This window comes from Buttiauxella noackiae (assembly GCF_000737905.1).
Taxonomy (GTDB): Bacteria; Pseudomonadota; Gammaproteobacteria; order Enterobacterales; family Enterobacteriaceae; genus Buttiauxella; species Buttiauxella noackiae.
In genome coordinates this window covers 864,728-922,398 of record NZ_JPRU01000001.1, presented here as the reverse complement: position 1 = coordinate 922,398, position 57,671 = coordinate 864,728, and the positions used below count along the sequence as shown (strand labels likewise).

The 57,671-nt window shown below is 49.7% G+C and carries 50 protein-coding genes, 2 tRNA genes, 1 other RNA gene and 2 pseudogenes (1 of these 55 cut by a window edge); 32 read left to right on the top strand and 23 right to left on the bottom strand.

Annotation, left to right across the window (positions count from 1 at the left end; all coding sequences use genetic code 11):
• On the top strand, nucleotides 1-73 hold the 3' portion of the coding sequence (locus IX31_RS04115) for a methionine synthase (RefSeq protein WP_034455889.1). Its footprint begins 959 nt before the window's first position; 73 of the gene's 1,032 nt are visible here — the last part of the coding sequence; its start codon lies off the left edge, out of view; it ends in the stop codon at nucleotides 71-73.
• A 174-nt stretch (nucleotides 74-247) separates the two neighbouring features.
• On the opposite strand, the gene IX31_RS04110 is transcribed toward IX31_RS04115, so the two are convergent.
• Entirely contained in the window at nucleotides 248-829 is a 582-nt protein-coding gene (locus IX31_RS04110) for a nuclear transport factor 2 family protein (protein WP_034455888.1), read from the bottom strand.
• Between the two features lie 123 nt (nucleotides 830-952).
• On the opposite strand from IX31_RS04110, the gene IX31_RS04105 reads away from it, so the two are divergent.
• Complete coding sequence (locus tag IX31_RS04105; RefSeq protein WP_034455887.1) at nucleotides 953-1,834, top strand: LysR substrate-binding domain-containing protein; 882 nt, start codon at nucleotides 953-955, stop codon at nucleotides 1,832-1,834.
• Between the two features lie 142 nt (nucleotides 1,835-1,976).
• Here the strand turns inward: IX31_RS04105 and IX31_RS23470 are convergent.
• Nucleotides 1,977-2,170, bottom strand: a pseudogene (locus IX31_RS23470) (integrase core domain-containing protein); the annotation flags it as partial.
• A gap of 291 nt (nucleotides 2,171-2,461) precedes the next feature.
• On the opposite strand from IX31_RS23470, the gene IX31_RS04100 reads away from it, so the two are divergent.
• Genes IX31_RS04100 through IX31_RS04085 form a run of 4 tightly spaced genes read left to right on the top strand, consistent with a single transcriptional unit; the run spans nucleotide 2,462 to nucleotide 7,266 of the window.
• Complete coding sequence (locus tag IX31_RS04100) at nucleotides 2,462-3,823, top strand: MFS transporter (protein ID WP_034455886.1); 1,362 nt, start codon at nucleotides 2,462-2,464, stop codon at nucleotides 3,821-3,823.
• A 13-nt stretch (nucleotides 3,824-3,836) separates the two neighbouring features.
• Nucleotides 3,837-4,817, top strand: coding sequence for a PDR/VanB family oxidoreductase (locus IX31_RS04095; protein ID WP_051880534.1), 981 nt, complete (start codon nucleotides 3,837-3,839; stop codon nucleotides 4,815-4,817).
• A gap of 8 nt (nucleotides 4,818-4,825) precedes the next feature.
• Nucleotides 4,826-5,965 (top strand): aromatic ring-hydroxylating oxygenase subunit alpha, encoded by a 1,140-nt coding sequence (locus IX31_RS04090; protein WP_081908621.1) that lies wholly within the window; start codon nucleotides 4,826-4,828, stop codon nucleotides 5,963-5,965.
• A gap of 44 nt (nucleotides 5,966-6,009) precedes the next feature.
• Complete coding sequence (locus IX31_RS04085; RefSeq protein ID WP_034455885.1) at nucleotides 6,010-7,266, top strand: gallate dioxygenase; 1,257 nt, start codon at nucleotides 6,010-6,012, stop codon at nucleotides 7,264-7,266.
• Here IX31_RS04085 and IX31_RS04080 read toward each other — a convergent pair.
• Nucleotides 7,242-8,510, bottom strand: a complete 1,269-nt coding sequence (locus IX31_RS04080; protein WP_051880632.1) for a LysR family transcriptional regulator — start codon at nucleotides 8,508-8,510, stop codon at nucleotides 7,242-7,244. The genes IX31_RS04085 and IX31_RS04080 overlap by 25 nt on opposite strands.
• 130 nt (nucleotides 8,511-8,640) lie before the next feature.
• On the opposite strand from IX31_RS04080, the gene galB reads away from it, so the two are divergent.
• From galB to IX31_RS04060, 4 genes are read left to right on the top strand one after another with little or no spacing between them, the layout of a single operon-like run.
• Complete coding sequence (gene galB / locus IX31_RS04075) at nucleotides 8,641-9,381, top strand: 4-oxalmesaconate hydratase (RefSeq protein ID WP_034455884.1); 741 nt, start codon at nucleotides 8,641-8,643, stop codon at nucleotides 9,379-9,381.
• Nucleotides 9,378-10,088 carry a 4-carboxy-4-hydroxy-2-oxoadipate aldolase/oxaloacetate decarboxylase gene (locus tag IX31_RS04070; protein ID WP_034455883.1) on the top strand — a complete coding sequence of 237 codons (711 nt, stop codon included), beginning with the start codon at nucleotides 9,378-9,380 and terminating at the stop codon, nucleotides 10,086-10,088. Before galB ends, IX31_RS04070 begins: the two co-directional genes overlap by 4 nt.
• 1 nt (nucleotide 10,089) lies before the next feature.
• On the top strand, nucleotides 10,090-11,172 hold the full coding sequence (locus IX31_RS04065; RefSeq protein ID WP_034455882.1) for a 4-oxalomesaconate tautomerase: 1,083 nt from the start codon (nucleotides 10,090-10,092) through the stop codon (nucleotides 11,170-11,172).
• 13 nt (nucleotides 11,173-11,185) lie between these two features.
• Nucleotides 11,186-12,064, top strand: a complete 879-nt coding sequence (locus tag IX31_RS04060; protein WP_034455881.1) for a DUF1932 domain-containing protein — start codon at nucleotides 11,186-11,188, stop codon at nucleotides 12,062-12,064.
• Between the two features lie 11 nt (nucleotides 12,065-12,075).
• Here the strand turns inward: IX31_RS04060 and IX31_RS22190 are convergent.
• From IX31_RS22190 to pth, 3 genes and pseudogenes are all read right to left on the bottom strand, one after another.
• Nucleotides 12,076-12,266, bottom strand: a pseudogene (locus IX31_RS22190) (Arm DNA-binding domain-containing protein); the annotation flags it as partial.
• A 196-nt stretch (nucleotides 12,267-12,462) separates the two neighbouring features.
• On the bottom strand, nucleotides 12,463-13,554 hold the full coding sequence (ychF, locus tag IX31_RS04055) for a redox-regulated ATPase YchF (RefSeq protein WP_034455880.1): 1,092 nt from the start codon (nucleotides 13,552-13,554) through the stop codon (nucleotides 12,463-12,465).
• A gap of 134 nt (nucleotides 13,555-13,688) precedes the next feature.
• Nucleotides 13,689-14,276, bottom strand: coding sequence for an aminoacyl-tRNA hydrolase (gene pth / locus IX31_RS04050; protein ID WP_034455879.1), 588 nt, complete (start codon nucleotides 14,274-14,276; stop codon nucleotides 13,689-13,691).
• A gap of 399 nt (nucleotides 14,277-14,675) precedes the next feature.
• On the opposite strand from pth, the gene ychH reads away from it, so the two are divergent.
• Nucleotides 14,676-14,954, top strand: a complete 279-nt coding sequence (gene ychH / locus IX31_RS04045; RefSeq protein ID WP_034455878.1) for a stress-induced protein YchH — start codon at nucleotides 14,676-14,678, stop codon at nucleotides 14,952-14,954.
• 56 nt (nucleotides 14,955-15,010) lie between these two features.
• On the opposite strand, the gene dauA is transcribed toward ychH, so the two are convergent.
• The 4 genes from dauA to lolB all read right to left on the bottom strand — a co-directional run bounded on the left by dauA (nucleotide 15,011) and on the right by lolB (nucleotide 19,378).
• Nucleotides 15,011-16,684 (bottom strand): C4-dicarboxylic acid transporter DauA, encoded by a 1,674-nt coding sequence (dauA, locus tag IX31_RS04040; RefSeq protein WP_034457141.1) that lies wholly within the window; start codon nucleotides 16,682-16,684, stop codon nucleotides 15,011-15,013.
• A 131-nt stretch (nucleotides 16,685-16,815) separates the two neighbouring features.
• Entirely contained in the window at nucleotides 16,816-17,763 is a 948-nt protein-coding gene (gene prs / locus IX31_RS04035; protein ID WP_008454180.1) for a ribose-phosphate diphosphokinase, read from the bottom strand.
• Nucleotides 17,764-17,885: 122 nt separating this feature from the next.
• Entirely contained in the window at nucleotides 17,886-18,755 is an 870-nt protein-coding gene (ispE, locus tag IX31_RS04030; protein ID WP_034455877.1) for a 4-(cytidine 5'-diphospho)-2-C-methyl-D-erythritol kinase, read from the bottom strand.
• The gene (lolB, locus tag IX31_RS04025; protein ID WP_034455876.1) at nucleotides 18,755-19,378 is read right to left on the bottom strand and encodes a lipoprotein insertase outer membrane protein LolB; all 624 of its coding nucleotides are present in this window, start codon (nucleotides 19,376-19,378) and stop codon (nucleotides 18,755-18,757) included. Before lolB ends, ispE begins: the two co-directional genes overlap by 1 nt.
• Nucleotides 19,379-19,582: 204 nt before the next feature.
• Between lolB and hemA the strand changes: the two genes are divergently transcribed.
• Genes hemA through kdsA form a run of 6 tightly spaced genes read left to right on the top strand, consistent with a single transcriptional unit; the run spans nucleotide 19,583 to nucleotide 24,902 of the window.
• Nucleotides 19,583-20,839, top strand: coding sequence for a glutamyl-tRNA reductase (gene hemA, locus IX31_RS04020; protein ID WP_034455875.1), 1,257 nt, complete (start codon nucleotides 19,583-19,585; stop codon nucleotides 20,837-20,839).
• Nucleotides 20,840-20,874: 35 nt separating this feature from the next.
• Nucleotides 20,875-21,957: a peptide chain release factor 1 gene (gene prfA / locus IX31_RS04015; RefSeq protein ID WP_034455874.1), complete on the top strand. Its 1,083-nt coding sequence runs from the start codon at nucleotides 20,875-20,877 to the stop codon at nucleotides 21,955-21,957.
• Entirely contained in the window at nucleotides 21,957-22,787 is an 831-nt protein-coding gene (gene prmC, locus IX31_RS04010; protein WP_034455873.1) for a peptide chain release factor N(5)-glutamine methyltransferase, read from the top strand. The genes prfA and prmC overlap by 1 nt, the downstream gene beginning before the upstream one ends.
• Before the next feature lie 17 nt (nucleotides 22,788-22,804).
• Nucleotides 22,805-23,194, top strand: coding sequence for an invasion regulator SirB2 (sirB2, locus tag IX31_RS04005; RefSeq protein WP_034455872.1), 390 nt, complete (start codon nucleotides 22,805-22,807; stop codon nucleotides 23,192-23,194).
• A gap of 3 nt (nucleotides 23,195-23,197) precedes the next feature.
• The gene (gene sirB1 / locus IX31_RS04000; RefSeq protein ID WP_034455871.1) at nucleotides 23,198-24,007 is read left to right on the top strand and encodes an invasion regulator SirB1; all 810 of its coding nucleotides are present in this window, start codon (nucleotides 23,198-23,200) and stop codon (nucleotides 24,005-24,007) included.
• A gap of 40 nt (nucleotides 24,008-24,047) precedes the next feature.
• Nucleotides 24,048-24,902: a 3-deoxy-8-phosphooctulonate synthase gene (gene kdsA, locus IX31_RS03995; protein ID WP_034455870.1), complete on the top strand. Its 855-nt coding sequence runs from the start codon at nucleotides 24,048-24,050 to the stop codon at nucleotides 24,900-24,902.
• Nucleotides 24,903-24,992: 90 nt separating this feature from the next.
• On the opposite strand, the gene chaA is transcribed toward kdsA, so the two are convergent.
• Complete coding sequence (gene chaA, locus IX31_RS03990; RefSeq protein WP_034455869.1) at nucleotides 24,993-26,096, bottom strand: sodium-potassium/proton antiporter ChaA; 1,104 nt, start codon at nucleotides 26,094-26,096, stop codon at nucleotides 24,993-24,995.
• Nucleotides 26,097-26,376: 280 nt separating this feature from the next.
• Here chaA and chaB point away from each other — a divergent pair, with 280 nt between their 5' ends.
• Nucleotides 26,377-26,607 carry a putative cation transport regulator ChaB gene (gene chaB, locus IX31_RS03985; protein ID WP_034455868.1) on the top strand — a complete coding sequence of 77 codons (231 nt, stop codon included), beginning with the start codon at nucleotides 26,377-26,379 and terminating at the stop codon, nucleotides 26,605-26,607.
• 225 nt (nucleotides 26,608-26,832) lie between these two features.
• Nucleotides 26,833-27,528 (top strand): gamma-glutamylcyclotransferase, encoded by a 696-nt coding sequence (locus IX31_RS03980; protein ID WP_034457140.1) that lies wholly within the window; start codon nucleotides 26,833-26,835, stop codon nucleotides 27,526-27,528.
• Nucleotides 27,529-27,589: 61 nt separating this feature from the next.
• Here IX31_RS03980 and IX31_RS03975 read toward each other — a convergent pair whose 3' ends face one another.
• A complete protein-coding gene (locus IX31_RS03975) occupies nucleotides 27,590-27,835 on the bottom strand; it encodes a DUF1883 domain-containing protein (RefSeq protein ID WP_034455867.1) in 246 nt (81 codons plus the stop codon).
• Between the two features lie 261 nt (nucleotides 27,836-28,096).
• Nucleotides 28,097-28,450: a DsrE/DsrF/TusD sulfur relay family protein gene (locus tag IX31_RS03970; RefSeq protein ID WP_034455866.1), complete on the bottom strand. Its 354-nt coding sequence runs from the start codon at nucleotides 28,448-28,450 to the stop codon at nucleotides 28,097-28,099.
• Nucleotides 28,451-28,571: 121 nt separating this feature from the next.
• On the opposite strand from IX31_RS03970, the gene IX31_RS03965 reads away from it, so the two are divergent.
• Nucleotides 28,572-29,972 carry a YchO/YchP family invasin gene (locus tag IX31_RS03965; RefSeq protein WP_034455865.1) on the top strand — a complete coding sequence of 467 codons (1,401 nt, stop codon included), beginning with the start codon at nucleotides 28,572-28,574 and terminating at the stop codon, nucleotides 29,970-29,972.
• 106 nt (nucleotides 29,973-30,078) lie between these two features.
• Here IX31_RS03965 and narL read toward each other — a convergent pair whose 3' ends face one another.
• Both narL and narX read right to left on the bottom strand, forming a co-directional pair.
• Nucleotides 30,079-30,729, bottom strand: a complete 651-nt coding sequence (narL, locus tag IX31_RS03960) for a two-component system response regulator NarL (RefSeq protein WP_034455863.1) — start codon at nucleotides 30,727-30,729, stop codon at nucleotides 30,079-30,081.
• A complete protein-coding gene (gene narX / locus IX31_RS03955; RefSeq protein ID WP_034457139.1) occupies nucleotides 30,722-32,506 on the bottom strand; it encodes a nitrate/nitrite two-component system sensor histidine kinase NarX in 1,785 nt (594 codons plus the stop codon). The genes narL and narX overlap by 8 nt, the downstream gene beginning before the upstream one ends.
• A 307-nt stretch (nucleotides 32,507-32,813) precedes the next feature.
• Here narX and IX31_RS03950 point away from each other — a divergent pair, with 307 nt between their 5' ends.
• Nucleotides 32,814-34,205: a NarK family nitrate/nitrite MFS transporter gene (locus IX31_RS03950; RefSeq protein WP_034457138.1), complete on the top strand. Its 1,392-nt coding sequence runs from the start codon at nucleotides 32,814-32,816 to the stop codon at nucleotides 34,203-34,205.
• 48 nt (nucleotides 34,206-34,253) lie between these two features.
• On the opposite strand, the gene IX31_RS03945 is transcribed toward IX31_RS03950, so the two are convergent.
• A complete protein-coding gene (locus tag IX31_RS03945; protein ID WP_034455862.1) occupies nucleotides 34,254-36,584 on the bottom strand; it encodes a patatin-like phospholipase family protein in 2,331 nt (776 codons plus the stop codon).
• A gap of 371 nt (nucleotides 36,585-36,955) precedes the next feature.
• Here IX31_RS03945 and IX31_RS03940 point away from each other — a divergent pair, with 371 nt between their 5' ends.
• The 4 genes from IX31_RS03940 to narI are packed head-to-tail and all read left to right on the top strand — an operon-like array spanning nucleotide 36,956 to nucleotide 43,612.
• Nucleotides 36,956-40,702, top strand: a complete 3,747-nt coding sequence (locus tag IX31_RS03940) for a nitrate reductase subunit alpha (protein ID WP_034455860.1) — start codon at nucleotides 36,956-36,958, stop codon at nucleotides 40,700-40,702.
• Nucleotides 40,699-42,234 carry a nitrate reductase subunit beta gene (gene narH / locus IX31_RS03935; protein WP_034455859.1) on the top strand — a complete coding sequence of 512 codons (1,536 nt, stop codon included), beginning with the start codon at nucleotides 40,699-40,701 and terminating at the stop codon, nucleotides 42,232-42,234. Before IX31_RS03940 ends, narH begins: the two co-directional genes overlap by 4 nt.
• On the top strand, nucleotides 42,231-42,932 hold the full coding sequence (gene narJ / locus IX31_RS03930; RefSeq protein ID WP_034455857.1) for a nitrate reductase molybdenum cofactor assembly chaperone: 702 nt from the start codon (nucleotides 42,231-42,233) through the stop codon (nucleotides 42,930-42,932). The genes narH and narJ overlap by 4 nt, the downstream gene beginning before the upstream one ends.
• 2 nt (nucleotides 42,933-42,934) lie before the next feature.
• A complete protein-coding gene (gene narI, locus IX31_RS03925) occupies nucleotides 42,935-43,612 on the top strand; it encodes a respiratory nitrate reductase subunit gamma (protein WP_034455855.1) in 678 nt (225 codons plus the stop codon).
• Between the two features lie 171 nt (nucleotides 43,613-43,783).
• Here narI and IX31_RS22180 read toward each other — a convergent pair.
• The 5 genes from IX31_RS22180 to IX31_RS03905 form a co-directional block, all read right to left on the bottom strand.
• Nucleotides 43,784-43,914, bottom strand: a non-coding RNA gene (locus IX31_RS22180) — RtT sRNA.
• 44 nt (nucleotides 43,915-43,958) lie between these two features.
• Nucleotides 43,959-44,043 (bottom strand) — tRNA-Tyr (locus IX31_RS03920).
• A 50-nt stretch (nucleotides 44,044-44,093) separates the two neighbouring features.
• A tRNA-Tyr gene (locus IX31_RS03915) sits at nucleotides 44,094-44,178 on the bottom strand.
• 164 nt (nucleotides 44,179-44,342) lie between these two features.
• A complete protein-coding gene (gene purU, locus IX31_RS03910) occupies nucleotides 44,343-45,185 on the bottom strand; it encodes a formyltetrahydrofolate deformylase (RefSeq protein ID WP_034455854.1) in 843 nt (280 codons plus the stop codon).
• Between the two features lie 55 nt (nucleotides 45,186-45,240).
• Entirely contained in the window at nucleotides 45,241-45,699 is a 459-nt protein-coding gene (locus IX31_RS03905) for a YchJ family protein (RefSeq protein ID WP_034455852.1), read from the bottom strand.
• Between the two features lie 116 nt (nucleotides 45,700-45,815).
• On the opposite strand from IX31_RS03905, the gene rssA reads away from it, so the two are divergent.
• The 5 genes from rssA to IX31_RS03880 all read left to right on the top strand — a co-directional run bounded on the left by rssA (nucleotide 45,816) and on the right by IX31_RS03880 (nucleotide 51,330).
• Entirely contained in the window at nucleotides 45,816-46,724 is a 909-nt protein-coding gene (gene rssA, locus IX31_RS03900) for a patatin-like phospholipase RssA (RefSeq protein WP_034455850.1), read from the top strand.
• A gap of 93 nt (nucleotides 46,725-46,817) precedes the next feature.
• Entirely contained in the window at nucleotides 46,818-47,831 is a 1,014-nt protein-coding gene (rssB, locus tag IX31_RS03895; protein WP_034455848.1) for a two-component system response regulator RssB, read from the top strand.
• A 200-nt stretch (nucleotides 47,832-48,031) separates the two neighbouring features.
• The gene (gene galU / locus IX31_RS03890) at nucleotides 48,032-48,940 is read left to right on the top strand and encodes a UTP--glucose-1-phosphate uridylyltransferase GalU (protein ID WP_034455847.1); all 909 of its coding nucleotides are present in this window, start codon (nucleotides 48,032-48,034) and stop codon (nucleotides 48,938-48,940) included.
• 24 nt (nucleotides 48,941-48,964) lie between these two features.
• Nucleotides 48,965-50,305 (top strand): UDP-glucose dehydrogenase family protein, encoded by a 1,341-nt coding sequence (locus IX31_RS03885; protein ID WP_034455846.1) that lies wholly within the window; start codon nucleotides 48,965-48,967, stop codon nucleotides 50,303-50,305.
• Between the two features lie 14 nt (nucleotides 50,306-50,319).
• The gene (locus IX31_RS03880) at nucleotides 50,320-51,330 is read left to right on the top strand and encodes an NAD-dependent epimerase (RefSeq protein ID WP_034455845.1); all 1,011 of its coding nucleotides are present in this window, start codon (nucleotides 50,320-50,322) and stop codon (nucleotides 51,328-51,330) included.
• 149 nt (nucleotides 51,331-51,479) lie between these two features.
• On the opposite strand, the gene hns is transcribed toward IX31_RS03880, so the two are convergent.
• On the bottom strand, nucleotides 51,480-51,890 hold the full coding sequence (gene hns, locus IX31_RS03875) for a histone-like nucleoid-structuring protein H-NS (protein WP_034455843.1): 411 nt from the start codon (nucleotides 51,888-51,890) through the stop codon (nucleotides 51,480-51,482).
• 555 nt (nucleotides 51,891-52,445) lie between these two features.
• Between hns and tdk the strand changes: the two genes are divergently transcribed.
• A complete protein-coding gene (gene tdk / locus IX31_RS03870) occupies nucleotides 52,446-53,051 on the top strand; it encodes a thymidine kinase (RefSeq protein ID WP_034455842.1) in 606 nt (201 codons plus the stop codon).
• Nucleotides 53,052-53,174: 123 nt separating this feature from the next.
• Here tdk and adhE read toward each other — a convergent pair whose 3' ends face one another.
• Complete coding sequence (gene adhE, locus IX31_RS03865) at nucleotides 53,175-55,859, bottom strand: bifunctional acetaldehyde-CoA/alcohol dehydrogenase (protein ID WP_034455841.1); 2,685 nt, start codon at nucleotides 55,857-55,859, stop codon at nucleotides 53,175-53,177.
• 478 nt (nucleotides 55,860-56,337) lie between these two features.
• Here adhE and IX31_RS03860 point away from each other — a divergent pair, with 478 nt between their 5' ends.
• Nucleotides 56,338-56,985, top strand: coding sequence for a YchE family NAAT transporter (locus IX31_RS03860; RefSeq protein WP_034455840.1), 648 nt, complete (start codon nucleotides 56,338-56,340; stop codon nucleotides 56,983-56,985).
• Nucleotides 56,986-57,671: the final 686 nt, after the last annotated feature.

Below are 57,671 nucleotides of genomic sequence, written 5' to 3'. Positions count from 1 at the left end.
TGTAGCAAGAGGCAAGCTAAATGCTTTGAGCGCAGGAGCAGAAATCGTACGAAGAGAACTCTCCGCGAAATAGCTTCGCCAACTATTTGAGCGTTGAAGGAAACTCACTCCGAGCTAATATTATTGGCCCGCCAATCTGGTTGCGGGCCATTATTTCAAGGCGCTCATTAGCATTCCAATCAGGAATAGCAGGCAATGCCTGAACTCTCTGTTACCTGAGTTTTTAATTTAAAGTAATGAGTCTGGTTCAGGCGGCCAACCAGCGCTTACCTTCAATTTTCATTTTTGCTTCCAGTTCGCTGCCTCGAGTTGCGAATATGCGCCCAAGTGGGAAACCACTCTGCTCCAGTAAATAAGCCAGTGCTGCATATTCACGCGGATACTTCGCCGCAATAGTCTGGTCGATTGCGACAGGGCCTAGTGGGAAGGAGAAGGTGCCGATATCGTAAACACTCTGGCGGTGGAACAGTTTCCACACACCATCTCGTTTTTCTGCCATGTCATAAAAACGGTTGTGACACTCACAGCCAATATTCAGTTTTACGTTCTCAGCGATGATGATTGCATTGGTTTCAAGGATCGCTTTATCTCCGGCGTCATTAAAGGTAATAGCGGGTGAAGCAATAAGATGCTTAGTACGCAGGTCTGATGCGCCCATACGCATCGAACCATCAACAAAATCACTTCCAGGCCCTTCAAACCAGGTAATCTCAATCGTGCCGTCAGGATGAAAGAGTTCGCGTAGCTTATCCCATTCGCCTAAATCACGGTGCATCCAGCCATTCATCAGGTCATTGAGTTGTTGGCGATCGTGCAGTTGGTTTTGCATGTTTTTATTTCCTGTTAATTGGTTGTTTAGTTTGACTGGTTTCAGTTTGGCTTCGAAAGAAGTTAAACTCAAATATATAGATATTACTGATTAATCATTTTTAATGATTGATAAGGCGGTTTTATGGATTTACGTCACCTGAAGTATTTTTTGGCTGTCGCGGAAGAACGGCATTTTGGTCGGGCGGCTGAACGACTCAACATTGTTCAACCCGCGTTGAGCATGCAGATTAAAGCTCTTGAGGATGAGCTGGGTGGGCCATTGTTGATTAGGACCAGCCGGCGTGTGGAGTTAACTGAAGCCGGGAGGCTCTTGCAAGCGGAGGCTACGCGTACACTGGAGCAGGTGGAACATACCCGTCTTGCTGTTGAACGCGCTATTCGCGGTGAAACAGGTCGGGTGCGGATAGGGTTTGCCGGTAATGCTGTCTTCAGTGGAAGACTGATGCAGGATGTCCGATCTTTTTATCAGGCCTACCCGGACGCTGAAATAATTTGCCAGGAGCTTGCTCCGCAGCTTCAGAACGAAGCCATTCAGAATGGTACGCTGGATGTGGGTTATATGCCTGATTACTATCCGGATCATGAATCAGCCCTTGTCTACGAATCTGTTGGCGAATGGGGACGGGTGGTGGTGATGTCTGGTGATCACAGATTCGCCGATAAAGAGAGCCTGACGGTAGATTTACTGGCCAACGAGCCATTGATTATGTACTCAGTCAATGACGTAGATTCACAACTGGATAAACAACTCCATAAGCTGCTTGGTAACTCGTTGAATATTGCCTATCGGATATCCAGTTCACTGAGCGTTCTCGCCATGGCTGGGGCCGGGTTGGGTATCGCCCTGGTTCCTGCGCCATTAGCACAGGTGGCGATCCCGGGGGTAGTTTATCGGGTTCTTGATTCGAAGGAGTTGGCAGCTAATCTGATGATGGTGAGTCGTAAAGGCGAGTCTAGTGCCGCAGTGCTTGCCTACCTCAACCACACGCGGAAATATATTTAGAAGTGGTCAACGATTATCATCACGCTGGAAGCGGCATTTATGTTTTTTATCAGCTTTTTCAGTATACAAACGCCCTCCAGGCACAATGTAGCTGATCATAAAATCAGGACACCGGAATAACCTGTCTCCACTTTTCTTCATGTTAGCAAGGCGGTAAACCACCATTGTTCGTGTGTGGGCGATAAATGTTGTAATAACCATTTATCCACGGGTTTCTATCGCGTACCGCATGGCTAAAATCACCATAACCGCCTTTCGCAAGCCATTCACTTTAAGGCGCCGAAAGTCTTTTTCCATCGACGAATTATCCAGGCAATTCCCTCTGCGATTCACTGAGTTAATCATGTTTCACCACAAAACTATCATTCCTCTGCATCCAGGTCTCACGCGAGAAGTTTCTTCAAGTGACTGATTTATTTGGTTGTATTCAATATATTTAGCTTATTTTTATAATGTGGAAATTGTTGTAAACCTCACAGTATAAATAAAACTCATATCTCTAAAATTTTTTCAGCCCACGAGCCTGACAGTGTTGCTTTACCTTAAACATACCCTACACGACAAACCGCTCAGTCTCTTTAAGTGGCGGTAATCGCAACACGATCATAAAAACAGGCGAACAACGTTATGAGTATTTCCAATAATGTAGACGTTAAAGCGTGGATAGATTCACGGCCCATTACTGGCTATCAATGGCTGGTTGTGGCAGCAGGGTTGCTGATCATCATGTTTGACGGCTATGACACCGCAATCATGGGCTTTATTGTGCCAGAGCTGTTGGCAAAGTGGGGTTTGAGCCGTGCGGAGATAGGCCCTGTTCTCGGTTGTGCCATGTTTGGCGTGGCACTTGGAGCGCTGATCACCGGGCCTCTGGCTGATCGCTATGGGCGCAAACGTTTATTGCTGCTTTCCGTTGCCGTTTTTGCACTTTTTAGCATGCTGTCGGCATTTTCCTCCTCCCCACAAGAACTGGCGTTGATGCGTTTTATCACAGGTCTTGGGCTTGGTGCGGCTATGCCAAATTGTGTCACGCTGATCGCTGAATATATTCCTGCTCGTCGTCAGGGGGTGATGATCACCTTAATGTATAGCGGATTCAGTATCGGCTCGGGCATTGCAGGTTTCATTGCGGCCTGGATGATACCGGCATGGGGTTGGGAATCTGTGCTGATCTTTGGCGGCATTGTCCCGCTGGCACTTTTACCATTGCTGCTGTGGTTCTTGCCGGAATCACCTATGTTTATGGTGGCTCGCCATTTTCCGTCAGAAAAAATCGCTGCCACTTTGCAGCGCATGGGCGGGACGTTCTCCGAGCAAACGCAGTTTTTCCTGATGAACCCCGTCGTAGAAAAATCATCACGCGTAAAACAATTGTTCACACCGAGCTATGCGTGGGGCACGGTTGTGTTGTGGCTGACCTATTTCATGGGGCTGTTTGTGATTTACATGCTCAATGGCTGGTTGCCAACGGTGCTGCGTGACGGCGGAATTAACCTGCAGCATGCCGCGATAATCACGGGTGTATTCCAGCTTGGTGGAATTGGTGGCGGCATAATTGTGGGCTCGCTGATGGATCGCATGTCGCGTAAGAAAGTGATCGGTGCATTTTATCTGCTCGGTAGCCTCAGTTTATTAACCCTGGGTATGTTCAATTTTTCCCCGTTGATGCTCGGTTTGTTCGTGTTTATCAGTGGCGTATGTATTAACGGTGCGCAGACTGGCATGCAAGCCTTTGCGCCAGCTTTCTATCCAACGGGTATTCGTGCCACGGGTGTCAGTTGGATGCATGGAATCGGTCGTACCGGGGCGATTCTCAGCACCACAACGGGTGGTTTGCTTATCGGTCTGTTTGCCGGGCCTGGCGCTATCTTTTACATCCTCGCGCTACCGGCATTGTTAGCAATGTTGGCGGTGATTAATCACCGTGATGGCCGTGCGCAAACCGTTAGCGGAAGTGATTTCGTTGCAGCGACCCGTGAAATGAAATAAGCGGAGAAACGAGATGGCATTTAAACAAATAGAAGTGGAAGTGGTCGCGGTTCGTGAGCTCACTCCCTCCATCCGTGAGTATCAGTTGGCGACACCAGACAAAACGCCGCTACCGGAATACACAGCAGGCGCGCATATCACGCTGTTTCTTGATAATCGCGAAGGCGGCCTGCTTGTCCGGCATTACTCTTTGCTCGGTGGTGATGGCATCAGTGACGATGCCCGTTATCTTTACCGCATTGCTGTTCAGCGCGAGCCACAGGGAACGGTCTCAGGCTGGTTACATCAGCATTTGCTACCAGGCTGCCGGCTTCGTGTCTCGGTGCCCGTTAATGCTTTCGCACTGGAAAGAACCACACAACCGGTATTGTTGATTGCCGGAGGCATTGGCATCACGCCAGTATTTTCGATGATGCGCAGCCTGATGAAACGCCATAAGCCATTCTCATTGCTTTACTGCGGGCGTACAGCGGACTCGATGGCTTTTCACGATGACATCTCCCGCCTGATCCCTGGCCGTGTGCATTTTCATTACAGCCAAAAAGCCGGGCGAATTGATTTGCATACACTGCTGGGAACGCTGGCTCCAGAGACAGCCATCTATATTTGCGGCCCTTCTTCGTTGATTGACGGCGTATGCGCTGCAGCTCGTGAACGCAATTTCCCGCAAGAGAATCTGCATTATGAATGTTTTGCACCAGCGGTAATGTCAGAAAACCAGCCGTTTGAGGTTGAACTTAAACGCTCTGGTCGCATCATTCCGATTGCCAGCAATACCAGCATTCTTGATGCGCTGAATGCCGCAAAAGTGGATGTGCTTTGGGATTGTCGCCGGGGTGAATGTGGGCTTTGCGAGCAAGCGGTGATTTCTGCCGATGGGCCACTGGTGCACCAGGATCACTATCTCAGCGAAGAGGAAAAACAGTCCGGTGAGTCAATGTGTATCTGTGTCTCACGGTTACGCGGAAAACGTTTAGTGCTTGATTTGCAATAGGGTAAATTATGAATCATTCATTTGATATGGTTATTGATCATCCAAGACATCCCTTTGAGGATGATACGTTTGGCGCGGGTGGATTCGCTGATCACAGCACGCCGCTTATCCGTAATTGTTGGTATGTTGCAGCACTCAGTCATGAAGTTTCCCGCGAGATAATCAGCCGCCGCTTTCTGGGGACGGATGTTGCGCTTTACCGCACTCTTGCGGGTGAACCTGTGGCGGTGCGCAACCGCTGCCCGCACCGTTCGTTTCCACTGGCAAAAGGCAAACTGGACGGTGACACGCTGGTCTGCGGATACCATGGGATGCAGTTCAATACGAGCGGGCGCTGCGTCAATTTACCGTCGATGGCCAACGTGCCGAGCAATGCGCAGGTACGAACTTTCGAAGTCGTAGAACGTGCACCGCTGATTTGGATCTGGATGGGGGACCCCGATAGTGCCGACTCCGCGGCTATTCCTGACACGCATTGGTTAAGTAGCCCGGAGTGGAAAAGTGTTAATGGCCAGTTCAGCTTTAAATCTGACTACATTTCCATGCATGAAAACTTGCTCGATCAGACGCATTTCCCGTTCTTGCATCCTGGTGCGATAGGCACGCCGGAATATGCTCGTTCGAAGCTGAAAGTGCGCCAGGAAGGGAATGTAGTAATTATTGACCGCGTATTGAAAAACTCGCCGCCGCCTGGGGTCTATGCCATTCCAACCGGGTTGACGGGAGTTCCGGTTGATCGTTATTCAGAAGCTCGTTTCCAGTCGCCCGCTATGCACGTTGCCTTTGCCCGTATCGTTGATACCTCACAAGGTGCGGGCCGGGATATCACTTACCGCTTCAACATTTCACATATTTTCACTCCGGAAACCAATGGCAGTATTCATTACTGGTGGTTCTGTACGCGTGATTTCGATTTGCACAATACCGCTACGGATGAGCACTTATATATTTCCTCTGCCAAGGCCTATACCGAGGATGTCGACGCGCTGGAGTGGATACTCGACGTTGTTCGCAAAGACAGTGAACCGCAGTTTGATCTTAACTTCGCACCGGATCGACCCGGTTTAATGATGCGCCGCATCCTGCATGATTTAGCTGTGGCTGAAGCAGGGTATGCGCCAGATTGCATGCAGCAGTGCCAAAAATAACCTAATAAAAATATCCTAATTTAACGATACGTGGAGTAGACAACATGGCAAAAATTATTGGCGGACTGGCTGTTTCACATACGCCAACCATCGGCTTCGCGGTCGACCACAACAAACAAAAAGAGCAGGCATGGGAGCCTATATTCTCAAGTTTTGAACCGATGCAGCGTTGGCTTGCTGAGAAAAAACCAGATGTGCTGCTGTATGTGTTTAACGACCATGTCACGTCGTTTTTCTTCGACCATTACTCAACTTTCGCGCTGGGAATCGACGACGAATATCAGGTTGCGGATGAAGGCGGCGGTCCTCGTGATTTACCGCCGGTAAAAGGCCATGCGGCACTCTCGCGCCATATTGGCACCAGCCTGATGAGCGATGAGTTTGATATGAGCTTCTTTATGAATAAGCCGCTCGATCATGGTCTTTTCTCACCATTGTCTGCGCTGTTACCTTCGCAGGGCGGTTGGCCGACGCAAGTGGTGCCGCTGCAAATAGGTGTGCTGCAATTTCCTGTCCCCAGCGCTCGCCGCTGTTACAAGCTTGGCCAGGCTTTGCGTAGAGCAATTGAAAGTTTCCCGGAAGATCTTACGGTGGCGCTGGTGGCAACAGGCGGCTTGTCGCATCAGGTACACGGCGAACGTTGCGGATTTAATAATCCTGACTGGGATGCCCAGTTTGTTGATGCGCTGGCAAACGACCCTGAAAGCCTGACGCAACTGACAGTGGCGGAATATGCGCAACTGGGTGGAATGGAAGGGGCGGAAGTGATTATGTGGCTGGTGATGCGTGGTGCATTGTCGGCAAACGTGACGGTAACGCACCAGTCTTATTATTTGCCGTCAATGACCGGTATCGCTACGCTGATTCTGGAAAACCATGCCCGAACCTTACCCGTCGATACTACCGCACGCCATCGTGCTCACATTGCTCAGGAACTGGTGGGATTAGAGCAACTGGAAGGCACATATCCCTTTACGCAACAACGCAGCCTGAACGCGCTGCGCCTGAACCGCTTTTTACACAAATTGGTTCAGCCGGAATGGCGTGCCCGTTTTCGCCAGCAGCCGGAACAACTCTACCAGCAAGAAGGGCTTACCGAACAGGAACAGCAGATGTTGCGAGACCGCGACTGGCGCAAACTGATTCAATATGGCGCAAGCTTCTTCCTGCTGGAAAAATTCGGTGCCGTAACGGGCGTTTCAAATCTGCACATTTATGCCGCGATGCGTGGTATGTCGCTGGATGATTTTCAGAAAACGCGCAATCAGCAGGTGATTTACTCCGTTGCCGGCAAAGAGTAACTCTCGGTTTCCTGCGGTGCAGGCCGGTATTTACTCACCACGTCACGGATTGCCTGCAACAACGCCTGAGCGGCAGGAGAATGCAGCGCCCCCTGGCGCCAGGTTAGCCCAATGGCACGGTGTGTATCCGGCAGTTCGACCGGCAATTTTACCAGTACGCCAGCTGCCAGCTCATACTCAAGCTGGTGGCTGGAAATTGCCGTTATCATCTCAGAATTCAGCAACAAACTGCGTGTAATCGCCAAATCACCTGTTTCCACCAGTGGCTGCGGTTCAGCAATTCCCAACTGTCCAAATGCCTGGCTTAACAGTTTGCGAGCAGGCGTAGCTGCGCGTGGCAAAATCCATTGTGCAGCAGCCAGTTGTTCGACGCTGACCGTACCCCGAGATAACGGATGATCGCGGCGGGCAAGAATAACCATCTCTTCGGTAAACAATGCTTCGTTGGTGATGTCCGCGACACCTTCGCGCAGCGCCCCAAAAATAAAATCGACATTGCCTGCACGTAATTCCGAAATCAGCGCGGTGAATGCGCTTTCGTTGGTTATCACGTTCACGCCCGGATAGCTCGCCAGCAGGCTGAGAATAGCTTCTGGTAGCAAGCGCGTGCGGCCTAGCGGTAGCGCTCCAATAGAGACCGTACCGCGTAAAATCCCCTGGCTGGCCGCAATATCCGCTGGAATATGACGTAATTCATTCAATGTTCGGCTGATGTTACTGGCAATTTCCTGGCCTGCGCGGGTTGGCATCATTCCTTTTGGGGTGCGCTGGAACAGCGCTAAACCCGCGCCTTTTTCCAGCATTTTCAATGCAGCACTGACGGCAGGTTGGCTGACATGAAACATATTCGCCACTGTCTGGGTGTGATGCACCTGAAAAAGCGCCATAAAGACTTCCAGACGACGGGTGTTATAAAGCCAGATTGGTTCGGCAAATTCACGTCCGGCGATCTCTTTCCCCCTGACACTGGCGATAATTTTCGGAATAGCGCACAGCTCATCAATAGCGTGACGTGCGCGCGGCAAAATACATTTTCCAAATTCGGTTAATAACATTCCGCTGGCGTGCCGCTCAAATAATTTTAACGACAAACTGTGTTCTAAATCACGAATTGAACGGGTGATTGCGGATTGTGTGCGAAATAAATTATCCGCCGCGCGGGAAACGGTGCCATGGGCCGCAACCTGGCAAAAAGCTCTGATTTGCATGATGTTAATCATTTCACAGGAGGGTGTTTTTTTCATGCTTTCGCCATTTATCCAGAGCTGATGAATAAACAACATAAATAAAAATCATACCTCAGGCAATTAAACTGATTACACACCCTGAATAACGCATGACAGTATTTATTCATACACACAAAAGGAACCCAACATGACAAATAATACAGCAGCAAAAACGGGGTTAGTGGTCAGCGCACATTCAGCAGACTTCGTCTGGCGAGCAGGCGGTGCCATCGCATTACACACGTCGCGCGGTTACAACATGCATGTTGTGTGTCTCTCTTTTGGCGAACGTGGTGAATCGGCAAAGCTATGGCGTAAAGGCGAGATGACGGAAGAAAACGTCAAAGCCATACGTAAAGAAGAAGCGATGGCAGCAGCGGAAGTGTTGGGGGCCAGCATAGAGTTTTTCGATATGGGCGATTACCCACTGCGCGCGGACAAAGACTCGTTATTCCGCCTGGCAGATGTCTACCGCCGTGTTCAGCCACACTTTGTTCTAAGCCATTCACTGCACGATCCTTATAACTACGACCACCCGCTGGCAGCACATCTGGCGCAGGAAGCCCGCATTATCGCCCAGGCTGAAGGGTATCGCCCTGGTGAGCCGATTATTGGCGCGCCGCCAGTTTACTGTTTTGAACCTCACCAACCCGAGCAGTGCAACTGGAAGCCTGATGTGCTGCTGGACATTACCTCTGTGTGGGAAAAAAAGTATCAGGCTATTCAATGCATGGCGGGCCAGGAGCACCTTTGGGAATACTACACGCGTGTCGCTTTACAGCGCGGAGTCCAGGCAAAACGTAACATCGGTATTACTGCGGTGAAAACGCTCACTCATGCGGAAGGGTTCCAGAGCATCTTCCCGCGGGTGACGGAGGATTTGTCATGAACCTGATTAATAAAAGTGGTCTTGTAGTACGTAACATTCCACGCAGTGATGTATCCCAGTTCGAGTTATGGCGCCGGTTGGGTGTCGCGACAGTGCATGAAGCGCAAAGTCGCAAAGGGCTATTGGACAGCGCCATTCGCCCTGTTCAACAGGGTAGAGCCATCGCGGGAAATGCGGTCACTGTGCTGGTAACACCTGGTGATAACTGGATGTTCCATGTGGCGGTCGAGCAATGCCGTCCTGGTGACGTGCTGGTGGTTGCTCCTACTTCACCTTGCCGTGATGGTTTTTTTGGTGACTTGCTGGCCACGTCGCTTAAAGCTCGCGGAGTGGTAGGACTGATTGGTGATATCGGGATCCGAGATAGTCATGTATTACGTGAGATGGATTTCCGCGTTTGGTCTCGTGCTGTCTGTGCCCAGGGAACGGTGAAAGAAACGCTCGGTTCGGTGAATGTCCCTATTCTTTGCGCAGGACAGGTAATTTATCCGGGGGATGTTGTCGTCGCAGATGATGATGGTGTGGTGGTAGTGCCGTTTGATGATGCAATGCCTGTACTTGAGAATGCCCTGAAACGTGAATCCCTGGAGGAGGGGAAACGCCAGCGACTGGCCGACGGTGAGTTAGGGTTAGATATTTATAATATGCGCCAGCGGCTGGCAGAAAAGGGTCTTCGCTATATCGACACTGTTGATGAGTTGAACTGAAATGAAACAACGCAAAATCCCTTGTCTGTACATGCGCGGAGGTACGTCGAAAGCCGCCTGTTTTCTGGCTGCTGATTTACCAGCCGACGCCGCTGTACGTGATAGCGTGTTACTGGCTGTTATGGGGTCACCGGACCCCCGGCAAATTGATGGCCTTGGTGGTGCCGATCCTCTGACCAGCAAAGTAGCAATCATTCAGCCATCTTCACGCGAAGGCGTGGATGTTGATTATCTATTTGCTCAAGTGAATGTGAATACCGCAGCTGTGGATTATGGGCAGAACTGCGGCAACATCCTCGCAGCGGTAGGGCCATTTGCCATTGAACGCGGGCTTGTCGCGCCACAGGATGGGCACACACAAGTCAGTATCTACATGGAAAACACCGGGCAAATCGCCCGCGCAATTATCCCGACAACAGCCGAAGGCGTGGAATATGAGGGGGAATTACGCATAGATGGTGTTCCAGGTAGTGCTGCGGAAATTGTTCTGGAGTTCCAGGATATTGCGGGTTCAAGCTGCGGTGCGTTATTGCCCACTGGAAATCCCCAGGACTACGTCGATGGAATTTCAGTTACCTGTATTGATAACGGCATGCCCGTGATACTGCTGCGGGCTAAAGATCTGCTACGTAGCGGTTATGAAAGTCGTGAAGTGCTGGATAACGATTCAGAGCTGAAACAGAAGCTTGAGTCCATTCGCTTGCAGATGGGGCCGAAAATGCATCTTGGTGATGTCACGCACCGTACCGTTCCGAAAATGACATTACTGGCAGAGCCGCGCAACGGTGGGGCTATCTCCAGCCGTACATTTATTCCACATCGTTGCCACGCATCCGTCGGTGTATTGGGTGCGGTAAGTATTGCAACTGCCTGTCTTATTTCCAACACCGTAGCTGAGGGAGTGGCGCGAATCAGCGATACCCCATCACAGCGCGTCAGTGTTGAACATCCCACTGGAGAATTCAGCGTGTTGTTGCAGCTTGAAGGGCAACATATTGCGGGTTGCGGTCTGCTGCGTACTGCCCGGCTGATTTTTGAAGGGCAAGTCGCTATCTCAGGCACAATCTGGCCTCAGGGCATGTAATAAGGAAAACAGTATGGCGAACATCACAGTTATTGGTTTCGGTGAAGCAGGAACGATTTTCGCCAGCGAACTGGTGAAAAACCACCATGTGACAGTATGGGACACTAAATTCATTGGTGATGCAGGCGAAGCAATGCGCAATAAAGCCCGTATCTGTGGTGTACACGCAGCGGGTTCCCTGGCCGAAGCACTGGAAAATGCTGAGTGGATTTTCTCCCTGGTGACGGCGGGAAATTCGCTCAATCTGGTGCTTGAATGCCAGCCATTACTACGCGAGGGGCAATCTTTTCTGGATTGTAATTCTGTTGCGCCGGGCACAAAGCGGCAGGCTGCCGAATGTTGTCTTGGGCGAGCAAACTATGTCGATGTGGCAGTAATGGCACCTGTTCCACTGAAACGTGCCGCGACACCCCTGCTAATTGGCGGTGAAACTGCGCTACAAACCGTACAGTTTTTACAACAATCAGGGCTCAATGCAAGCTTTGGCAGCAATCAAGTGGGTGATGTATCAGCGATTAAAATGTGCCGCAGTGTGATGATAAAAGGGCTGGAGGCATTAACCACTGAATGCCTCCTTGCAGCTCGACATTACGGCGTCGAAGACGAGGTACTGGCCTCGCTGCATGCCAGCTTTCCTTCGCTGGGCTGGGACGGAGATTTCCCACACTACATGATAAGCCGGGTGGCAGAACATGGTGTTCGCCGAGCAGAGGAAATGCGAGAAGTGATGAAAATGATAGAAGACGCGGGTCTTCCTGCCAGTATGTGCATTGGCACAATCGCCACGCAGCAGAGGTTACCAGAAAGAATGACACAACGCGGGGTCGTATGGGAAACCCTTCAACCTTTTGACTGGAAACAAACCGCAGATGATTTGTTCCTGCGTCGTTAATCAGGGAGGGGGCGAGCTTCGGCAAGTTTGAGTATCGAGTACTCGCCCAAGGCAAACATGCTGGATTTACCGTTGAGTTTAGACCGAGAGCCCATGCCTTTTTGCCATTGGGTTTCACTTCTGGATAGAGACCGTTGAAATCATTGAGCCTATAGAGTTTTTCTTTCGGCTTGGCAGTGCGGCATTGCGTATCGGTGAGCATAACTATACCGTTATTGTTCTCACTTAAAATGAAGATGGAAGAATGGTGTACTTATCCATGTACTCATTGTTGACTGCTTTGTTAAGAGATGAGTTGCGCCTTAATAAAATAAAAAATCCACGCAATAGCGTGGATTTTATGGTGTTTGTTAGTTCTCACGAAATTCTAAGAAATCTCGTGAGACAACAAAACTATTTTAGACGTTGAACAGGAAGTTCATTACATCGCCATCTTTAACGATGTAGTCTTTGCCTTCTGCACGCATCTTGCCTGCTTCTTTCGCACCTTGTTCACCTTTGTAGGTGATGAAGTCTTCAAACGCGATAGTCTGGGCACGGATGAAGCCTTTCTCAAAGTCAGTGTGGATTTTACCTGCAGCTTGTGGCGCAGTTGCACCAACAGGGATAGTCCACGCACGCACTTCCTTCACACCAGCAGTGAAATAAGTTTGCAAGTTCAGCAGCTCGTAACCTGCGCGAATAACGCGGTTCAGACCTGGTTCTTCCAGACCCATTTCTGCCATAAACTCTTCACGGTCAGCATCGTCGAGCTCAGCAATATCAGACTCAACTGCTGCACATACAGCAACAACCACTGAACCTTCGGCGGCGGCAATTTCACGCACTTTGTCGAGGTATGGGTTGTTTTCGTAACCGTCTTCGTTGACGTTTGCGATGTACATAGTTGGTTTCAGCGTCAGGAAGCTCAGGTATTTAATAGCTGCTTTGTCCTCGTCGGTCAGAGGAAGCGCACGCAACATACCGGCGTTCTCGAGCTGTGGCAGACATTTCTCCAGCGCAGCCAGTTCAGCTTTTGCGTCTTTATCGCCGCCTTTAGCTTTCTTTTGCACACGATGGATTGCACGTTCGCAGGTATCGAGGTCAGACAGTGCCAGTTCGGTATTGATAACTTCGATATCGTCAGCAGGGTCAACTTTGTTATTTACGTGAATGATGTTGTCGTTTTCAAAACAACGCACCACGTGGCCAATGGCTTCGGTTTCACGAATGTTGGTCAGGAACTGGTTACCCAGACCTTCACCTTTCGATGCGCCTTTTACCAGACCGGCGATATCGACGAATTCCATAGTAGTAGGCAAGATGCGCTGTGGTTTAGCAATTTCGGCCAGTTTATCCAGACGTGGGTCCGGCATTGGTACCACACCAGTGTTCGGCTCAATAGTACAGAACGGGAAGTTTGCTGCTTCGATTCCCGCTTTAGTGAGCGCGTTGAACAGGGTTGATTTACCAACGTTCGGCAAGCCGACGATACCGCATTTGAATCCCATGGTTTATTTTACCTTAATTACTTGATATTCAATGAGTTGATGTCGTCTCATTGATAAAATGATCATAACTTCCCACATTATACACGCAAACGGCATATAACGGGCGCAGAAATCCTCGTTGCCCGCAGTTCAGGCTAGGGTTGTGCCTTAAAGGTATGCAGTCGGTTAGTGGCTTTAGTTAAACCTTCCTTTAACCAAACTTCCGTACAACGTGCCGCTTCATCTACTGCATCGTCAATCAGCTTCTGTTCGCTGAGTGGTGGTTTGCCTAATACAAATCCGACAACTTTGTTTTTATCACCCGGATGGCCAATTCCGATACGTAAGCGGTGAAAGTTTGGGTTATTACCTAATTTGCTAATGATGTCTTTCAGACCATTGTGACCGCCGTGGCCGCCACCAAGCTTAAATTTTGCAACGCCTGGCGGGAGATCCAACTCATCATGTGCGACCAGGATTTCATCGGGAGCAATTCGGAAAAATGTGGCCATTGCACCAACAGCTTTGCCGCTAAGGTTCATAAACGTGGTTGGGACTAACAGGCGAACATCCTCTCCGGCAAGGTTTATGCGCGCTGTGTAACCGAAGAATTTACTCTCTTCTTTAAGCGACTGGTTGTGGCGCTGAGCGAGCAAATCCACATACCAGGCACCAGCGTTATGGCGGGTCGCCGCATATTCCGCACCTGGGTTTGCCAGGCCAACTATTAATTTAATACTCACGTTTAATTTCCTGAAAACAGACCAGAGCCGCGTAGTTTACTGTGCTCAAGGCGCGATGACAAAGAGCGAATGTGTCATCTATACCCGTCATACTTCAAGTTGCTGATGCGTTGGCTGCTCACCTTCGCCCCAGTCACATAGTTATCTGTGCTCCAGGGACTCACGCGCTTGCCGCCTTACCACTACTCGAATTATTTGGGGTATGTTTATTTATTGAATAGTTCATAGAGTGAACCATTAGAATTTGATGCTATTCAGCGAGTTATTTGTAAACTTTTGTAGTTTTTTCATTCGTTATTGTGACCGCTAACGCACATCATCCGAAGCGGTGTTGTCTATACTTTACACACAAGGAGTGGGGATTTCCCCCGCCGACCCGCGAACACCCGGAGGTGACATATGAAACGCAAAAACGCTTCATTACTCGGCAATATTTTCATGGGGTTGGGGCTTGTCGTTATGGTGGGTGGTGTTGGTTATTCCATTTTAAACCAACTCCCTCAATTCAACTTCCCGCAATACTTTGCCCACGGTGCGGTTTTAAGCATCTTTGTTGGTGCGGTTCTTTGGCTGGCGGGTGCTCGTGTAGGCGGACATGAACAAGTTGGTGACCGTTATTGGTGGGTTCGCCACTTTGATAAACGTTGCCGCCGTGACGATAATCATCGCCACAGCTAAAAAATCTGGAAGTGAAAACGGTTCTGCTTAAGAACCGTTTTTTTTGGCAAAAAAGTTTACTCAGCCAAAGCCGCATGAATATCCGGGAAGAAAGCAAGTCGACCTGGAATCGGCTGAACACCAGCTCGTGCCAGTGTTTTAAGAGGCTGAAACTCCAGATTCGTCACCCGCAATTCGCAACCATCCGGCAGTTTTTCTACAAAGCGTTGAAACGCATCGAGGCCGCCTGCATCAAGCACCGGGACGGCATCCCATTGCAGAATGATCAGCTGGTTGTTTTCAACTCGTTGGGCAAGGTCATTGAATAATCCTTCGGCTGCGGCAAAAAACAGTGGGCCTGTTACACGCAGTGCTAACACGCCCTCCGGTGTATGGATATTCACAGGGGCGAGTCGCGTCATACGCGCAACACGGCGCATGAACAGCAGTGATGCCAGTACAATCCCAACACTAATGGCAATGACCATATCGAACAGCACTGTCAACGACATACAGATAAGCATTACCACGATGTCATCTTTTGGTGCCCGTCTAAGCAGGCTCAGCACCTTATGCGCTTCACTCATATTCCATGCAACCATCAGCAGAAGAGCTGCCATGGCGGAGAGTGGTAGCCATGATAGTAATGGGGCAAGCACCAGCAATGCCATAATCACCAACAGCGCGTGAATAACCGCGGCAACAGGTGATGTTGCACCTGCGCGCACGTTTGCAGCCGAGCGAGCAATGGCTGCAGTAGCCGTAATCCCACCAAAAAATGGCGCAATGATATTGCCCAGTCCCTGGCCAATCAGTTCACTGTTGGCGTTATGTTTAGTGCCGGTCATGCCATCTAACACTACGGCACACAACAGCGATTCAATCGCGCCGAGCATCGCCATGGAAAATGCAGCAGGGAGAAGGGCACTAAGTGAATCCCAACTGAGCGTAAAGTTCGAGTCAGGGATGTTCCAGGGCAGCATCAATTGCGGCAGTAATTGCGGTATGCCGTTGCCTTGTGTGCCATCAGCCAGGACATAGTGGAAACGAGAGCCGATGGTTGCCACATCGAAACCTGCGGCATGGACAACAGCCATTACCGCACAGCCTGCCAAAAGTGCGGGTAAATGGCCCGGCAAACGGATACCCAGACGCGGCCAAAGAATCAATACTGCGAGCGTTACTACACCAATTGCAGCATCACCGAGATTAAGAGTGGGCATCGCCATGGCTAACGCCGCCACTTTATTGAGGTAATGTTCCGGTACGTGTTCCAGCGTCAGACCAAAGAAATCCTTTACCTGCATAGTGGCGATGGTGATCCCAATTCCGGAAGTAAAACCGAGCGTCACAGAAAGTGGGATGTATTCAATGAGACGGCCAAATCTCGCCAGCCCAAATAAAATCAGAAACACGCCAGACATCAGCGTGGCAATCAGCAAACCGGCAAGGCCAAACTGCTGAGCGACCGGATAGAGGATGACAACGAAAGCCGCTGTCGGCCCCGAAACACTGAATCGTGAGCCACCGCTTAACGCGATAACAATCCCGGCAATAGCCGAGGTATATAGACCATACTGTGGGGCAACACCGCTGCCGATAGCCAGAGCCATCGCGAGTGGAATGGCAATAATCCCAACGGTAATGCCGGCAATAATATCGCGACTAAAACGGGAGACTGTGTATTTCTCGCGCCAACAAGCGTCTACCAGAGCGCGGAAAGGTAATACAGAAGAAGATACGTTTTTCACTTTGATTCCATCCGTGAGCGCATCATCTGTCATTTCTGGGGGGCATGGCAGGTGAAGGAGGCATTTTCTAAACAAATAGGTGCTGTAAAAAGAAAAAACCCGCCGCAGCGGGTTTTTTAATGCGAGTTCGATTAGTGCTCGAACATCGCAGAGATTGATTCTTCATTGCTGATACGGCGAATTGCTTCAGCCAACATACCGGACAGAGTCAGGGTGCGGACGTTTGGCAGCGCTTTGATTTCGTCAGACAGTGGGATGGTGTCACATACGATAACTTCGTCGATAACGGAGTTACGCAGGTTGTGGACCGCATTGCCGGAGAAAATCGGGTGAGTTGCGTATGCAAACACACGTTTAGCACCACGTTCTTTCAGCGCTTCAGCTGCTTTGCACAGAGTGCCGCCGGTATCGATCATATCGTCTACCAGAACGCAATCACGGCCAGATACATCACCGATGATATGCATAACCTGAGAAACGTTAGCGCGAGGACGACGTTTGTCGATGATAGCCATGTCGGTATCGTTGAGCAGTTTTGCGATAGCACGAGCACGCACAACGCCACCGATATCTGGAGAAACCACGATTGGGTTTTCCAGGCCGATTTGCAGCATATCTTCAAGCAGGATTGGGCTACCGAAAACGTTATCTACAGGTACATCGAAGAATCCCTGAATCTGTTCTGCGTGCAAGTCCACGGTAAGAACACGGTCAACCCCAACACTTGAGAGGAAGTCAGCAACCACTTTCGCGGTGATTGGCACACGGGCAGAACGCACACGGCGATCCTGACGAGCATAACCAAAGTAAGGGATAACAGCAGTGATACGACCTGCAGAAGCACGGCGCAGGGCGTCTACCATAACAACCAATTCCATCAGGTTGTCATTCGTTGGTGCACAGGTGGACTGGATGATGAAAATATCACCACCGCGTACATTTTCGTTGATTTGTACGCTTACTTCTCCGTCGCTAAAACGACCGACGGCGGCGTCACCAAGGGAGGTGTACAGGCGGTTGGCAATACGTTGTGCTAGTTCCGGGGTGGCGTTACCAGCAAAAAGCTTCATATCAGGCACGAGAAAAACCTCAGGCATGCGTCCAGTGGCGGATGGTGTTACCGCAGCTTATGCGGGCGGGGTAACGCCATCCAGGCGGTGTATAAAGAGCTTGATGCAACGTCTGAAACAAGGTGACGTTGTCACCAATACTCAGCTTGCCCGGATATGGCCTGATGCAGCGGGGAGACATTAACGCCTCGCGCAACAAACCCATGCAGCCATTCCGGGGCTTGCTTAAGCACCTGGCGGGCAGCGTCCTCGGTGTCAAATTCAGAAAACACACAAGCGCCGGTGCCGGTCAGGCGCGACGGCGCGTATTCTAACAGCCAGGAAAGCAGCTCATCAACCTTACGAAAACGTTTTCTTGCGATAACCTCACAATCATTACCAAATTCACAATTTAATAACGTGTCAATTGATCTGATCGGGGTGTTTCGTGGTAGCTCTGGATCTTTAAAAATGACCGGTGTGGGAATACTGACTCCGGGATGTGCAACAAGGTACCATTTTTCCGCTGGTGAAACGGGCGTAAGCTTCTCACCAACACCCTCTGCGAAAGCGGCAAAGCCACGGACAAATACCGGCACGTCAGCGCCAAGAGTTACCCCCAGGGCAGCCAGCTGATCTTCAGTCAGGCCGGTGTTCCAGATATGGTTAAGCGCCACCAGAACTGTTGCCGCATTTGACGAACCACCACCCAAACCGCCACCCATTGGTAGCTGTTTTTCAACGCTGATATCGGCTCCAGCACCTTGCGGTAATGAACCCATCAGCAATGCTCTGTCTTGCAATAATCGGGCGGCCCGGACAATCAAATTTTCTTCATCTGGCACGCCTTCAATCGGTGTCGCAAGACGAATTTGACCATCGTTTCTCGGCTCAATGGTGATTGTGTCGCCATAATCGAGGAACTGAAATAAAGTTTGTAAATTATGATAGCCGTCCTCACGACGACCCGTGATATACAAAAAAAGATTCAGTTTTGCCGGTGATGGCCAACGCTTTCTCATTATTTAACCGTCCAGCTGTCCATTTTGAGTTTGATGCGTTGATCCCCTTCGCGCAGTTCCATATTTGACGGCAGGGCAGGTTTCACTGAGTCGTCATAATCACTGTAAACCACTTTCCAGGTTTTACCGTCTTGCGTGTAGTTGATTTCGCTCAGACGATACTGCGAGTCGATTTTATAGTCGGTCGCCTCGCCTGGCAGGCCGAGGATCCATTGGCGCAGGCTGTTTAGCGGGATTGGCATACCGGTCAATTTACCAATCATCTCTTCGGCGTTATCAGCAACGTATTTTTTACCATTACGGTCAGTCAGTTGCACCACGCCAGGTTGTGCATTCAATTCAAGCTCAGTACTGCCCAATGGGTTAGTCAGCAGCAAGCGATAGCGTTCTGGCGTAGTTTGTTGCCAGTTAAAACGCGCATATACTTTTTGCCTATCGGAAAGATAAGCAAAAGCACCACGCGTCTGATATTGGGTGATTTTTTGTACTTGTTGCTGGTGTTGTAACCATTGCGGAGAGTCAGGACTTTTTGCCGGACCGCTTGGTTGATGAACAGAACAAGCAGCCAAAACAAGGCTTGCCAGTGGCGCAAGGCGTAGCAGACGGGCTTTCGTCATAAACATAGTGGCAGCGGATCCTTCTCATTAATTTTAGTTGTTAACTGTTTATGCTAGCGGTGGCAAGCGAGGTCGTCTACGTTCAAGTTGTCTTAAATCATTAATTGCGGTGATACCCCCAAGGGGTGGCTCCCTTTTATTGACTGCGCGCATCCTGTATGATGCGCCGAGTTAATCCTTATCAACATCGGTATTACTCACAGCCGCTCAATGACCCTTTTAGCTCTTGGCATCAACCACAAAACAGCTCCAGTGTCGTTGCGAGAACGTGTTACGTTTTCGCCGGATACACTCGACCAGGCGTTGAACAGCCTGCTTAACCAGCCAATGGTACAGGGTGGGGTGGTGCTGTCGACGTGTAACCGTACCGAGCTATATCTGAGTGTTGAAGAACAGGAAAACCTCCACGAACAACTGGTGCGTTGGCTTTGTAACTACCACAACCTTGACGAAGAGGAAGTGCGTAAAAGCCTTTACTGGCATCACGATAATGAAGCGGTAACGCATTTAATGCGCGTTGCCAGCGGTCTTGACTCCCTGGTGCTCGGCGAGCCGCAAATCTTAGGGCAGGTCAAAAAAGCCTTCGCAGACTCCCAGAAAGGACATTCGCTTTCCAACGAACTGGAGCGCATGTTCCAGAAATCCTTCTCGGTTGCCAAGCGCGTACGAACCGAAACTGAGATCGGTGCGAGTGCTGTGTCCGTAGCCTTCGCGGCCTGTACCCTGGCACGCCAAATCTTTGAATCCTTATCGACCGTTACTGTTCTACTGGTCGGTGCGGGTGAAACAATTGAACTGGCCGCACGGCACTTGCGCGAACACAATGTTCATAAGATGATCATCGCAAACCGCACGCGTGAGCGCGCTCAGGTGCTGGCAGACGAAGTTGGTGCAGAGGTTATTAGTCTGAGTGACATCGATTCCCGGTTACAGGAGGCTGATATTATTATCAGTTCCACCGCCAGCCCGTTGCCTATTATTGGCAAAGGGATGGTAGAACGAGCCTTGAAAGCTCGCCGTAACCAGCCGCTTTTATTAGTTGATATTGCCGTACCACGCGACGTAGAGCCTGAAGTCGGCAAACTCCCGAACGCCTATCTCTACAGCGTTGATGACTTGCAAGCGATCATCCAAAGCAATCTTGCACAGCGCAAAGCTGCCGCAGTTGAAGCTGAAACTATCGTTGAGCAGGAATGCAGTGAATTTATGGCCTGGTTGCGCGCTCAAAGCGCCACAGAGACCATCCGCGAATATCGCAGTCAGGCTGAACAAGTTCGTGATGACCTGGCTGCCAGGGCTATCGCTGCTCTTCAACAGGGTGCCGATGCCGAAACCGTTCTCCAGGATCTGGCGTGGAAATTAACTAATCGCCTGATCCATGCACCAACCAAATCGCTTACGCAGGCTGCCCGTGACGGGGATGAAGAACGCCTGCAGATTCTGCGCAACAGCCTCGGGCTGGATTAGCAAATAAACTCTTATTACAAGGTGAAACACCGCCCATGAAGTCTTCTATCGTTGCCAAACTAGAAGCCCTGCAAGAGCGCCATGAAGAAGTTCAGGCGCTTCTTGGAGATGCATCCACCATAGCCGACCAGGACCGTTTTCGCGCCTTGTCCCGCGAATACGCCCAGTTAAGCGACGTTTCCCGTTGCTTCCTGCAATGGCGCCAGATTCAGGAAGATATTGAAACCGCACAAAGCATGCTCGACGACCCAGAAATGCGCGAAATGGCGCATGAAGAGTTAAATCAGGCCAAAAGCGACAGCGAAGAATTAGAACAACAACTGCAAGTGTTGTTGTTGCCAAAAGACCCGGATGACGAGCGTAACGCATTTGTTGAAGTGCGCGCAGGTACGGGTGGTGATGAAGCGGCAATCTTTGCTGGTGACTTGTTCCGCATGTACAGCCGTTACGCGGAGTCGCGTCGCTGGAAAGTTGAAATTCTTAGTGCCAACGAAGGTGAGCACGGCGGCTTCAAAGAAGTGATCGCCAAAATCAGCGGTGACGGTGTGTATGGTCGCCTGAAATTTGAGTCCGGTGGACATCGCGTACAACGTGTTCCTGCGACAGAATCCCAGGGGCGTATTCATACTTCAGCGTGTACCGTTGCAGTAATGCCAGAGATTCCTGAAGCGGAACTACCCGATATCAACCCTGGTGATTTACGTATCGACACCTTCCGATCCTCGGGTGCGGGCGGCCAGCACGTTAACACCACCGATTCTGCAATCCGTATCACCCACTTGCCAACAGGCATCGTGGTGGAATGTCAGGACGAACGTTCACAGCATAAAAACAAAGCCAAAGCGCTTTCTGTGTTGGGTTCACGTATCCGTGCGGCTGAAATGGCTAAACGTCAGCAGGAAGAGGCGTCAACGCGTCGTAACCTGCTTGGCAGTGGCGATCGTTCAGACCGTAACCGTACTTATAACTTCCCGCAAGGTCGCGTAACCGACCACCGTATCAACGTGACGTTATATCGTCTTGACGAAGTGATGGAAGGCAAGCTCGACGGACTTATTGAACCTATCGTGCAGGAGTTCCAGGCAGACCAACTAGCGGCGCTGTCTGAGCAGGACTAATGGATTTTCAACACTGGTTAAAACAGGCAATTGCCCAGCTTGAGGATAGTGAAAGCCCGCGTCGTGACGCGGAAATCCTGCTGGGTTTTGTCTGCGGGAAAGCGCGAACCTTCATTCTGGCATTCGGTGAAACCGAATTGACTGTAGAGCAACAGCAACAGCTGGATGTTTTGCTGGCGCGCCGTGTGAAGGGGGAGCCCATCGCGCATTTGGTGGGTGAGCGTGAGTTTTGGTCGCTGCCGCTGCGTGTTTCTCCTGTGACGCTCATCCCACGCCCGGATACGGAATGCCTTGTCGAACAAGCCCTCGCCAGAATGCCCGCAGCCTCATGTTCCGTGCTGGATTTAGGCACGGGTACAGGAGCAATTGCTCTGGCGATTGCCAGTGAGCGCCCGGATTGTGATGTGACAGCACTTGATCTGGTCCCTGAGGCAGTAGAACTTGCACGCGATAATGCGAGCCGCCTCGGAATAACCAATGTTAAGGTCTTGCAAAGCAATTGGTTTAGTGCGCTCAATACCCAACGTTTCTCCGTGATAGTCAGCAACCCGCCTTATATCGACGAGGAAGACCCGCATCTTTCACAGGGTGATGTTCGTTTTGAACCGCGTAGCGCTCTGGTGGCAGATAATCACGGCTTAGCAGATTTACGCGTTCTTGTGGAATCAGCTCGCAATTTCCTTGAGCCTGGTGGTTGGTTATTGCTCGAACACGGTTGGCTTCAGGCTGCGCAAGTCCGCGAATTATTTACAGAAGCAGGATATACCGAGATACAAAGCTGTCAGGATTACGGTGGTAATGACCGTCTGACAGTAGGACGCTATTTCTAAATAAGGAACTGAGCCAAATGGCAACTTACTTCGCGCTCAAGCATTTGCATATTCTGACGGTCTTCATTTCCGTGACCCTGTTCGTTCTACGCTACTGGTGGCAATACCGTGAATCAGCCATGTCAAACAAGCGCTGGGTGCGCATTGTTCCGCATGTGAATGACACCGTGTTGCTGGTCAGCGGCATCGCTCTCGTGATGATTACGCATTTCTATCCCTTCACACCACAGGGTGCATGGCTGACTGAGAAGCTATTTGGCGTTATTATCTATATCGTTTTAGGGTTTATCGTGCTGGGTAAGCGCCCACGCAGCCAACAGATTCGGTGGTTTGCCTTTCTGCTGGCCCTGGTGGTGCTTTACATCATCATTAAACTCGCCACCACAAAAATACCATTATTGGGGTAAGTCATGAGGTCGTTAGCCGATTTCGAATTCAATCAGGCGCCGTTATGCGAGGGCATGATCTTAGTCTCGCAACTGATCCGTGATGATTTCCCGGCAGAAGAAGTGCGAGCACAACTGGAAAGCCTGGCGAGCCTTGCGCGTGAAGAGATCTGCGAAGGTCTACACCAGGATGTGCAGCTCGAAAAATTAGTCGAACTGTTTTATGGCACCTGGGGCTTTAAAGACTCCAGTGGCATTTACCGTTTATCCGATGCCTTGTGGCTCGATAACGTATTGACCAAGCGTCAGGGCAGTGCAGTGTCGCTGGGTGCTATTCTATTGTGGATAGCCGACCGTCTTGATATCCCGTTGAATCCGGTCATTTTTCCCACTCAGCTGATTTTACGCGGCGACTGGATGGACGGTGAAATGTGGCTCATCAACCCATTTAACGGCGACACGCTTAATGAACACACGCTGGAAGTGTGGCTGAAGGGTAACGTCGGGCCGACTGCCGAGCTGTTCGATGAAGATTTAGATGAAGCAGACAACGCGGAAGTGGTGCGTAAATTACTCGACACCATGAAGTCCGCGCTGATGGAAGAGCGTCAGATGGAGTTGGCACTACGCACCAGTGAAGCCTTGCTCCAGTTTAACCCGGAAGATCCTTATGAAATTCGCGACCGTGGCTTGATCTATGCTCAGCTCGATTGCGAACATGTGGCACTCAACGACCTCAGCTATTTTGTTGAACAGTGCCCGGAAGACCCAATAAGCGAGATGATCAAAGCGCAAATTAACTCTATTTCGCAAAAGCAGATCACTCTGCACTGATGCCAAATTTTTAAATGTTTCCCAACAAGGCGAGATTAAGATGAAACAGAAAGTCGTAAGCATTGGCGATATTAACGTCGCAAACGACCTGCCATTTGTACTGTTTGGCGGCATGAACGTGCTGGAATCACGTGACCTGGCGATGCGTATTTGTGAGCACTATGTCACTGTGACCCAGAAACTGGGCATCCCTTACGTATTCAAAGCGTCTTTCGATAAAGCTAACCGCTCATCCATCAAATCTTATCGTGGTCCAGGCCTCGAAGAAGGGATGAAGATTTTCCAGGAGCTGAAGCAAACTTTCGGTGTGAAAATCATCACTGACGTTCATGAAGCAAGCCAGGCACAACCTGTTGCGGATGTGGTTGATGTGATTCAGTTGCCAGCTTTCCTGGCTCGCCAGACTGACCTGGTTGAAGCGATGGCGAAAACTGGCGCGGTTATCAACGTCAAAAAACCACAGTTTGTAAGCCCTGGCCAAATGGGTAACATCGTTGATAAATTCCACGAAGGTGGCAACGATCAAATCATTCTGTGTGACCGCGGTGCGAACTTCGGCTATGACAACCTGGTTGTCGACATGCTGGGCTTTAGCGTGATGAAACAAGTGTCTAATGGCTCACCGGTTATCTTCGACGTAACTCACGCTCTGCAATGCCGCGACCCGTTTGGTGCAGCATCTGGCGGCCGTCGTGCTCAGGTTGCTGAATTGGCACGTGCGGGTATGGCAACAGGTCTTGCAGGCCTGTTTATCGAAGCGCACCCGGATCCAGATAAAGCACGTTGTGATGGCCCATCAGCACTGCCACTCGCAAAACTCGAGCCGTTCCTTAAGCAAATCAAAGCTATTGATGATTTAGTGAAGAATTTCGAGCCGCTGGATACCAGCAAGTAAGTACGAATTAATGGCGGATGGCGTTGCCATTAGCCACCAAACAAAAAGCCCTTCTCTCACGAGAAGGGCTTTTTTTACGATACTGGTCCGTCAGGCAAATATCGTCATCAGATAAGCGGCAAACAGTGCCAGATGCGCGGTGCCGTTGAGCACATTGGTGCGCCCTGTCGAGAACGAAATCTGGCATAACACCAATGACGTCAACATCACGACCAGCTCCGGCATCCCTAAACCAAAAGTCAGGTCGTTGCCCGTTAGCATAGCAATCAGCGTCACAGTTGGAACCGTCAGCGAGATCGTCGCCAGTACAGAACCGAAGAACAGGTTCATTGCGCGCTGAACCTGATTATTTAGCACCGCTTTTAGCGCCCCTAAACCTTCAGGGGAGAGAATTAACAACGCTATCAGGAAGCCGGTAAATTGTGCTGGCGCATTGAGCGTCGAGAGCAATGACTCCAGTGGCACTGCGTTCATTTTAGTGACGGCAATAACTGCTATCAGATGTACGATCAGCCAAATGGCATGCCAGACGCTACTGTGCGCCGATGGTTTACCATGATGCGGGTCGTCGTCGTCCGCTTCGTCTTCATGTTCGTAAACAAACAGGCTTTGGTGCGTTTTGGTCTGAATCAATAAGAACACGCCATACATTGCAGCAGAAATGGCCGCAGCCATTAATGCCTGCCCGGTACTAAAGTTACCTTCTGGCAATGCGGTCGGAAGCACCAGCACAATGACTGCGAGTGGGAACAAAGCAATTAAGTACTGTTTGATTCCAAACAGATTCATATATTGCGTCGCGAATTTGCGTCCACCTAACAGCAACGAGAAGCCGACCAGACCGCCGGTCACAATCATGATGATGGAGTACAACGTGTCACGCATTAGTGTTGGTGCTGCGTCACCGGTTGCCATTAATGCGGAAATTAAACTGACTTCAAGAATAACAACGGAAAGGCTAAGAATGAGAGAACCGTAAGGTTCACCTAAACGGTGCGCGAGTACGTCTGCGTGACGAACCACGCTAAATGCGCTACTTAAAATGCCCACCAGGGCCAGAATATTGATCCCAATAACCGCTGGAAAAGACTGGCTTCCTCCCCACATCACCAGTACGACCAGCGCTAATACCGGGAAAATGAGCGAACTCTCCTTATGACGGGTTTTCACCGCCTCATGTTGTGTTTTGGTCAAAATGCATCTCCACCTGTGCAGGCATTAAGCTATTTATTGATTATAGTCGGACATTATGTCCCCGTTAAAATAGCAAAGAATAGACGTTTTCTGAAAAAATTTACTCAGTTTTACCGCTTAGACGGTAATACCTTTTATGATGAGTAAAAATAGGTGTTTACTAATATTAATCAATATAAAACATAATGATATGTTTTTAATAAACCCAATTATTGATTTTGACTGGCAGGATCGGACCTCGTGTTTCACACTTTATATTTACCTGATTCAGGATAACGTAATGCCTTACAAAAGCCGAAATGACCTCCCGGAAAGCGTACAAAATGTCCTTCCCGCTCATGCCCAGGATATCTACAAAGAGGCGTTTAACAGCGCGTGGGATGAGTACAAAGATAAAGAAGACCGGCGGGATGATGCCAGCCGTGAAGAAACCGCCCATAAAGTTGCGTGGGCTGCCGTGAAACACAGTTACCAAAAAGGTGATGATGATAAATGGCATAAGAAAACTTAAACCTTACATAATGTATTGATACTCATCCACAAACATCTCCGCACACTTCAGTATGGCAAGTTAATATGACATTTTTATTGTTTTGTGATCGTCATCAAACTTGCCAGCGTGTCGCTAATTGCTTATGTTCACAGATATACTGCTCTAATAGTAAGCAGTAACTAAAAAGCCCGGAAGGCGCATCTGACGTAGTCACACGGAAGTTTGCAGTGGCGGAGGTGTATGGTGTTAACGCGTGATTTCTTAATAAAAGCAGATTGTAAGACAGCTTTTGGTTCCATTGAGGAATCGCTGTTGTGGACCCCTGAGCAGCGCTCGGCATCACTCGCCGCGACGCTCGCTTGCCGTCCAGATAGCAGTCCCGTATGGATTTTTGGCTATGGTTCTCTGATGTGGAACCCGGCATTCGAATATGAAGAGTCAGCGGCAGGTACACTTGTTGGCTGGCACCGGGCCTTTTGTCTGCGTTTAACTGCAGGGCGTGGAACTGCTTGCCAGCCTGGCCGCATGCTCGCCCTGAAAGAGGGCGGGCGCACTACCGGGCTTGCTTACCGCTTGCCAGAAGCCATTCTTGAAGACGAACTGACGCTGGTGTGGAAGCGTGAGATGATCACCGGCTGTTATTTGCCTACCTGGTGCAAACTCGAGTTGGATGATAGTCGCGTGGTGAATGCGTTGGTGTTTATTATGGACCCGCGTCATCCACTCTATGAAGCTGATACGCGTGCTGACATTATCGCGCCGCTGATTGCTTCCGCCAGTGGCCCATTGGGCACCAACGCCCAGTATTTGTTCTCGCTGGAACAAGAGCTGATAAAGCGGGGTATGCACGATGATTGTCTTGATGAACTGGTGAGTAAAGTCAGAGACTGGTTACAACCTAAAGGTGAGGATGGGGAGTTTCAGCCCGGTTTTGCCTGACCATTCCTGAACCTCATCCCGTAAAAAGGTAGCCCTCATGAAGAGGGCCGGGATGAGGTTTTTATGCTGCTACATAACTGATTGAGTGCTCAAGCGATTTACTGTGGCTATCAATCAACACTTTCCACGTCCCGCTGTACGGCACCGTCAAATAAGCAGATTGCTTATCTTCCACGCTCAAAATATCGGCCTGCGGTTTACCCGCAGAAGTAGTGTCGCTCATCAAATGAATATGGCTTTTGTTTGAACAGTGAACCACCACGGTGTCACCGCCGAAAAGATGCAAACTGGCTTTCACTACTGGCATTTTTATACTCCGCTATCACATCAAAGTTAGACATCCATGCTCGGGTTATCCTTGCAATCAGTGATGCTGCTCACAAATCACACTTTATGCATAACACCAGACCCGAGCTTCACAAATGCTGACTTTGATCAAAAAATGCCATAACGATTAAACAAAAATGCAGATGCACCTGAAACCATTCAGCTGACGGTTTTTTATACGGTTAATTAGCGTCAGGTCATCATTAAATTTGGTTGCTGGCCTCAGTTATAAGCTCGTCTTTTAGAACGTTAAAACCTTATCAGCGCTCAGTGTCCACTCCGCTAATTCCACCAACGTACCAATTTCCACGCCATCAGCCAGTGGCAGTGCCGTAATGCCACGCCCATCGGTGCAAGTCTTACACAATTTCACCGGCACATTTTGCGCCGTCAGGATCTCAAGCATCTGTTGGATGTTATATCCCTCAGCCGGTTTCTGACCGCGTAATCCTGCAGTCACGGCATCAGACATCAAAAACAATTTCACTTCTGGCTGAGGCTGCTGGTCGCATAATGCAATCGCCAGACGCAGGCTGTTAAACAAAGATTCGCTGCCGTAAGCAGCCCCATTAGCAATAATCACAATCTTCTGCATTTTCTCTCCTTGCCTTATCAGGCATAACTGTTGTGCGTATCCTACATTGAGTGTTATCCGAAATCAGCAACCAGGCTGTACGTTACTGAAATCCGGAAATACAGTATGTTATAATTTCCAGATGTTTAGAAAAGCTGTTCCATTCGTCACCCTACCATTAGCACTCCTCAGCATGGGAGGGGCTGCCAGTACCCCGCAGACCTTTATCGAGAAAGCCGAAAACCCATTCGCTCCATCTACCGAACAGCTTCCAGATATGGGCATTGCACCAGAAACCGACGCGGCGGCGCGCAAAATAGCCGCTATGGCGAAGAAATTTGGTGAAGACAGCATGGTCGATGATGGGCTGGATACTGGCGAGCAGGCACGTATATTTGCTTTCGCCCGCTTACGAGATGTATTGGCAGACAAGGTTACCAGCGAAGCCGAATCGTTATTATCGCCTTGGGGTAAAGCGAACGTTAATCTGCTGGTAGATGAACACGGCAACTGGAACGGTAGCAACGCTTCATTGTTTACACCATGGGAAGACAACAACCGTTATCTTACCTGGAGCCAGGTGGGTTTTACGCGGCATGACGAGGACACCGTTGGCAATATCGGCGCCGGGCAGCGTTGGGTCGCGGGGCAATGGTTGCTAGGTTATAACGCTTTTTATGATCAGCAACTGGCTAATAATCTTCAGCGTGCCGGATTAGGCGCTGAAGCCTGGGGTGAATATTTGCGCCTGTCTGCGAACTATTATCAGCCTTTATCTGGCTGGCAATCAGGAAACAGCGAAACGCTGGAGCAGCGCCTCGCACGTGGCTATGACGTGACGGCACAGGCATGGTTGCCGTTTTATCGCCATATCAATACCAGCGTTAGCCTTGAGCAATATTTTGGTCAAAGCGTTGATTTATTCGATAGTGGCACCGGTTATCGCAACCCCGTTGCGGTAACGATGGGCTTAAATTACACACCAATTCCTTTACTAACGTTAACCGCGCAGCATAAGCAGGGCGAAAGCGGCGTTTCGCAAGATAACCTTGGCTTCAAAGTGAATTATCGCTTTGGCGTTCCGGTGGAAAAACAGCTTTCTGCGGCGGAAGTCGCGACCACCAGTTCACTGCGCGGTAGCCGTTATGACAATGTGGAACGTGATTCCCTGCCGGTGGTGGAATATCGCCAGAAGAAAACGTTGTCGGCATTTTTAGCCACGCCGCCCTGGGAATTACGCAGCGGTGAAACGGTGGAGCTTAAGCTCCAGATCCGCGCCAGTCACAATATTCGCAGCGTGACCTGGCAGGGCGATACTCATGCGCTCAGTCTAACGCCTCCAGCGGATAACCGTGATACCAGAGGCTGGAGCATGATTATGCCAGCCTGGAACAATGAAGGACCAAACGAGTATCGTCTGTCGGCAGTTATCGAAGATGATAAAGGCCAGAAGGTGACGTCTAACTGGATTTCGCTGAAACTGGCGGAGCCTTTAGTCATCAGCCCTGCGGAAGATCCGCGTTACGAGTTAATAGGGGAATAATCGCTGATGTCGGATGACGCTTGCGCTTATCCGATCTGCGATTTGACTCGGTTTTGTAGGGTGGATAAGCGCTTGCGTGTCATCCACCATCGTCCTCGTTGCTAGCTTAAAATATACGATCCTGATGTACCCACACTGCTGCTTCAACACGGGATTTCAACTTCATCTTCTTCAGCAAATGCTTAACGTGTACTTTCACCGTGCTTTCGGTGATATCCAGACGGCGAGCAATCATTTTATTCGGCAAACCCTGGGCGATATGTTTGAGAATATCGCGTTCGCGAGGCGTCAGCAGATTTACGTCCCGATCGGAGGTAGCGCGGTTGGCTCGTAGACTTGCCGCCAGCACTGGCGTTAGCGCTTCGCTCAGCACCATCTCACCGGCTGCTGCTTGTTGCAGCGCTTTGAGCAAATCTTCGGGTTCCATATCTTTTAACAGATAGCCGTCAGCCCCTCTTTTCAGGGCGGTCACTACATCTTCTTCATGATTGGAAACGCTGAACACAACGATGCGGCCTGACAATGGTTTCTCACGCAGGCAATCGAGTGTTTCCAGACCATTCATGCCCGGCATATTCAAATCCAGCAGAATTAAATCCGGGTCGAGCTCTTCAGCAAGTTGCACACCTTGCTCTCCGTTGCCAGCTTCACCAACGACCGCTAGTTCGGGGGCCATACTGATGAGCTGCTTAACGCCAGTGCGCAGCATGGGATGATCGTCGATCAACAAAATGGTCGAGGCTTCCGGGTTATTCATGATCTGCTCCTGTAGTTATTTCGGGGATAAAGCTGACGATAACCTGAGTGCCTCCGCCTGGGCGCGCACCTACCTGGCAATCACCTTTCAGGCTTTGCGAACGATCTCGCATAATAATTAATCCGTAATGATTACGGCGGTCACCATTGTCGGGAATACCCCGACCGTTATCCCATATGGTTAAGGTAATTTGGTTTTCATGGTAGATCACGCTGACTCCACATGCGGTCGCATCGGCGTGTTTCAGGCTGTTATTAAGCGCTTCACGGGTTATTTGCACCAAATGAATCGCCTGATGTGATGGCACAAGGCGCGGTGGCAACTGGTAATCAAGATTCACCGGGAAGCCCAGCTTTTCACTGAATTCGCAGCAGCTTGCTTCAAGTGCCGGGCGCAACCCTGGTTCGGTTAATTGCAGTCGGAAGGTGGTCAGTAACTCCCGTAATTGCCGCCATGAGGTGTTCAGTTCGCTGCGCATCTGGCCAAGTAGCGTCTGCATTTCGGCAGGTAAAGCCTCGCCCTGCATTTGCAGGCAGCTTACCTGCATTTTCAGGCAGGAGAGCGATTGTGCAATGGAGTCGTGCAGTTCACGGGCAATTGCGGAACGCTCTTCCATCACCACAAGTTGCTGCTGGCGTTCGTACTGTCGTTCAAGCGCCAGAGTGGCGGTCAACTGCTCCATCAGCGTTAAAATCAACTGCTGCTGATCGTGTGTCAGGCTGCTGCCAACCGGTAATTGCGCAAGTACCAGGCCATATTGAATGTGGTTGTCGGTCAAACGCCACTTTTGAGTGGTGGTCTCGCAAGGCTCTAACACCGGCCCGCGTGGGCAAAGGTCACAACCCAGGGCTTCGCAACTGCTGTCAGGTTGATAGGTAAACTCTTCGTAATTCTCTTCGTCTTCATATTCATAGACGCGCAGCTCGATATTCCGCAGCGGTGTTAAATGCTGTAATTCGCTAAGTACTGGAGACAGACGCTTGCAAAGTGGCGCCTGCGAATGCAGACGACGGTTAGCCTGATAAAGAAACGACAGTATCTGGTTTTTCTGCTCAAGCCCGGCGGTTTTCTCGCGCACGCGCTGCTCAAGACTTGCGTAGCTGCCAGCCAGTTCCGAAGACATGCTGTTCAATGAAAGGCCCAGCGTGGCCATTTCGTTACCGCCAGGAATATTCACACGATGGGTAAAATCCCGGTGACCAATAGCCCGCGACATCGCTAACAATTGCCGCCAAGGACGTAAAAGCCGTTTACGTAACCAGATGACGGTAAAAATAATCAGCAAGCCCATTACAGCCGCCATACCCAGCTGTAGCTGGATAACTCGGTGCAGACGCGCTTCAGTGGTGTGATCAAAAATGGTCACCAGTTGATCAATGCGCGAGACGAAACTGGCGACGTGGGGCTGAACCTGGTCGGGATTTTGCGCTTGACGCAGCGCGGGCCCTAACTCTTCACGCCAATAATTTTGTAGTGCGGCGAGCTTTTCTTGCTGCCCATCCCGCAGCGCGGCGACCCGTAGATCTTCGCTCCAGGCGGTTTTTTCCATCTCCTCGAATAGCGCATTGTCTTTTTCGCTAAGCGGGATAGCGGCCAGCAGGCGGTAGCTTTGCATGCGCATAGAGCCGGCTTTATTGATAGCGTGCGCATTGCCCAAAATGCCTTGCCCCAGCCAACCTGCGAGACTCATTCCCGCGACACCCAGCAACGCCAACACAAGCACAATTAATGCCAGTTGGTTAAACAGAGTGAGAGGGGATAGCAGGCGCTTTAATATTGACAAGTGAACTCCGGGGCGATGGAAAGCCAGGGCGGTATTCTCAGACATACCCTGGAGTATACCCATACCCCTTAGGGGTTACCTACAAATTGCCAGAGGTGGCATGTCGTCGTGTAAGACCTCATATACCTGTTATCAGCCATGTGAAAAGTCAGGCAATTTTCCTTTTTTAATCTTACCCACAAAGAGTGATGGCGATTTTTTAAGCGCTATTCAGATGGCTTATCCCTTGATTCACATCAACTTTTATTCGCCATTAGCACCTAATGTGGCGGCCATTACTCTCACTCTTTATGAGGTGTTTATGTCTCAGTCTCCCGCGAATTGCCAGAAAACGGGATCGCTTATTACCGAATGGCGTCCAGAAGAGCCTGCGTTTTGGCAAACTAAAGGTCACCCGATTGCCCGTCGCAACTTATGGATTTCCGTTCCTTGCTTGCTGTTAGCGTTCTGCGTATGGATGCTGTTCAGTGCGGTTGCGGTGAATCTGAATAAAGTGGGTTTTAACTTCACAACCGACCAGCTCTTTATGTTGACTGCACTGCCGTCAGTTTCTGGTGCCTTGCTGCGCGTCCCGTATGCCTTCATGGTGCCGGTATTCGGCGGCCGCCGCTGGACGGCGTTCAGCACCGGGATTTTGATTATTCCATGCGTGTGGTTAGGCTTTGCTGTGCAAGACCCAACTACGCCGTTTAGCGTGTTCATCACCATTGCTTTGCTGTGTGGTTTTGCAGGGGCAAACTTTGCATCCAGCATGGCGAACATCAGCTTCTTCTTCCCGAAATCAAAACAGGGCGGGGCGCTGGGTCTTAACGGTGGTCTGGGTAACCTGGGTGTGAGCGTAATGCAATTACTTGCTCCGCTGGCGATTTCGCTTTCCATGTTCGCCGTATTTGGTGGTACGGGCGTTGAGCAAGCAGATGGCTCCATGCTGTTCCTGGAAAACGCGGCGTGGGTGTGGGTACCGTTCCTGGCGATTCTGACCATTGCGGCCTGGTTTGGCATGAACGATTTGGCCACATCTAAAGCGTCTTTAAAAGCGCAGTTGCCGGTACTAAAACGCGTTCACCTGTGGATTATGGGGTTGCTTTACCTTGCGACATTTGGCTCGTTTATCGGCTTTTCTGCCGGTTTTGCGATGCTGGCGAAAACTCAGTTCCCGGATGTGAATATTCTGCATTTCGCCTTCTTCGGCCCGCTGATTGGTGCGCTGGCACGTTCTGCGGGTGGGGCGATTTCTGACCGCTGGGGCGGGACGCGTGTTTCACTGTATAACTTCATCGTGATGGCGGTATTTAGCGCATTGCTGTTTACCACGCTGCCACACAACGGCGTCGGTGGTAATTTCATCGCGTTCTTCGGCGTGTTCCTGATGCTGTTCCTGACGTCAGGCCTGGGAAGTGGTTCTACCTTCCAGATGATCTCTGTGATTTTCCGAAAATTGACTATGGACCGAGTGAAAGCGCAGGGTGGGAGTGAAGAGCAGGCGCTGCGTGAAGCGGCTACTGATACCGCTGCTGCATTGGGCTTTATCTCAGCGATCGGTGCGATTGGCGGCTTCTTTATTCCGAAAGCATTTGGGACTTCATTGGCACTGACCGGCTCCCCAGCGGACGCTATGAAAGTCTTCCTCGTCTTTTACATTATTTGTGTGGTGATTACCTGGGCCGTGTATGGCCGCAAATCAGCACAGTAACCTTTTGACCTTTTGGTTATCCCTTGCGCGGCTTCGGTCGCGCTTTTTTTATTTCAAATCACCAGCAATAATCGCTCGCCCAGCCTGTAGCCCTAGCTGATGATAAGCCTCCCATTGCTCTTCATTAAAGAATTGATCTGCAGTCGTTTGCTGCGGGAAATCAGAATGACGACGGGCATAGCATTCTGTGTCCAGCGCCATACCCTTTAACAGATGCGGTTTCACGACAATCAATTTTCCTGTCACAGGGTGTGGCTCTCCCGGCTGGGGTGGATAGATTATTCTGGCAAATAACAGCGGCGGTGCGATGGTCTCTGCCGTCATTTTATGCAGCGTACCGTAGCGTGCAGAGGGCTGTGGCATAAAAGTAATCGTAATGTCGTAATCAATCTTCGCTTTGCGCACCAGATTTTCCATATCATCAAAAATATAGTTCGGGTCAGCGCCACAGTCTGTTACCACAATAGTTTGTACTCGGCGTTTAAGCAGGGCATAGACGCCCGTATTTTCAAAATGGCCACCATCTGAGAGAAACCACATTGGGCTATTCAGACCTGGAAAACGGGCAAATAATTCGCTTAATAAATATCCCGTTTCCGGAATATGACGTCCTGCTAACCCGCGCAGTAAGCGCACTATTTTAGGCGTTTCTTCAGTTCGCAACATTCTAGTTTTAGGTGATAAATGTTGTGACCAATAGCCTAACCGCCCACCGATTAAGAAGAGTAAAAAGGCAAGCCCTGGAGCGGTGTTTGAACCCATCCCTGTACCGGTCGCCGCGCCGGAGATAGCCAGCCAGTGCGAAAGCGTTTCATCACCAGACTTGTCATTTTTGTCCGGATCTTTTGTTCCTGTTTCTACACCTGATGCACTGACTGTCAGGGCAATACCTTTCCGGTCTGCATTATAATTTCCAGAGCGGTCATCAATAGTCTGGTTAATACAGGCAGTAATTAAGTGAAAGGGGCCACCATATTTATGTGGAGCATAATCCTTAAACAGCACATCATCTTTCGGCATGACTTCGGTGACTCGCGATATTTTGTTCATATCACGCGGTTTTTTGTCGTTCAGTGGATCGGTATTAAATCGATAGTTTTCCCCCGGACCGACATTTGCCACGGAAAGCCAGGCTCGTTCGATTCTGGCCCGGTAGAGGTTATGCAACGAACTGAGGTTGAGGAATTTGATCATGTTTTTAATAGCGACAATGATGAGTAATGCCGCTAACCACTCAGCCCAGGGGAGCAAAGAGGCAAAAAGGGGCTCATTAATATTCTTTATGACCCAGGGGAATGTGGAAATTGTTTGATTAAGTTGAAATAACCCTGAGCAGCCAAAGATCAATGTCAAACCCATTAGCCCTAAACCAGCGAGATTTCCGATCGCACTAAGATCGATTTTCGTGTTGCGGAATTTTTGTGCCAGTTTCTTAACTATCCATTTCACCAGGCTAATTTCCCATAGTGCTTTTATGGCTGTGAGGGCTACAGGAATGGTGATATAGAGACTGATACCCCCAGTGAAATATTGATATACCCGGTATCCGGCACGATTAATTCCCCACAACACCAATAATGCGGCAAATACACACAGGCAAACAGCCAGCAAGCGAGTTAACGCAAGTCGAAAAGCAGAGAGGCTGATGTTGGTCTTTTTAGGGAACAGCCATAGCCACGGAATGCAACAAAGCGCGCACAGAAAGAGAGTAAGGGAGGCGGGTTGAGGGGATACAAAGACAAAAAAAACGGCTATCAATGTAATAGCGATAACAGTAGCAAACAGCCAGCGAGATTTATGTTCAAACACCCAGTAAGCCAGTGACTGCCATCCCGCCAATGCTAGTGGCACACTTAGCACCCAGAAATAACCGGGTGATCCTTCAGTAAAAAGAGGATTCATAGCAACGGCAACGGCACAAACCAAAGTAGAAAGGAGGGTAATTAAGGTAAAGGCAGCACTAAAAGAACGTAATATTTGTGCGATTGACAGGGTAATGTCGCGAGCTCCGGCTGGGGTTAAATAACGACCATTATTTCGTAACCAGGAGAGTAACAATGTGGAGTCTTTCGCCAATGCTGTTTCGACCTGATTGGCTGAATGTGTTCCGCTGTAGAGTCTGCCCAGCATTCCCCCAACATAGCCACCACCCGAAACAGTAGAGAGATAATCAAAACGGGTCAGTAGCCCATTTTTTGCCAGCGCACGAATAACGCCCAGACTGAAAGTCGCACTGCGAATTCCACCGCCTGACAATGCCAGCCCGCAGGTTGGGAGGGTATTTTCTACGCAGGCTGCCGCACGCCTGGCGCAGATGAGTTTATTTTCCTCAGCAAGGGTGTTTTCTTCGCCGGGAATAATTTCTGGTAAGTCAGCCATGGTGTTTCCTTGACCGAATATTTTCAAAGCCTGTTATTCAACTGTAGTGCCGCAATTTGTGCTGCACAGTAAAACTTTTCCCCCAGTGTGATGAGCAGCCTAATACTCACTTACCCCTTAATACCCGGCATCGCGAATTCCTACTCCTTCGCTATGGTGTAATTAAGTATAAATTTAGTTATTTCAATCATTTAAATCGTTTTCTGCTATTGCCACTTTGGTGGTATACCGGCGTTTCCTCTCCGCACACTCATCGACCCCAGTTGATCGTTATCAATTATCCCGCCATATGAGCGAGTTACCGTGCCCGCAATTCAGCAATGTCGTATCAATAAGATAGAGCCTCAAGGCTCCACATCAGGAGAACCCCGATGAGCAAATTTCTTGACCGGTTTCGTTACTTCAAACAGAAGGGCGAAACTTTTGCCAATGGACATGGCCAACTGCTCGATACCAATCGTGATTGGGAAGAAGGCTATCGTCAGCGCTGGCAGCACGATAAAGTGGTCCGTTCCACGCATGGTGTAAACTGTACGGGCTCCTGTAGCTGGAAGATTTACGTCAAAAGCGGCCTGGTGACCTGGGAAACCCAGCAAACTGACTATCCGCGTACTCGCCCGGATATGCCAAACCACGAGCCACGCGGCTGCCCACGCGGCGCGAGCTACTCCTGGTATCTCTACAGCGCTAACCGCCTGAAATATCCTCTGATGCGTAAGCGTCTGATCAAACTGTGGCGTGAAGCGAAAACCCTGCATAACGATCCGGTTGATGCATGGGCTTCCATCATCAACGATCCCGAAAAAGCGAAAAGCTATAAGCAAGCCCGTGGACGCGGTGGTTTCGTGCGCTCAAGCTGGGCTGAAGTGAATGAGCTGATTGCTGCGGCCAACGTCTTTACCGCAAAAACCTTCGGCCCTGACCGTATCGCCGGCTTCTCTCCGATCCCGGCGATGTCGATGGTTTCATACGCCTCTGGTGCGCGCTACCTTTCTCTGATTGGTGGAGCTTGCCTGAGCTTCTACGACTGGTATTGCGATCTGCCACCTGCGTCGCCAATGACCTGGGGCGAGCAGACTGACGTTCCGGAATCAGCAGACTGGTATAACTCCAGCTATATCATGGCCTGGGGATCTAACGTTCCGCAGACCCGTACGCCGGATGCGCACTTCTTTACTGAGGTTCGTTACAAAGGCACCAAAACCGTTGCGGTAACGCCGGATTACGCTGAAATCGCTAAGCTGTGCGACCAGTGGCTGGCACCGAAACAAGGTACCGATGCGGCAATGGCGCTGGCGATGGGCCACGTAATGTTGCGTGAGTTCCACCTTGATAACCCAAGCCAATACTTCACCGATTACGTTCGTCGCTATACCGACATGCCAATGCTGGTGATGCTCGAAGAGCGTGACGGCTTTTATGCGGCCGGCCGTATGCTGCGTGCATCTGACCTGGTTGATGGTTTGGGCCAGGAAAATAACCCACAGTGGAAAACCGTTGCACTGGATAACCAGACCGGTGAACCACTGGCACCTAACGGCTCTATCGGTTACCGCTGGGGTGAGAAGGGCAAATGGAACCTGGAACAGCGTGATGGCACCAGCGGCGAAGAAGCTGAACTGCGCCTGAGCCTGCTGGGCAGCCATGACGATGTCGCTGAAGTCGGTTTCCCATACTTTGGCGGTGAAAGTTCTGAGCACTTCAACAGCGTTAAGCTTGATAACGTGTTGATGCACAAGCTGCCAGTTAAACGTATTCAACTGGCTGACGGCACTACTGCGCTGGTTACCACCGTTTATGACTTGACCCTTGCCAACTACGGCCTGGATCGTGGTCTGGGCGACGAAAACTGCGCGACCAGCTACGACGATGTGAAAGCGTATACCCCAGCATGGGCTGAGCAGATCACCGGCGTTTCTCGCCAGAACATCATCCGCATTGCGCGTGAGTTTGCCGAAAACGCAGATAAAACCCATGGCCGCTCCATGATCATCGTTGGCGCCGGTATGAACCACTGGTTCCACATGGACATGAACTACCGTGGTCTGATCAATATGCTGATCTTCTGCGGTTGTGTAGGTCAGAGCGGCGGCGGCTGGGCACACTATGTAGGCCAGGAAAAACTGCGTCCACAAACCGGCTGGACTCCACTGGCGTTCGCGTTGGACTGGCAGCGCCCACCGCGCCATATGAACAGCACCTCGTTCTTCTACAACCACTCTAGCCAATGGCGTTATGAGTCGTTGACGGCAGAAGAGCTGCTCTCCCCACTGGCGGATAAAACCCGTTACAGCGGTCACCTGATTGACTTCAACGTACGTGCTGAACGTATGGGCTGGTTGCCGTCAGCACCACAGCTGAACACTAACCCGCTGCATATTGCAAAGCAGGCGAAAGCGGCAGGCATGAGCGCAGCTGATTTCACCGCGCAACAGTTGAAAAGTGGCGATATTCGCTTCGCGGCAGAGCAGCCTGATGCGGGCAACAACCATCCGCGCAACCTGTTTGTCTGGCGTTCAAACCTGCTGGGCTCTTCCGGTAAGGGCCATGAGTACATGCTCAAATATCTGCTCGGTACTGAAAACGGTATCCAGGGTAAAGATTTGGGTAAAGAAGGCGGCGTAATGCCGGAAGAAGTTGAGTGGGTAGATAACGGCCTGGATGGCAAACTGGATCTGGTGGTGACTCTGGACTTCCGTCTGTCGAGCACCTGCCTGTATTCCGATATCGTGCTGCCAACGGCTACCTGGTATGAAAAAGACGACATGAATACTTCGGATATGCATCCGTTTATTCACCCGTTGTCTGCGGCTGTTGATCCTGCATGGGATTCAAAAAGCGACTGGGAAATCTATAAAGCCATCGCGAAGAAATTCTCCGAAGTGTGCGTAGGCCACTTAGGGAAAGAAACTGACGTGGTAACACTGCCAATTCAGCACGATTCTGCGGCAGAACTGGCTCAGCCGTTTGGCGTAATGGACTGGAAAAAAGGCGAGTGCGACCTGATTCCTGGTAAAACCGCGCCGCACCTGATGGTGGTTGAGCGTGATTACCCGGCGACTTACGAGCGTTTCACCTCGGTTGGGCCACTGATGGAAACCATCGGTAACGGTGGGAAAGGTATTGCCTGGAACACCCAGACCGAAATGGATCTGTTGCGTAAGCTCAACTACACCAAGGCAGACGGCCCGGCGAAAGGCCAGCCGATGATCAACTCGGCTATCGATGCTGCCGAAATGATCCTGACTCTGGCCCCAGAAACTAACGGCCATGTTGCAGTGAAAGCCTGGGCGGCACTGAGCGAATTTACCGGACGCGATCACACGCATCTGGCTCGCCCGAAAGCCGAAGAGAAAATTCGCTTCCGCGATATTCAGGCCCAGCCACGCAAAATCATCTCCAGCCCGACCTGGTCAGGCCTTGAAGATGAACATGTTTCTTACAACGCCTGCTACACCAACGTGCATGAGCTGATTCCATGGCGCACGCTGTCTGGCCGTCAGCAGCTTTATCAAGATCACCAGTGGATGCGTGATTTTGGTGAAAGCCTGCTGGTATACCGTCCACCGATTGATACCCGCTCTGTAAAAGGAGTGATGGGTAAAAAATCTAACGGTAACCCTGAGAAAGCGTTGAACTTCCTGACGCCGCACCAGAAATGGGGCATTCACTCAACCTACAGCGATAACTTGCTGATGCTGACGCTTTCACGCGGCGGCCCGATTGTCTGGATGAGTGAGATCGACGCCAAAGATTTGGGCATCGAAGATAACGACTGGATTGAAGTGTTCAACAAAAACGGTGCGCTGACGGCGCGTGCGGTGGTGAGCCAGCGTGTGCCAGAGGGCATGACGATGATGTATCACGCTCAGGAACGTATCGTGAACCTGCCGGGTTCTGAAATTACTGGTCAGCGCGGTGGTATTCACAACTCGGTGACGCGTATTAGCCCGAAACCAACGCACATGATTGGCGGTTATGCGCAACTGGCCTACGGCTTTAACTACTACGGCACCGTAGGTTCAAACCGTGATGAGTTCGTTGTAGTACGTAAGATGAAAGACATTAACTGGTTAGACGGCGAAGGCAATGACCAGAAACAGGAGAGCGTAAAATGAAAATTCGTTCACAAGTCGGCATGGTGCTGAATCTTGATAAATGCATCGGCTGTCACACCTGTTCTGTGACCTGTAAAAACGTCTGGACCAGCCGCGAAGGGATGGAGTACGCGTGGTTTAACAACGTCGAAACCAAACCGGGTATCGGTTATCCGAATGACTGGGAAAACCAGGAAAAATGGAAGGGCGGTTGGATTCGCAAAATCAACGGCAAGCTGCAACCGCGCATGGGTAACCGCGCCATGCTGCTGGGTAAAATCTTCGCTAACCCGCATCTGCCGGGCATCGATGATTACTACGAGCCGTTTGATTACGACTACCAGCATTTGCATAACGCGCCGGAAGGTAAGCACCAGCCGATCGCGCGTCCACGCTCGCTGATTACCGGCCAGCGTATGAACAAGATCGAAGCGGGCCCGAACTGGGAAGAGATCCTCGGCGGCGAGTTTGAAAAACGCGCCAAAGATCAGAACTTCCTGAACATGCAAAAAGCGATGTACGGCCAGTTCGAAAACACGTTTATGGCTTACCTGCCGCGTCTGTGCGAACACTGCCTGAACCCAGCGTGTGCGGCAACGTGCCCGAGCGGCGCGATCTATAAGCGTGAAGAGGACGGAATCGTTCTGATTGACCAGGACAAGTGCCGCGGCTGGCGTATGTGCATTACCGGCTGCCCGTACAAAAAGATCTACTTCAACTGGAAAACCGGCAAATCCGAGAAGTGCATTTTCTGTTATCCGCGTATCGAAGCCGGTATGCCAACAGTTTGCTCTGAAACCTGTGTAGGCCGTATCCGTTATCTCGGCGTGCTGCTTTACGATGCGGATGCTATTGAAGAAGCAGCAAGCACTGAAAACGAAAAAGATCTCTACGAGCGCCAACTGAGCATTTTCCTTAACCCGAACGATCCGGCGGTTATTGAACAAGCTCTGAAAGATGGTATTCCACAGAGTGTGATTGATTCCGCACAGCAGTCACCGGTTTACAAAATGGCGATGGACTGGAAGCTGGCGCTGCCGCTGCACCCGGAATACCGCACGTTGCCGATGGTTTGGTATGTGCCGCCGTTGTCGCCAATTCAGTCTGCGGCTGACGCGGGTGAACTGCCGCATACTGGCATTCTGCCTGATGTTGAAAGCCTGCGAATTCCGGTGGAATACCTGGCGAACCTGCTGACCGCAGGTGACACCGCGCCGGTTCTGCGTGCGCTGAAACGTATGATGGCAATGCGCCACTATAAACGTGCCGAAACCGTTGATGGGGTTCACGATATTAGCGCGCTGGAAGAAGTGGGCCTGACTGAAGCCCAGGCGCAGGAGATGTACCGCTACCTGGCGATTGCGAACTACGAAGATCGTTTCGTGATCCCAACCAGCCATCGTGAAATAGCGGCAGATGCCTTCCCTGAGCGTAACGGTTGCGGTTTCAGCTTCGGCGATGGTTGCCACGGTTCTGACAGCAAATTCAATCTGTTCAATAGCAAACGTATTGACGCAATTGATGTGACCAGCAAAACGGAGCCAAAACCATGATTGAACTTCTGGTGATTTCCCGCTTGCTTGAGTACCCGGATGCTGCCCTGTGGCAGCATCAACAGGAACTTCGCGACGTGCTGGCAGAAGGTGGTGCGTTGAATCTTCAGCAGGCCGCGCAGCTTAATGATTTCATTACGACGTTGTGCAGCCGTGATTTGTTAGATGCACAAGCAAGCTACAGCGAGCTTTTCGACCGAGGCCGTGCGACCTCTTTACTGTTGTTCGAACACGTGCACGGTGAATCTCGCGATCGCGGCCAGGCGATGGTGAATCTGATGGGACAGTACGAACAAGCCGGTATGGAAATCGACAGCCGTGAGCTGCCAGACCACCTGCCGCTGTATCTCGAGTATTTGTCTCAGCGTGATGAAGCCGAAGCGCGTGGTGGTTTGCAGGATGTGGCGCCAATTCTGGCGCTGCTGGCAGCCCGTCTGAAACAGCGTGAAAGCGCCTATGCGGCACTGTTTGATGTGCTGCTGGGTCTGTCTCAAAGTGACGTTGCGGTTGAAAGCGTCATTGAGCAAATCGCAGATGAAGCACGCGATGACACTCCGCAGGCGCTGGATGCGGTCTGGGAAGAAGAACAGGTGAAATTTGTGGCGGACGCCGGTTGTGGTGAATCTGAGATTAGCAACCATCAGCGTCGTTTTGCCGGGGCTGTCGCTCCGCAGTATTTGAATATCGGGGGACAGTAATCATGCAATTTCTCAATGTGTTCTTCTTTGACATCTACCCGTATCTTTGCGGGACAGTGTTCCTGGTCGGTAGCTGGTTGCGTTATGACTACGGCCAGTACACTTGGAAAGCGGGTTCCAGTCAGATGCTCGACCGTAAAGGCATGAACCTGGCATCAAACCTGTTCCACATCGGTATTCTGGGTATTTTTGCTGGCCACTTCCTTGGGATGCTGACGCCGCACTGGATGTACGAGTCGTTCCTGCCTCTTGAAGTGAAGCAGAAAATGGCGATGTTTGCCGGTGGTGCGAGTGGTGTGATGACGTTGATTGGTGGCGGTCTGCTGTTGAAACGTCGTTTGTTCAACCCACGTATTCGCGCGACGTCTACAACTGCAGATATTCTGATCCTCAGCCTGCTGGTGATCCAGTGTGCTCTGGGCCTGGGAACTATTCCGTTCTCGGCACAACATATGGACGGCAGCGAGATGATGAAGCTGGTTGGCTGGGCACAGACGGTTGTGACCTTCCACGGCGGTGCATCTGAGCATCTGGATGGCGTGGCGTTTATCTTCCGTGTGCATTTAGTGTTGGGTATGACACTGTTCCTGCTGTTCCCGTTCACCCGTCTGGTGCACGTCTGGAGCGCGCCGGTTGAGTATCTGACGCGTAAGTATCAGGTTGTTCGCGCTCGTCGCTAAGTGATGTGTTCCTGATTTGAAAATACCTGGCTTCGGCCGGGTATTTTTTTGTCTGTTTTTTTGAGTGGCAGGTGGTTTTGTAGGGTGGATAAGCGAAGCGTCATCCAACAAACCAACCAAAATGGTTGAATATGATGCGATTTGGAATTTGTTTGGAGGTACTTCAGGAGATGGTGGCGGGGGAAGGATGACTCGACGCTTTGCGTCTCGCCCTTCGGGTCGTTGCCTGCGGCAACGCTTTCTCGCTACGCTCGAATCGAACCTTAGTCGAAGCTTCTCATCCTTCCCCAACGGGAATATGAAAGATTGTGCGATTTTGAATTTGTTTGGAGGTATTGCTAGAGAATGGTGGCGGGGGAAGGATTCGAACCTTCGAAGTCGATGACGGCAGATTTACAGTCTGCTCCCTTTGGCCGCTCGGGAACCCCGCCAGGGGTATGATGCTTGTTTGAAACTACTGGCCGTACTTGCTGCTTGAAGATGGTGGCGGGGGAAGGATTCGAACCTTCGAAGTCGATGACGGCAGATTTACAGTCTGCTCCCTTTGGCCGCTCGGGAACCCCGCCAGGGGTATTACATTTTGTTGGCTTTCTTGCTCGCATCCTTTGTCTGGAAGCGGGGCGCATCATATCAAATGAAGCGCCGCTGTAAAGCATTCACTATAAGAAAATGAATCGTTTGCCGTTTTTTTACACGTAACGTCGTAAACCTAAGCAATTACATGATTGATCTACAGAATAATCGTGCGATTCCCGTATACAAACACTCGCTGGGCCAACACTTGATACAATGCACGACTCAAAACGTTTTTCTCAACATCACGCCCGGCGCGCATCATATCTTCTGCGGTATAGGTGTGATCGACGTGAATAACATCTTGCATGATGATTGGGCCTTCATCCAGATTGTCATTCACATAGTGCGCAGTGGCACCGATGATCTTCACGCCACGCTCATAAGCCTGGTGATAAGGACGGGCACCGATAAAGGCAGGCAAGAATGAGTGGTGGATATTGATAATCTGGTTCGGGAAGCGTGAAACAAATTCCGGAGTCAGCACGCGCATATATTTAGCCAGCACCACATAATCAGGTTTGTGCGCTTCAATAGCGTCAGCCATCTGCTTATCGTGATCTTCACGCGTCAGCCCTTCATGACTCACCAGTTCGAACGGAATATCAAAACGTTCAACCAGGGTACGCAAAGTCTCATGGTTACCAATAACGGCAGCGATTTCGACATCCAGGCCGCCGTAGTTGGCTTTCATTAATAGATCACCCAGACAGTGCGCTTCTTTAGTGACCAGAATCACCACGCGGCGACGTCCTGCAGGAATGAGTTCACGTACTGAACCTTCAGGCAATGCGCCATCCAAATCTGCCAGCAGAGTTGTATCGTTGAAAATACCTTCGAGTTCGGTACGCATGAAGAAACGGCCGGTGCGATGGTCGACAAACTCATTGTTCTGAACAATGTTCAGTTCGTGTTTGTAACAAATGTTGGTGATCTTGGCGATAAGCCCTTTTGCATCGGGGCAGATGGTGCGTAGTACTTTTCGTTGTAATGCTTGCATTGCAGGCTAAGTCCTGTTGTACGTGTGTTTGCTAACTGATTTGTGCCACGGAGCGCTATTGCCCACAACACTTTTTATATTTTTTCCCAGAACCGCAAGGGCAGGGATCATTGCGACCAAACTGCGGGCGTGTTCCATCGACATAGTACCACTGGCCGTTTTCCTTTAAGAACCGAGAACGCTCGATAATGGCATTTTCTTCGCCTTGTTCTTCAAAACGCGCGACAAAACTGACGAAAGCTTCGTTTTCATCGTGTACGGCAGTAGCTTCATAAACTGTCAGACCTAACCACGAGGTTACGCCAAAACTTCCTGAAATATCTGATTTCAGGGAAGGGCTACGGGTTTGCGGATGCCAGGTCGCTACGAGGTAATCTGCATCTTGCATCACGTAAGCACAATAACGTGAACGCATTAGCTGTGATGGGGTTGGCGCAAGCTGGTCTGCGCGTAGGTATGGCTGGCAACATAAGCTATACTCCAGACCGCTACCACAAGGGCAAAGTTGCGACACAGCATCTCCTTGGTTACAAAAAAATAGTCGGCGTAAATACGCGGGGTAGTTATGTTAACTGAGCTGTGGCGAGTTCGCCACGCGGTGTTAAACCGGGGAAGATAGACCGAGGCGGAATGAGACAGGTAAAGATCGGCCTGGCATTAGGGTCGGGAGCAGCAAAAGGATGGGCGCATATTGGTGTCATTAATGCGTTAAAGCGAGCAGGCATTCAGGTTGATATCGTCGCAGGTTGCTCGGTGGGGGCGCTGGTGGGTGCCGCTTATGCCAGTAATCGTTTACCGATGATGGAACGCTGGGTGCGTTCGTTCGGCTATTGGGATGTACTGCGACTCATGGACCTTTCCTGGCGTCGTGGCGGTTTGTTGCGTGGCGAGAGAGTTTTCAACAACGTCCGCAAAATCATAACCGAAGAGAAGATTGAGGACTGTGCATTACGTTTTGGCTCTGTTGCCACCAATTTAAGCACCGGGCGCGAGTTGTGGTTCACGGATGGCGATTTGCATCAGGCTGTTCGGGCATCTTGCAGTATGCCGGGGCTTTTGTCGCCGGTCGGGTATAACGGCTACTGGCTGGTGGATGGCGCAGTGGTTAACCCGGTGCCTGTTTCGCTAACGCGTGCGTTGGGGGCCGATATCGTGATTGCCGTCGACCTGCAACATGATGCGCATCTGATGCAGCAAGATTTACTCTCCGTCAATATGACGACTCCTCTGGCTGAAAATCAGGTGCAACCTGATTCATGGCGTGGTCGTTTACGCGAACAGCTCGGAAAAATCACTACCCGGCGCGCCAATACCACGCCAACGGCCATGGAAATCATGACCACCTCTATTCAGGTGCTGGAAAACCGCTTAAAGCGTAACCGTATGGCGGGTGACCCACCGGATATTTTGCTGCAACCTTTTTGCCCCCAGATTTCTACGCTTGATTTCCACCGTGCCGCGGAAGCGATAAGCGCGGGCAGTCTGGCCGTCGAGAAAAAGATGGATGAGCTACTGCCATTGGTTCGTACCCATGATTGAGTATGGTGAAAACTCGCATCTTCAGGCAATTCTGACAGGCGGTGATTGTCATACCATGCCACTATTGATCTATCGCCAGTCAGGGGAGCGAAAATGACACAGCCACTCGTTGGAAAACTGATTCTCATTGTTGAGGATGAGCCCGTTTTTCGCTCTTTACTGGAAAATTATCTCTCTTCCTTAGGTGCGGTCATTGCTGTTGCAGTCGATGGTATAGACGCTCTGGAAAAGATGACCAGTTTTTCGCCCGATCTGCTGATTTGCGATCTGGCTATGCCACGCATGAATGGATTGAAACTGGTAGAGCACTTGCGTAATGAAGGAGTGCAGACGCCAATACTGGTGATCTCCGCCACGGAAAACATGTCGGATATCGCTAAAGCGCTACGCTTTGGGGTGCAGGATGTCCTGCTCAAGCCCATTAAAGATCTCAATCGTCTACGTGAAACCGTTTTCGCCTGCCTCTATCCCAACATGTTTAATTCGCGTGTCGAGGAAGAGGAGCGGTTATTTCAGGACTGGGATGCGCTGGTCAGCGACCCGCAGGCTGCATCTACATTACTGCAAGAACTACAACCTCCGGTACAACAGGTGATTTCGCATTGCCGGGTGAATTACCGCCAGCTAATTACTCTTAATCAACCAGGACTTGTTCTGGATATTGCGGCGTTGTCAGAGAACGACCTGGCATTTTATTGTCTTGATGTGACAAGAGCAGGGGATAATGGGGTGCTGGCAGCGTTGTTATTAAGAGCTCTATTTAATGGGCTATTGCAGGAACAACTCTCCAAACAAAACCAACGTTTACCTGAGCTCGGTAATTTACTCAAACAAGTGAATCAATTATTACGTCAGGCCAATCTTACCGGGCAGTTTCCGCTGATGGTGGGTTATTATCATAGCGAGCTCAAAAACCTCATTTTGGTATCGGCTGGGCTAAATGCCACCTTAAATACCGGTGAGCATCAAATTCAGGTCAGCAATGGTGTGCCTTTAGGGACACTGGGCAATACTTATCTCAATCAAATTAGCCAGCGCTGTGAGTCATGGCAGTGTCAGGTTTGGGGAAGTGGCGGGCGATTACGGCTGATGTTGTCTGCGGAATGAGCATCTGGATGGTTGAAATCATTTAGGTTTTCTCCCCTATCATTGCTGGTGGTAATATCGTATCTATCCAAATCGTATTAGTCTTAAATTATCAACGCAACGGGTAAACAGCCGCAGATTCCATTTTTAAGCTGATATACTCGAGACGTTTTTTTAATTGACGTGCAAGTGAAAACTTGAACAGTCCAGGAGATTTTTCAATGGCTGCCATTAATTCTAAAGTAAGAAAAGCAGTAATCCCTGTCGCGGGATTGGGCACACGTATGTTACCGGCTACCAAGGCTATTCCAAAAGAGATGCTGCCTTTAGTCGATAAACCGTTAATTCAGTATGTGGTCAATGAATGTATCGCCGCAGGCATTACTGAAATTGTGCTGGTGACTCACTCTTCGAAAAACTCCATCGAAAACCACTTCGATACCAGCTTTGAACTTGAAGCTATGCTGGAAAAACGTGTTAAGCGCCAGTTGCTGGATGAAGTTCAGGCTATTTGCCCTCCACATGTCACTATCATGCAGGTTCGTCAGGGTCTGGCTAAAGGTTTGGGTCACGCCGTGCTGTGTGCTCATCCTGTCGTTGGCGACGAGCCAGTAGCCGTTATCCTGCCAGACGTTATCCTGGATGAGTTCGAATCCGATCTTTCCCAGGACAACCTGGCTGAAATGATCAAACGTTTTGATACAACAGGCCACAGCCAGATTATGGTTGAGCCGGTAGAAGATGTTACCGCTTACGGTGTTGTTGACTGCAAAGGTGTTGAGTTAAACGAAGGCGATAGCGTGCCAATGGTCGGTATTGTTGAGAAACCTAAAGCCGATGTTGCTCCATCTAATCTTGCAGTTGTAGGCCGTTATGTTCTGACCGCCGACATCTGGCCGCTGCTGTCCAAAACACCTCCAGGTGCTGGTGATGAAATTCAGCTGACTGACTCTATTGCTATGTTGATGGAAAAACAGACTGTTGAAGCCTATCACATGAAAGGCGTGAGCCATGATTGTGGTAACAAACTCGGTTATATGCAGGCGTTTGTGGAGTACGGTATCCGTCACAGCACTTTGGGCGCAGATTTTAAAGCCTGGCTAGAAGAGACAGTTGGCGCGAAAAAGTAATTCATTTCAACGCAGGATAGAAAGATGAAAGTTACTGTATTTGGTATCGGCTATGTTGGACTTGTGCAGGCCGCCGTGCTTGCGGAAGTTGGTCACGATGTAATGTGCATAGATGTCGATGCGAAGAAAGTCGAAAATCTGAAAAACGGCGTGATCCCAATTTTTGAACCCGGCTTAACGCCGCTGGTGAAGAAAAACTATGAAGAAGGCCGTTTACAGTTCAGCACCGATGCTGAAATGGGCGTCCTCCATGGTGAAATGCAGTTTATTGCCGTTGGTACTCCTCCGGATGAAGACGGGTCTGCTGACCTGAAATATGTCACCGCTGTTGCACGTACTATCGCGCAGCACATGACATCCCACAAAGTTGTGCTCGATAAATCTACCGTTCCTGTCGGAACCGCAGACAAAGTGCGCAGCGTGATGGAAGAAACGCTGAAAGCCCGTGGCGTGGATATCCCATTTGATGTGGTTTCAAACCCTGAATTCCTGAAGGAAGGGGCGGCAGTTTCTGACTGTATGCGCCCTGAGCGTATTGTTATCGGTACAGATAACGATGATGTTGTGGATTTGCTGCGTGAGCTGTACGAACCGTTCAACCGCAACCACGACCGCATGATCCTGATGGATATCCGCAGTGCTGAGCTGACCAAGTACGCGGCAAACTGTATGCTGGCGACGAAAATCAGCTTTATGAACGAGATCTCTAACCTGGCAGAACGCCTGGGCGCAGATATCGAAAAAGTGCGTATGGGTATTGGTTCAGACTCCCGCATTGGCTACAGCTTTATCTACCCAGGCTGTGGCTATGGCGGCTCCTGCTTCCCTAAAGACGTGCAGGCTCTGATTCGCACCGCCCAGCAGATTGGCTATACGCCACGTATTCTGCAGGCGGTAGAAGAGGTCAACCATGACCAGAAGTTAAAACTCCCTGAGTTTATTACTCGTCATTTCGGAGAAGATCTGAAAGGCAAAACCTTCGCGCTGTGGGGGCTTTCTTTCAAACCGAATACCGACGATATGCGTGAAGCCTCCAGTCGCGTCCTGATGGAAGCGCTTTGGGAACGTGGTGCTCAGGTGCAGGCGTATGACCCGGAAGCAATGGACGAAGCTCAGCGCATTTACGGACATCGTCCAGATCTGAAATTGATGGGAACTAAAGAAGCTGCATTACAAGATGCAGATGCTCTGGTTATTTGTACAGAGTGGCAAAGTTTCCGTGCACCTGATTTTGATGCAATCAAGAAATCCCTAAAGCAACCAGTTATCTTTGACGGCCGTAACCTGTATGATCCTGAGAGACTCAACAAGCGCGGCTTTGTTTATTATGCAATCGGCCGCGGAGCGTCCATCAATATTGCATAATAAATGAGGGTTGTATGAAATTTCTGGTTACCGGCGCCGCAGGCTTTATTGGATTTCATGTCAGTGAACGACTGCTGGCAGCCGGTCACCAGGTTATCGGTATCGATAACCTGAATGACTATTATGATGTCAATCTTAAGCAAGCTCGCCTTGATCTCCTCGCTCTACATTCTTCATTCCGTTTCGATGAAATTGACCTTGCCGATCGTAATGCCATGGCTGAATTATTTGCCAAAGAGAAATTTGATCGTGTGATTCATCTTGCTGCACAAGCAGGTGTGCGTTATTCCATCGATAACCCTCACGCTTATGCGGATTCAAACCTTGTAGGGCATTTAAATGTTCTTGAGGGTTGTCGCCATAATAAAGTGGGGCATCTGTTATATGCTTCGTCCAGTTCGGTATATGGACTAAATCGCAAACTTCCGTTCTCAACTGACGACTCTGTTGATCATCCAATATCATTATATGCGGCAACCAAAAAAGCTAACGAGTTGATGTCGCATACATACTCGCACTTATATGGGTTACCGACGACCGGTTTACGCTTTTTCACTGTTTATGGTCCATGGGGGCGCCCGGATATGGCGTTATTTAAATTTACCCGTGCGATTGTCGAAGGAAAGAGTATCGACGTTTATAATCATGGGCAAATGCGTCGTGACTTCACTTATATTGATGATATTGCAGAGGCGATCGTTCGTTTGCAGAATGTCATTCCTCAGGCTGATTCCGAGTGGACAGTAGAGGAAGGAACTCCGGCGACAAGCTCAGCACCTTATCGAGTTTATAACATTGGGAACAGTAATCCGGTTACGTTGATGGATTATATTACTGCGCTTGAAACCTCTTTAGGCAAGGTTGCTCAGAAGAATATGATGCCAATGCAGCCAGGCGACGTTCTGGAGACGAGTGCGGACACGAAAGCGTTGTATGATGTTATTGGCTTTAAACCACAGACCTCGGTACAGGATGGCGTACAGCGCTTTGTAGATTGGTACAAGGCATTCTATAAAGTCAGCTGATGCTGGGATTGGTGGGCAGTTAAATGAAAAAGGAAGCCTGGCTTCCTTTTTTATTAGCGCAATTTATAGCAACAAAGATTTGCTAATCATATCCCCAAAATAAAAATCCCGCCGAAGCGGGATTTAATAAGCAGCACTAAAAGCGAAAATTAGGCGATCAGGAAGTCTTCCAGTTTCTTGCCTTGCTCTTCCATTGCTTTTTTGATTACAGCTGGAGTACGGCCCTGGCCAGTCCAGGTTTTGCTTTCGCCGTTTTCGTCGATGTACTGATATTTAGCTGGACGTGCAGCGCGTTTTGCTTTGCCTGCAGTTTTAACAGCAGCCATGCTATTCAGTAATTCATTAGGATCAATGCCGTCAGCAATTAGCATTTCACGATATTGTTGCAGTTTACGAGTACGCTCTTCAATTTCTGCTGCAGCAGCATTATCTTCTTCACGGCGTTCGTTAACAACAACTTCTAATTTTTCCAGCATTTCTTCCAGCGTTTCCAGGGTACATTCTCTGGCTTGTGCACGAAGAGTACGGATGTTGTTCAGAATTTTAAGTGCTTCGCTCATTTTAGTAATCTCAAACTTATATTGATGGTTGGCTTGTTGGGCTAATAATAGAGGCTTAAATTAAGTTCTGCAATAGGAAGTAATGTAAGGAATTCAAAATTCCATAATATTTTGTCGATTTATAAATGGGTATTAACTTAAATTTTGGCTTGCATCGAAGGTTAAGAAAACGTGAGGAACTCACTTTTTCTACAACAACCCTGATAGTTTCGGGGTTGCCGAAGTAGTAAATTGAGACATAAACGCATTAATGGTGAAATATCAACCTTTGGTATTATTGCCTGTAATGGTGGATATTTTTAATAGATAATTATTATTAGTGATTCAATGGATTTCAGGGAATAGCAGCAAAAACACTGAAAACTCCGTAAGTTAAGTGCAACGAGGTGAACATTGAACATACACCGGTTTCAGGCACTCCACTCTATGGTTTATATATCTCTCGAACAATCTATGAATTCTTCCCGAAGTCATAAGGTGAAAGCAACTCCCTAACAGCTTATGATATAATCCTGTGTTAATAATATTTACATTTTAACTCAGGCTAGCTGACCAATGGCACAACTTTACTTTTACTATTCCGCAATGAACGCGGGTAAATCTACGGCATTACTGCAATCGTCATACAACTATCAAGAGCGCGGAATGCGCACGCTGGTGTATACCGCAGAAATTGACAATCGGTTTGGTTCTGGAAAGGTGAGTTCGCGTATTGGATTATCGTCGCCCGCAAAGCTCTACAATGGCTCAACGCAATTATTCAATGAAATACGTGAGGAGCATCAGCGTGATGCTGTGCATTGTGTTCTGGTTGATGAATGCCAGTTCCTGACACGCGATCAAGTGCTGGCGTTATCAGACGTCGTAGATGAATTAGATATTCCCGTATTATGTTATGGGCTTCGTACTGATTTCCAGGGCGAGCTATTTGGTGGAAGCCAATATTTATTAGCGTGGTCAGACAAGCTCGTGGAATTAAAAACCATCTGTTTTTGTGGACGTAAAGCCAGCATGGTTTTGCGTCTCGACCAGGAGGGGCGCCCGTATAACCAGGGAGAGCAGGTTGTGATTGGTGGGAACGAGCGCTATGTGTCAGTTTGCCGTAAACACTATAAAGAAGCGTTGCAAACAGGCTCTCTGGAAGGCATTCAGAGCGAATAAAATTTAACGGGAAGGCAAAGGGATGCCTTTCTCATTCATCGCCGTGAGATGCTTTGTACGACGTTTTTAGAAATCAGAAACAAAAAAACCCGCCGAAGCGGGTTTTTTTGTTAGCAATAACAATTAAGCGGTTTTCTTCGCTTTCTTGTCAGCTTTAGCAACAGGAGCGACTGCTTTAGCCTGCGCTGCTTCGTTGCCATCTTCGGTGAATTCACGACCGTAGAAGGTATCCATCAGAATTTGTTTCAGTTCAGAGATCAGTGGGTAACGTGGGTTGGCACCGGTACACTGGTCATCGAACGCATCTTCAGACAGTTTATCAACGTGAGCCAGGAAGTCAGCTTCCTGAACGCCAGCTTCGCGGATGGACTTAGGAATACCCAGTTCAGCCTTGATGCTGTCAAGCCATGCCAGCAGTTTCTCGATCTTAGCAGCAGTACGGTCGCCCGGTGCGCTCAGACCCAGATGGTCTGCGATTTCAGCATAACGACGACGCGCTTGTGGGCGGTCATACTGGCTGAATGCAGTCTGCTTGGTTGGGTTGTCGTTCGCGTTATAACGGATAACGTTGGAGATCAACAGGGCGTTCGCCAGACCGTGAGGAATGTGGAACTGTGAACCCAGTTTGTGAGCCATTGAGTGACACACACCCAGGAAGGCGTTAGCAAACGCGATACCTGCGATAGTCGCAGCGTTGTGTACACGCTCACGAGCAACTGGGTTTTTAGAGCCTTCGTTGTAAGATGCTGGCAGGTTTTCTTTCAGCAGTTTCAGCGCTTGCAGAGCCTGACCGTCAGAGAACTCGCTCGCCAGAACAGAAACATAAGCTTCAAGTGCGTGAGTCACGGCATCCAGACCACCGAATGCACACAGAGACTTAGGCATGTCCATGACCAGGTTGGCATCAACAATCGCCATATCTGGAGTCAGAGCGTAGTCAGCCAGTGGGTATTTCTGGCCAGTTGCATCATCAGTTACAACGGCAAACGGAGTCACTTCTGAACCAGTACCGGAAGTGGTGGTAACCGCGATCATTTTCGCTTTTACGCCCATTTTCGGGAACTTGTAGATACGCTTACGGATGTCCATGAAGCGCAGAGCCAGTTCTTCGAAGTGAGTTTCTGGGTGCTCGTACATAACCCACATGATTTTCGCAGCATCCATCGGGGAACCGCCGCCCAGCGCGATAATCACGTCTGGTTTGAAGGAGTTCGCCAGTTCTGCACCTTTACGTACTACGGACAGAGTTGGATCAGCTTCTACTTCGAAGAAGACTTCAGTTTCAACGCCAGCTGCTTTCAGAACAGAGGTGATCTGGTCTGCGTAACCGTTGTTGAACAGGAAACGGTCGGTAACGATCATCGCACGTTTGTGACCATCAGTAATCACTTCGTCCAGCGCGATTGGCAGGGAGCCACGGCGGAAGTAGATAGATTTCGGAAGTTTATGCCACAACATGTTCTCAGCTCGCTTAGCAACGGTTTTCTTGTTGATCAGGTGCTTAGGACCCACGTTCTCAGAGATGGAGTTACCACCCCATGAGCCACAACCCAGAGTCAGGGAAGGCGCGAGTTTGAAGTTGTACAGGTCACCGATACCACCCTGAGAAGCAGGGGTGTTGATCAGGATACGTGCAGTTTTCATTTTGTCGCCGAAGTGCTTAACGCGCTCTGGCTGGTTGTCCTGGTCTGTGTACAAGCAAGAGGTGTGGCCGATGCCGCCCATCTCAACCAGTTTCTCAGCTTTAACAACCGCATCTTCGAAGCTCTTAGCACGGTACATAGCCAGAGTTGGAGACAGTTTTTCGTGAGCAAACGGCTCAGATTCGTCAACAACGCTAACTTCACCAATCAGGATCTTGGTGTCAGCCGGTACTGTGAAGCCTGCCAGTTCAGCAATTTTAGTTGCTGGCTGACCAACAATAGCTGCGTTCAGTGCGCCGTTTTTCAGAATGATATTCTGTACGGCTTTCAGCTCTTCGCCCTGCAGCATGTAGCCGCCGTGAGAAGCGAAACGCGCACGTACTGCATCATATGCAGAGTCAACAACAATGACGGACTGTTCAGAAGCACAGATTACGCCGTTATCGAAGGTTTTAGACATCAGGATAGAAGCAACAACACGTTTGATGTCGGCAGTTTCGTCAACAACAACAGGGGTGTTACCTGCGCCTACGCCGATTGCTGGTTTACCGGAGCTATAAGCGGCTTTAACCATGCCTGGGCCACCGGTTGCCAGAATCATATTGATATCTGGGTGGTGCATCAGTGCGTTAGACAGTTCAACAGAAGGCTGGTCAATCCAACCAATCAGATCTTTAGGTGCACCGGCAGCGATTGCAGCTTGCAGAACGATGTCTGCTGCTTTATTGGTCGCATCTTTTGCACGTGGGTGTGGAGAGAAGATGATCGCGTTACGCGTCTTCAGGCTGATCAGAGATTTAAAGATAGCCGTTGAAGTTGGGTTAGTGGTTGGCACGATACCGCAGATGATACCGATTGGCTCAGCGATGGTGATAGTACCGAAGGTGTGGTCTTCATCCAACACACCGCAGGTTTTCTCATCTTTATAGGCGTTGTAGATATACTCTGAAGCAAAGTGGTTTTTGATCACTTTATCTTCAACGATACCCATGCCAGATTCGGCAACGGCCAGTTTCGCGAGAGGGATTCGAGCATCTGCAGCAGCCAGAGCGGCGGCGCGGAAGATTTTATCAACTTGCTCTTGAGTAAAGTTGGCATATTCACGCTGGGCTTTCTTGACGCGCTCTACGAGTGCGTTAAGTTCAGCGACATTAGTTACAGCCATAATGCTCTCCTGATAATGTTTAAACTCTTTTAGTAAATGAGCTGCTCGAGACGACAGTATAGTCAGCGGGCAACAGCTTGCGTAAAAGACGGGCCACGACTATCCAAAAACTTCCCAAAACATCTTGCTGATTTACTAAAAGAGCCTTATCGAAAAACCTATTCATCGTGTGAATTAAATGCTCTTCGGATGTATCCAAGAGTACTCACTTCTGAGTAGGTTTTTTGTGATTTACATCACATTATATTAAGGCTGACTCCATTCAGCATGACTGATTTAGGTTACTGATAAGTCTTTAAAATTTCCGTCACAGCAATAGCGAAACAAATTACCATATTTTCAACATGTGGGTAACAATATCGTTTAATATCGCATTTGCTTATAAAAGTAGTTATATATGCTGCGAAAGTGCGTGGCGCCAACACCTGTTTTCCATTACATTACGCCGGCCTTTGCTACTTTATTTGCGGAGTTTTGAGTGGCTCAATCCTTGTTCGATTTGCCTACCTATTTTAAGTTCTTTATTGGCTTGTTCGCGCTGGTAAACCCAGTGGGAATCATCCCTGTATTTATCAGTATGACCAGCTACCAAACGGCGTTGGCCAGGAATAAAACAAACCTCACTGCGAATCTCTCAGTAGCGATTATTTTATGGACGTCATTGTTCCTTGGTGATGGGATCCTGCAATTATTCGGCATATCAATTGATTCCTTCCGTATTGCTGGTGGTATCCTGGTGGTCACTATTGCGATGTCGATGATCAGCGGCAAACTCGGGGAAGATAAACAGAATAAACAAGAAAAATCAGAAAGCGCTATCCGTGAAAGTGTGGGTGTCGTGCCATTGGCATTGCCTTTAATGGCAGGCCCCGGTGCAATCAGTTCGACTATTGTATGGGGCACGCGTTACCATAGCTGGAATTATTTGGTTGGTTTTTCAATCGCTATTGCACTCTTTGCTTTTTGTTGCTGGCTGGTTTTCCGCCTTGCGCCGTGGTTAGTCCGTTTGTTGGGGCAAACTGGTATCAACGTTATTACCCGTATAATGGGGTTGTTGTTGATGGCGCTGGGTATTGAATTTATAGTGACTGGCCTGAAAACTATCTTCCCAGGGTTATTAAGTTAGTTCTGCTGAAAGAGGCAAATGAAAAAGCAGAATAACTATTCTGCTTTTTTTGTTAATTTTTTACCAATGCGATTAAAGCATAAGCATTTTTTTAGTTTTCATAAGAAAGTTATTCATAAGAAAATGCTTTGGAAACCGCGTATTAACTCCCTTCAGTTTTCCCCGCTGTACATAAAACTGACAATCAGTTCGTTATTTAACTCACACTACACAATGATGCTTGCTGCCGCTTTATTGAGATGATATTAGTAAATCATGCCATCAAGCAGATGAATGTGCTAAAAAATAACCAATTGTTAAATTTTCGTGAATGATAATTGAGTGCCGTAAGCCCAGGTGAAATCCATCTTTCTTTTCAGCGGTATATCTTTTATTTTTAAAGAGTTAACCGATTCTCTGGCACGGGAAAAACATCGTTACGAACCGCTCTCTGAATAGATAAAAGAGAAATGGTTAACAAATTTGCAAATTGTATTGGCGGGCATCAGAGGCTTTTGATACTTTCCGGGCAACACAATTATCTGAGAAATGTTTCATTTACAGATGACTCATAAAAATCAACCTGGGTACAGGGTAGGTTGATTAAGAATCGACGGAGCAGGGTGCCAATAAGAGCATCCCAAAAAATAAAGTCGGTGATAGCAAGCAAGACAGAAGTTAATCCGGGCAGTCGCATAACGCTCTTG

Coding starts and splice junctions, on each gene's coding strand:
- IX31_RS04110 (WP_034455888.1), bottom strand. CDS start 829: ATGCAAAACCAACTGCACGATCGCCAACAACTCAATGACCTGATGAAT.
- IX31_RS04105 (WP_034455887.1), top strand. CDS start 953: ATGGATTTACGTCACCTGAAGTATTTTTTGGCTGTCGCGGAAGAACGG.
- IX31_RS04100 (WP_034455886.1), top strand. CDS start 2,462: ATGAGTATTTCCAATAATGTAGACGTTAAAGCGTGGATAGATTCACGG.
- IX31_RS04095 (WP_051880534.1), top strand. CDS start 3,837: ATGGCATTTAAACAAATAGAAGTGGAAGTGGTCGCGGTTCGTGAGCTC.
- IX31_RS04090 (WP_081908621.1), top strand. CDS start 4,826: ATGAATCATTCATTTGATATGGTTATTGATCATCCAAGACATCCCTTT.
- IX31_RS04085 (WP_034455885.1), top strand. CDS start 6,010: ATGGCAAAAATTATTGGCGGACTGGCTGTTTCACATACGCCAACCATC.
- IX31_RS04080 (WP_051880632.1), bottom strand. CDS start 8,510: ATGAAAAAAACACCCTCCTGTGAAATGATTAACATCATGCAAATCAGA.
- galB (WP_034455884.1), top strand. CDS start 8,641: ATGACAAATAATACAGCAGCAAAAACGGGGTTAGTGGTCAGCGCACAT.
- IX31_RS04070 (WP_034455883.1), top strand. CDS start 9,378: ATGAACCTGATTAATAAAAGTGGTCTTGTAGTACGTAACATTCCACGC.
- IX31_RS04065 (WP_034455882.1), top strand. CDS start 10,090: ATGAAACAACGCAAAATCCCTTGTCTGTACATGCGCGGAGGTACGTCG.
- IX31_RS04060 (WP_034455881.1), top strand. CDS start 11,186: ATGGCGAACATCACAGTTATTGGTTTCGGTGAAGCAGGAACGATTTTC.
- ychF (WP_034455880.1), bottom strand. CDS start 13,554: ATGGGATTCAAATGCGGTATCGTCGGCTTGCCGAACGTTGGTAAATCA.
- ychH (WP_034455878.1), top strand. CDS start 14,676: ATGAAACGCAAAAACGCTTCATTACTCGGCAATATTTTCATGGGGTTG.
- ispE (WP_034455877.1), bottom strand. CDS start 18,755: ATGAGAAAGCGTTGGCCATCACCGGCAAAACTGAATCTTTTTTTGTAT.
- lolB (WP_034455876.1), bottom strand. CDS start 19,378: ATGTTTATGACGAAAGCCCGTCTGCTACGCCTTGCGCCACTGGCAAGC.
- hemA (WP_034455875.1), top strand. CDS start 19,583: ATGACCCTTTTAGCTCTTGGCATCAACCACAAAACAGCTCCAGTGTCG.
- prfA (WP_034455874.1), top strand. CDS start 20,875: ATGAAGTCTTCTATCGTTGCCAAACTAGAAGCCCTGCAAGAGCGCCAT.
- prmC (WP_034455873.1), top strand. CDS start 21,957: ATGGATTTTCAACACTGGTTAAAACAGGCAATTGCCCAGCTTGAGGAT.
- sirB2 (WP_034455872.1), top strand. CDS start 22,805: ATGGCAACTTACTTCGCGCTCAAGCATTTGCATATTCTGACGGTCTTC.
- sirB1 (WP_034455871.1), top strand. CDS start 23,198: ATGAGGTCGTTAGCCGATTTCGAATTCAATCAGGCGCCGTTATGCGAG.
- kdsA (WP_034455870.1), top strand. CDS start 24,048: ATGAAACAGAAAGTCGTAAGCATTGGCGATATTAACGTCGCAAACGAC.
- chaB (WP_034455868.1), top strand. CDS start 26,377: ATGCCTTACAAAAGCCGAAATGACCTCCCGGAAAGCGTACAAAATGTC.
- IX31_RS03975 (WP_034455867.1), bottom strand. CDS start 27,835: ATGCCAGTAGTGAAAGCCAGTTTGCATCTTTTCGGCGGTGACACCGTG.
- IX31_RS03970 (WP_034455866.1), bottom strand. CDS start 28,450: ATGCAGAAGATTGTGATTATTGCTAATGGGGCTGCTTACGGCAGCGAA.
- IX31_RS03965 (WP_034455865.1), top strand. CDS start 28,572: ATGTTTAGAAAAGCTGTTCCATTCGTCACCCTACCATTAGCACTCCTC.
- narL (WP_034455863.1), bottom strand. CDS start 30,729: ATGAATAACCCGGAAGCCTCGACCATTTTGTTGATCGACGATCATCCC.
- IX31_RS03950 (WP_034457138.1), top strand. CDS start 32,814: ATGTCTCAGTCTCCCGCGAATTGCCAGAAAACGGGATCGCTTATTACC.
- IX31_RS03945 (WP_034455862.1), bottom strand. CDS start 36,584: ATGGCTGACTTACCAGAAATTATTCCCGGCGAAGAAAACACCCTTGCT.
- IX31_RS03940 (WP_034455860.1), top strand. CDS start 36,956: ATGAGCAAATTTCTTGACCGGTTTCGTTACTTCAAACAGAAGGGCGAA.
- narH (WP_034455859.1), top strand. CDS start 40,699: ATGAAAATTCGTTCACAAGTCGGCATGGTGCTGAATCTTGATAAATGC.
- narJ (WP_034455857.1), top strand. CDS start 42,231: ATGATTGAACTTCTGGTGATTTCCCGCTTGCTTGAGTACCCGGATGCT.
- narI (WP_034455855.1), top strand. CDS start 42,935: ATGCAATTTCTCAATGTGTTCTTCTTTGACATCTACCCGTATCTTTGC.
- purU (WP_034455854.1), bottom strand. CDS start 45,185: ATGCAAGCATTACAACGAAAAGTACTACGCACCATCTGCCCCGATGCA.
- rssA (WP_034455850.1), top strand. CDS start 45,816: ATGAGACAGGTAAAGATCGGCCTGGCATTAGGGTCGGGAGCAGCAAAA.
- rssB (WP_034455848.1), top strand. CDS start 46,818: ATGACACAGCCACTCGTTGGAAAACTGATTCTCATTGTTGAGGATGAG.
- galU (WP_034455847.1), top strand. CDS start 48,032: ATGGCTGCCATTAATTCTAAAGTAAGAAAAGCAGTAATCCCTGTCGCG.
- IX31_RS03885 (WP_034455846.1), top strand. CDS start 48,965: ATGAAAGTTACTGTATTTGGTATCGGCTATGTTGGACTTGTGCAGGCC.
- IX31_RS03880 (WP_034455845.1), top strand. CDS start 50,320: ATGAAATTTCTGGTTACCGGCGCCGCAGGCTTTATTGGATTTCATGTC.
- hns (WP_034455843.1), bottom strand. CDS start 51,890: ATGAGCGAAGCACTTAAAATTCTGAACAACATCCGTACTCTTCGTGCA.
- tdk (WP_034455842.1), top strand. CDS start 52,446: ATGGCACAACTTTACTTTTACTATTCCGCAATGAACGCGGGTAAATCT.
- adhE (WP_034455841.1), bottom strand. CDS start 55,859: ATGGCTGTAACTAATGTCGCTGAACTTAACGCACTCGTAGAGCGCGTC.